Origin of the sequence: Chlorobium sp. (assembly GCF_036528655.1) — a bacterium.
Taxonomy (GTDB): Bacteria; Bacteroidota; Chlorobiia; order Chlorobiales; family Chlorobiaceae; genus Chlorobium.
Genome location: NZ_JAIGND010000013.1, coordinates 56,307 through 100,541, shown reverse-complemented (window position 1 = coordinate 100,541; position 44,235 = coordinate 56,307). Strand labels below are relative to the sequence as shown.

35 protein-coding genes (1 of these 35 cut by a window edge) are annotated in these 44,235 nt (G+C 52.6%); 28 read left to right on the top strand and 7 right to left on the bottom strand.

The features are described from left to right. The first annotated feature begins 339 nt into the window (after positions 1–339). From K4305_RS05005 to K4305_RS04895, 23 genes are all read left to right on the top strand, one after another. On the top strand, positions 340–600 hold the full coding sequence (locus tag K4305_RS05005; RefSeq protein WP_331561289.1) for a hypothetical protein: 261 nt from the start codon (positions 340–342) through the stop codon (positions 598–600). A gap of 159 nt (positions 601–759) precedes the next feature. Further along, positions 760–1,908: a putative porin gene (locus K4305_RS05000; protein WP_331561288.1), complete on the top strand. Its 1,149-nt coding sequence runs from the start codon at positions 760–762 to the stop codon at positions 1,906–1,908. A 143-nt stretch (positions 1,909–2,051) separates the two neighbouring features. Then, positions 2,052–2,867: a phosphate ABC transporter substrate-binding protein gene (locus K4305_RS04995; protein ID WP_331561287.1), complete on the top strand. Its 816-nt coding sequence runs from the start codon at positions 2,052–2,054 to the stop codon at positions 2,865–2,867. 133 nt (positions 2,868–3,000) lie between these two features. Beyond that, positions 3,001–3,825, top strand: coding sequence for a phosphate ABC transporter substrate-binding protein (locus K4305_RS04990; RefSeq protein ID WP_331561286.1), 825 nt, complete (start codon positions 3,001–3,003; stop codon positions 3,823–3,825). 204 nt (positions 3,826–4,029) lie between these two features. Then, the gene (locus tag K4305_RS04985) at positions 4,030–5,193 is read left to right on the top strand and encodes a PstC family ABC transporter permease (RefSeq protein ID WP_331561285.1); all 1,164 of its coding nucleotides are present in this window, start codon (positions 4,030–4,032) and stop codon (positions 5,191–5,193) included. Positions 5,194–5,247: 54 nt separating this feature from the next. After that, positions 5,248–6,594 (top strand): phosphate ABC transporter permease PstA, encoded by a 1,347-nt coding sequence (pstA, locus tag K4305_RS04980; RefSeq protein WP_331561284.1) that lies wholly within the window; start codon positions 5,248–5,250, stop codon positions 6,592–6,594. A 5-nt stretch (positions 6,595–6,599) separates the two neighbouring features. Then, entirely contained in the window at positions 6,600–7,460 is an 861-nt protein-coding gene (gene pstB, locus K4305_RS04975) for a phosphate ABC transporter ATP-binding protein PstB (RefSeq protein ID WP_331561283.1), read from the top strand. Positions 7,461–7,478: 18 nt separating this feature from the next. Next, a complete protein-coding gene (gene phoU / locus K4305_RS04970; protein ID WP_331561282.1) occupies positions 7,479–8,165 on the top strand; it encodes a phosphate signaling complex protein PhoU in 687 nt (228 codons plus the stop codon). A 127-nt stretch (positions 8,166–8,292) separates the two neighbouring features. Then, entirely contained in the window at positions 8,293–9,024 is a 732-nt protein-coding gene (locus K4305_RS04965) for a PhoU domain-containing protein (RefSeq protein ID WP_331561281.1), read from the top strand. Between the two features lie 112 nt (positions 9,025–9,136). Beyond that, positions 9,137–10,213 carry an efflux RND transporter periplasmic adaptor subunit gene (locus K4305_RS04960; protein WP_331561280.1) on the top strand — a complete coding sequence of 359 codons (1,077 nt, stop codon included), beginning with the start codon at positions 9,137–9,139 and terminating at the stop codon, positions 10,211–10,213. Further along, positions 10,200–13,337 carry an efflux RND transporter permease subunit gene (locus tag K4305_RS04955; protein WP_331561279.1) on the top strand — a complete coding sequence of 1,046 codons (3,138 nt, stop codon included), beginning with the start codon at positions 10,200–10,202 and terminating at the stop codon, positions 13,335–13,337. The genes K4305_RS04960 and K4305_RS04955 overlap by 14 nt, the downstream gene beginning before the upstream one ends. Before the next feature lie 108 nt (positions 13,338–13,445). Continuing rightward, a complete protein-coding gene (locus tag K4305_RS04950) occupies positions 13,446–13,844 on the top strand; it encodes a DoxX-like family protein (RefSeq protein WP_331561278.1) in 399 nt (132 codons plus the stop codon). An 8-nt stretch (positions 13,845–13,852) separates the two neighbouring features. After that, a complete protein-coding gene (locus K4305_RS04945; protein ID WP_331561277.1) occupies positions 13,853–15,160 on the top strand; it encodes a hypothetical protein in 1,308 nt (435 codons plus the stop codon). Positions 15,161–15,203: 43 nt separating this feature from the next. After that, positions 15,204–16,418, top strand: a complete 1,215-nt coding sequence (locus tag K4305_RS04940; protein ID WP_331561276.1) for a pentapeptide repeat-containing protein — start codon at positions 15,204–15,206, stop codon at positions 16,416–16,418. 39 nt (positions 16,419–16,457) lie between these two features. Continuing rightward, positions 16,458–17,300, top strand: coding sequence for a glycosyltransferase family 2 protein (locus K4305_RS04935; protein WP_331561275.1), 843 nt, complete (start codon positions 16,458–16,460; stop codon positions 17,298–17,300). A gap of 19 nt (positions 17,301–17,319) precedes the next feature. Next, complete coding sequence (locus K4305_RS04930; protein ID WP_331561274.1) at positions 17,320–18,078, top strand: SDR family NAD(P)-dependent oxidoreductase; 759 nt, start codon at positions 17,320–17,322, stop codon at positions 18,076–18,078. A 108-nt stretch (positions 18,079–18,186) separates the two neighbouring features. Continuing rightward, positions 18,187–18,450, top strand: coding sequence for a Nif11-like leader peptide family RiPP precursor (locus tag K4305_RS04925; protein ID WP_331561273.1), 264 nt, complete (start codon positions 18,187–18,189; stop codon positions 18,448–18,450). A gap of 61 nt (positions 18,451–18,511) precedes the next feature. Then, on the top strand, positions 18,512–19,759 hold the full coding sequence (locus tag K4305_RS04920; RefSeq protein ID WP_331561272.1) for a hypothetical protein: 1,248 nt from the start codon (positions 18,512–18,514) through the stop codon (positions 19,757–19,759). Positions 19,760–20,032: 273 nt separating this feature from the next. Continuing rightward, complete coding sequence (locus K4305_RS04915; RefSeq protein ID WP_331561271.1) at positions 20,033–23,689, top strand: DUF3683 domain-containing protein; 3,657 nt, start codon at positions 20,033–20,035, stop codon at positions 23,687–23,689. A gap of 60 nt (positions 23,690–23,749) precedes the next feature. After that, positions 23,750–26,413, top strand: a complete 2,664-nt coding sequence (locus K4305_RS04910; protein ID WP_331561270.1) for a cation-translocating P-type ATPase — start codon at positions 23,750–23,752, stop codon at positions 26,411–26,413. A 195-nt stretch (positions 26,414–26,608) separates the two neighbouring features. Beyond that, positions 26,609–30,028: a patatin-like protein gene (locus K4305_RS04905; RefSeq protein ID WP_331561268.1), complete on the top strand. Its 3,420-nt coding sequence runs from the start codon at positions 26,609–26,611 to the stop codon at positions 30,026–30,028. A gap of 79 nt (positions 30,029–30,107) precedes the next feature. Next, the gene (locus K4305_RS04900; RefSeq protein WP_331561267.1) at positions 30,108–31,616 is read left to right on the top strand and encodes a toll/interleukin-1 receptor domain-containing protein; all 1,509 of its coding nucleotides are present in this window, start codon (positions 30,108–30,110) and stop codon (positions 31,614–31,616) included. A gap of 47 nt (positions 31,617–31,663) precedes the next feature. Further along, a complete protein-coding gene (locus tag K4305_RS04895) occupies positions 31,664–32,335 on the top strand; it encodes a DUF2461 domain-containing protein (RefSeq protein WP_331561266.1) in 672 nt (223 codons plus the stop codon). A 90-nt stretch (positions 32,336–32,425) separates the two neighbouring features. Here the strand turns inward: K4305_RS04895 and rimO are convergent, their stop codons facing one another. The 3 genes from rimO to K4305_RS04880 form a co-directional block, all read right to left on the bottom strand. Further along, entirely contained in the window at positions 32,426–33,715 is a 1,290-nt protein-coding gene (gene rimO / locus K4305_RS04890) for a 30S ribosomal protein S12 methylthiotransferase RimO (RefSeq protein ID WP_331561265.1), read from the bottom strand. A gap of 3 nt (positions 33,716–33,718) precedes the next feature. After that, positions 33,719–34,858, bottom strand: a complete 1,140-nt coding sequence (tgt, locus tag K4305_RS04885) for a tRNA guanosine(34) transglycosylase Tgt (protein WP_442880426.1) — start codon at positions 34,856–34,858, stop codon at positions 33,719–33,721. A gap of 74 nt (positions 34,859–34,932) precedes the next feature. Beyond that, positions 34,933–35,268 (bottom strand): tetratricopeptide repeat protein, encoded by a 336-nt coding sequence (locus K4305_RS04880; protein WP_331561264.1) that lies wholly within the window; start codon positions 35,266–35,268, stop codon positions 34,933–34,935. Between the two features lie 238 nt (positions 35,269–35,506). Here K4305_RS04880 and K4305_RS04875 point away from each other — a divergent pair, with 238 nt between their 5' ends. Further along, positions 35,507–36,061: a UpxY family transcription antiterminator gene (locus K4305_RS04875; RefSeq protein WP_331561263.1), complete on the top strand. Its 555-nt coding sequence runs from the start codon at positions 35,507–35,509 to the stop codon at positions 36,059–36,061. Between the two features lie 124 nt (positions 36,062–36,185). Continuing rightward, positions 36,186–37,196: an NAD-dependent epimerase gene (locus tag K4305_RS04870; protein ID WP_331561262.1), complete on the top strand. Its 1,011-nt coding sequence runs from the start codon at positions 36,186–36,188 to the stop codon at positions 37,194–37,196. Here K4305_RS04870 and K4305_RS04865 read toward each other — a convergent pair. From K4305_RS04865 to K4305_RS04850, 4 genes are all read right to left on the bottom strand, one after another. Beyond that, the gene (locus tag K4305_RS04865) at positions 37,181–37,870 is read right to left on the bottom strand and encodes an AlbA family DNA-binding domain-containing protein (RefSeq protein WP_331561261.1); all 690 of its coding nucleotides are present in this window, start codon (positions 37,868–37,870) and stop codon (positions 37,181–37,183) included. The two genes, K4305_RS04870 and K4305_RS04865, sit on opposite strands and share 16 nt — an antisense overlap. 221 nt (positions 37,871–38,091) lie before the next feature. Then, entirely contained in the window at positions 38,092–39,237 is a 1,146-nt protein-coding gene (locus K4305_RS04860; RefSeq protein ID WP_331561260.1) for a baeRF3 domain-containing protein, read from the bottom strand. A gap of 174 nt (positions 39,238–39,411) precedes the next feature. Further along, positions 39,412–40,932 (bottom strand): lysine--tRNA ligase, encoded by a 1,521-nt coding sequence (gene lysS, locus K4305_RS04855; RefSeq protein ID WP_331561259.1) that lies wholly within the window; start codon positions 40,930–40,932, stop codon positions 39,412–39,414. Between the two features lie 55 nt (positions 40,933–40,987). Continuing rightward, the gene (locus tag K4305_RS04850; protein WP_331561258.1) at positions 40,988–41,917 is read right to left on the bottom strand and encodes a phytoene/squalene synthase family protein; all 930 of its coding nucleotides are present in this window, start codon (positions 41,915–41,917) and stop codon (positions 40,988–40,990) included. Positions 41,918–42,168: 251 nt separating this feature from the next. Between K4305_RS04850 and hflX the strand changes: the two genes are divergently transcribed. The 3 genes in view from hflX to K4305_RS04835 are tightly spaced (at most 17 nt apart) and all read left to right on the top strand, a layout consistent with a single transcriptional unit that may run on beyond the window. Next, a complete protein-coding gene (gene hflX / locus K4305_RS04845; protein ID WP_331561256.1) occupies positions 42,169–43,473 on the top strand; it encodes a GTPase HflX in 1,305 nt (434 codons plus the stop codon). Further along, positions 43,454–43,873: an rRNA maturation RNase YbeY gene (gene ybeY / locus K4305_RS04840; RefSeq protein ID WP_331561255.1), complete on the top strand. Its 420-nt coding sequence runs from the start codon at positions 43,454–43,456 to the stop codon at positions 43,871–43,873. Before hflX ends, ybeY begins: the two co-directional genes overlap by 20 nt. Positions 43,874–43,890: 17 nt before the next feature. Further along, on the top strand, positions 43,891–44,235 hold the 5' portion of the coding sequence (locus K4305_RS04835; RefSeq protein ID WP_331561254.1) for a hypothetical protein. It continues 231 nt past the right edge of the window; only the first 345 of its 576 coding nucleotides appear in the window; it begins with the start codon at positions 43,891–43,893; its stop codon lies beyond the right edge, outside the window.

The window sequence follows — 44,235 nt, the reverse complement described above, 5'->3', positions numbered from 1 at the left end:
CACGGATTGGCACGGATTAATGGGTTAAGCGCTATGGGTGATGTTTTCTTGCTATTGAGCCATCCAGCTGTCTCGCTATCCAGCTATAAGAGGAAGAACGCGGTTCCCGCTGATTGAAATCGGATTTGCACGGATTGAAGACGGGAGTAAAGAGTTGGAGCGAGAAAAATTCTTATGCCGTGCGGAGCGCGATGTTCCCATTCGCGAAGCGAATGATACTCCCTCGATGCGTCAGCGAGAGATACTCCCGGATGCAAAGCACCCGATACTCCGTTTTTTTTGCCTGCGGATTGCAGGAGAGTGGGGAGGTATTGAATCAAAACAAGGGGGAGGACACATATGCTGCGGCTCGATGAACTGAGGGCGGATATCGATGCGGAATTTTACGTGCATGAGGAGCTGAAGGCGCATGAGGTTCGTAAGGTCAATGCGCTTGCGGATCTTATCATCAAGCCGTCGGGGCGGAAGGATCTGCTGAAGCTGCTCGATCTGCTTTCAAAGAACGGTTTTCCGCACCTCGTCATCAACTCGAAAGGGCGCGTGGTGTTTCCCGACGGCCGTTTCAAAGGGGCGGTGATCGTCACCGATATCTCGCTGTAGCAGGCGTTTCCCGGCCACTGCCTGTTTGTTTGCAATCTTGTAGCAGTTCCGTAACGATTCCTCAACAGAAGGAGTGGTAGATTGTCTCACGAATCAGGAGCATGCTTTCAGGCATGGCCGTATTCACGAATGCAACACACTAACCAACACAATCGAGTTATGAAAAAAGTCGCTTTACTGGTCGGTCTGGCAGCTGCCATCGGCTACAACAACGCAGAGGCCGTTGACTGGAACTGGAAAGGAGATATCCGCTACCGTTACGAATCGACATTCAAGGATAACGAATCCAAAGACGACGATCACAGCCGCGACCGTCACCGCATGCGCGTGCGTTTCGGCGTCTACCCCTGGATCACCGAGGAGCTTTCTGCCGGTCTGCAGCTTTCGACAGGCGGCAGCGAGACAACCTCAAGGAACGAGACCTTCGATGATTCGTTTTTAGCCGATGGCATATATCTGAATGAGGCATTCGTCGATTACCACCCGATGTTCCTGAACGGCGACGTCAATGTTATTCTCGGTAAACGGGATGTTGCGAAAACACTCATCGTCATGAAGGATCTTTTATGGGACAGCGATATCACCCTTGAGGGTGCAACCCTGCAGTACGGGAAAGACGCAGACGGAAAGGAGAAGGATGGCGTGAATGCGGTCTTGGGATACTATGCAGTAAACGAGAACAACGGTGATGATAAAGCTGCTCCAGACTATAGGGAAGTTGACGGATATATCGTTTCTGCTCAACTTGCCTATACAGGCGAAGTCAGTGATCTGAGATACAAAATTGGTGCAGGTTATTACGACCTTGTAAATCTTGATGTCAAACGCTCTGATGATCCGGATCTGGGCTCCAAGCCTGATTTTAATTATGAGGGTAAGGATTTCAATATCGTCGAGCTGTTCGCAAGCGTTGGCGGCTCTATTACAGAAACCGTTCCATGGAAAGTGTACGGTCAGTATGCGTTCAATACCGCCTCAAATGATGCGACCCGTTCCGACAGGTACAATATCGATGACGACAAGCGCGACGCCTATCTTATCGGCCTGCAGATCGGCGGCGCCAAGAATCCTGGAGAGTGGGCGGTCAGCGGCGAGTATGTCACCATCGAAAAGGATGCGGTTACCTTCCTTACCGACTCTGATCGCAACGGAGGTTCTTCGACCGATCTCGAAGGCTTCAAGCTGAATGCGACATACCATCTGGTGCAGAACATGACGCTTGGCGCGACCTACATGAACTTCAGCAAGATCGATGACGACAGCGTCACCAATCACCTGCTGCAGGCTGACGTGGTGGTGAAGTTCTGATTGCTTGTATTGCCGTTTTTTTTACGTGTGTGGCTGTTCTTTAGCGGTACGGCTGCCCGTGTGGGGCAGCCGGCTGTATGCCGGGGAAACCGGTTTGTGCGGAGATCTTTTATTGCTTTAACAAATCAAACAATAAGAAAACAATGAATTTTTTCAGGAAAATAGCTTTCAGTGCGGCGGTTCTCGGTTTTATGGCCGCGGGTACTGCCGATGCGGCCAGCAAGATCGTGATGGACGGTTCCACCACGGTCGGTCCTATCGCAAAATCCTTTGCGACCTATTTCACCAAAACCACCGGCGTCCAGGTTACGGTGAGCGAGTCCGGTTCCGGTAACGGTGCCAAAAGCATTATCAACGGGACATGCGATATCGCAAACATGTCACGTGAAATGAAGGACAAAGAGGTTGCTGCTGCTAAAGCCAAAGGAGTCAATCCGGTCGAGCATATCGTTGCTCTCGACGGTCTTGCTGTCGTGGTGCATCCGAGCAATCGGGTGCAGAAGCTTTCGAAAGCACAGATCCGCGATATCTATACCGGCAAGGTTACCAACTGGAGCCAGGTCGGTGGTCCGAGCGCGCCGATCGTGAAGATCCAGCGCGAGTCGAACAGCGGCACCCAGGATTCTTTCGTTTCGCTTGTTATGGGCAAAGGTAATCCGATTTCGAAGCGTGCCGAAACACAGGCCAGCAACGGTGCCGTAAAAAATCGCGTTGCTTCGACTCCCGGTGCCATCGGCTTTATCGGTCTCGGATTCGTGGATAATTCGGTGAAGCCGCTTATGGTAGATGGCGTCGAGCCTGACGAACGCACGGTGAAGAATGGCACCTATCCGATTTCCCGTCCGCTTTTCATGTACACCAACGGACAGCCGACCGGCGTGGTCAAACAGTTCATCGATCTTAAGAATACTGCCGAAGGCAAACGCATGATTTCTGAGCTTGGTTTTGTGAACCGCTGATAGTAACTCTTGGTTTCTTTCCCCGTTCTTTCTTCGAAAAGCCGTCAGCCCCATGACGGCTTTTCGGTTTTATATTCCCGGCTCTTTTCATACTTTCAGATACAGATCAACCATTGCATAACCGATATCTGATATGAGGAAAACGATGAAAAACGTCCTGCTGCTGCTTGCGCTGCTCTCTTTTGTGTTCTCGGCTCCCGTGCACGCTGTGGCGGGCAATACAATAGTTCTTGATGGATCGACTACAGTCGGACCGCTTGCGAAGTCGTTTGCCACTTACTTTACGAAGAAATACGGCGTGAAGGTGACGGTCAGCGAGTCGGGCAGCGGAAACGGCGCGAAAGGCCTGATCAATAAAACCTGTGATATCGCCACCATGTCGCGCGCAATGAAGCCGAACGAGCTTGCAGCTGCAAAGAAAAAAGGCATTGTTCCGGTGCGGCATGTTGTTGCGCTTGACGGCATCGCCATGGTTGTCCATCCGGGCAATCCCGTCAGAAACCTGACCAAGGCACAGATAAAAGATATTTATTCCGGGCGCGTCATCAACTGGAACCAGGTGGGCGGGCCGAATGCGAAAATCGTGGTGATCCAGCGCGAGTCGAACAGTGGCACACAGGAGGCGTTCAAGGAGCTGGTCATGGGAAAAACCGCCCGGATTTCCAGAACTGCCGAAACGCAGGCCAGTAACGGCGCCATCAAGAGCCGCATTGCTTCAACCCGTTCGGCAATCGGATTTATTGGTCTCGGATTTGTGGATCGTTCCGTCAAACCGGTTTCGGTCAATGGCGTTCTGCCTTCGAAGGCAACAGTGAAAAGCGGAACGTATACCGTATCGAGGCCCCTGTATTTCTATACTGCCGACAAGCCTTCCGGGACGCTGAAAACTTTCGTCGATCTCGCAGGTACGCCCGATGGCAAAAGGATGATCACTGAGTTGGGTTTTATCGTCAGGTAACCGGAAGGGGATACAGATGTTATTGAGCAGAGCCGATCCATAATCGCACGTGGTATCGGCTTTTTTATTGTCCTGCCGGAGTTGTTGCATACTTGTAACATTATCCGGTTTTTTCTTGCAGAAAAGGACTGTAGATTGTGGCGTTCGAAAATGAAGACGGAACATAGGTGTTCCGGCAATGATACGGAAATCAATTCCATCGTTATGAGTGAAGATGTCAGGAAAGAGAGCGGCCGCTCCGGAGCATTCGTTGTAAGTGCCGGGAAAAGGAAGTTCCAGAAATTCGCCAAGAGAGTCGGCGAATCAACGCTGCTTCTGATTGCCTCGTTTGTTGCGATCGTCGTGTTTTTCATTTTTTATTTCGTGGCGGTCGATGCCGTTCCCTATTTTCAGGCGAGGGGATTCGCAGAGTTTTTTACCAGCACCGACTGGTATCCGGCTGACGAACCCGGCAAGTTCGGCGCTCTTGCCATCATCTACGGAAGTCTCATGGTTACGCTCGGCTCGACGCTGCTTGCGGTGCCGATGGGTGTTTCCGCGGCGATCTGCCTCAGCGATATTCTTCCTTTTTCAGTCAGGCAATATGCCAAGCCGGTTATCGAAATGCTTGCCGCCATTCCTTCCGTCGCGTTCGGCTTTTTTGCTCTTGTCATATTTGCGCCGCTCCTTCAGACCCAGGGAGGGCCTATTCTCATGTGGGCCTGGTGGGTGCTCGCCGCTCCGTTTCTGCTGCTGGCCATTATCGTCATATCCGATCTCCTGACTGCGAACATCGAGGATCAGAGCAGGCGGCAGCTGATGTCGACAACGCTGCTCGTTGTCTTTGGTGCAGCTGCACTCGGCTTTCTCTACTGGGTCGGTTCTGTGCTGCGGCAGATAGAGATAATGTCAGGTACCAATGCATTGAACGTTTCTATTATTCTGAGTTTCATGGCGCTCCCGACCATCGTCAGCGTTTCCGAAGACGCCTTGCAGGCTGTTGGTCGCGAGTTGCGAGAGGGGAGCTATGCGCTTGGTTCAACCCGGGCGGAAACCATAGTGAGAACCGTTCTGCCGGCAGCGAGCAGCGGTATTCTTGCTGCCGTGATTCTCGGTGTCATGCGCGCGCTGGGCGAGACGATGGTTGTCTGGATGGCTTCCGGCAATTCGTCGCATATTCCTGAACCATGGTTCAACTACCTTGAAGCCGTAAGGACGCTGACGGCTACGATTGCCGGCGATATGGGAGAGGCCGATCAGGTCACCGGTTCGGCACGCTACCATGTGCTTTTCGCCATGGGTCTTTTTCTGCTGGTTATCAGTTTCTTCAGCAATCTCGTCAGTGAACGGATTGTGGTTCGCCAGAGAAAGATCCTTTCAGGTCAGTAAGTACGGGGGTTTCCTGTGCGAATGGGAATGTTTTTATAATCAGAATCTGCAATCATGAACCTTGGAACAAGAAAAATCCTTGACCGTTCGTTCAGCGCCGTCGGCATCGGTTCTATTGCCGTCATGGGAATAGCGCTCCTGATTGTTATCGTTCCGATAGTACATAATGGGCTGGGAGCGGTGTTTTTCACCGAAACGATCGAGCATCGCAACATGCTTTATAATGAATTCGGAAAGGGCGACAAGGCTGAACTCGACAAAGAAAATGCAGCTGCCGAAGCTTATCGAAAGGAGGCGTACAGCCTGCTCGCACGCTTTGAAACGGAGATGGAGACGATGGAGCCTGAACGGCAGCAGGAATTCCGTTCGAAATATGGCCCTGTGCAAACGGCGCTCCGCCATCTTATCGGCCCGCTGCCCGGAGACGAGGAGGCGATTCTGACCAGGTACAGGTATGGACAGACGCGGTGGGAGAAGGCCGAGGAGAAGCTGCATGAGCTGTTATATGAAGCGAAATGGGATTATTCCGATCCGAATGCGATGGCAAAGGAGTATTTCGTCAGCCGTGCCGCCGAGTTCGAGGGCACGTCGCTTGTCAAGCTGTTTCCTTATGTTGAAAACAACCTCGACAAGATGCTTCGGCCCCGGTTTACCATCTACTGGGGTTTTCTGACGGACAGTTCTGTGGATTCGCATATTTTCGGAGGCATCTGGCCTGAAATTCAGGGGACTTTTTTTCTTGCCGTCGGTGCCATGCTTTTTGCTTTTCCTCTCGGCGTCATTGCGGCCATTTATTTTACCGAATATGCCCGCGACGGTTTTTTCACAAGCATGCTTCGCAGCGCCAACAGTACGCTTGCCGGTGTGCCGAGTATCGTTTTCGGTCTGTTCGGTCTGGCTTTTTTCATCAACACACTTAAGGTTTCGGAGTCGAAAAGCGTGCTTGCCGGTTCTCTGACGCTCGCTATCATGATTCTGCCTACCATTATTCGCGCAGCCGAGGAGGCCATTCTTTCCGTACCGAAGACATACAAGGAGGCGTCGCTCAGTCTTGGTTCAACGAAGTGGAACACCATCATGACCGTTATTCTACCTGCGGCTCTTCCGGGGATTCTTACCGGCGGGGTTATCAGTCTCGGCAGGGCTGCAGGCGAAACCGCACCGATCATTTTCACTGCAGCGGTCAGTGTGGGTTCGGCGATAGGTATTGCCGATGTTTTATCGTCACCAACTCCTGCGCTTTCCTGGAATATCTACAACCTTGCAAGCGAACATGAGGCAGCGGCTGAAATTCGCCATGTGCAGTACGGGATGGTACTTGCGCTTGTTTCGATCGTACTGCTGCTGAATCTTTCGGCTATTCTTCTGAGAGCGCGTATTTCCAAAAAATTAAAAGGCTGAGGATCATGCAGATGACAGCAGATGGCAGAGATACATCACAGAAAGAGCAGGTGAAAACCGCTACGCGCGATATTTATCTGCCTTCCGAAAGGAAACAGATATCGGGAGGAGGCATCCCGCATGTCACGGCAAAGGATTTTTCAATCTATTATGGTGAATTTGAAGCCGTAAAAAAAGTCAATGCCGATGTGCTTTCCAAATACGTGACGTCCATTATCGGGCCAAGCGGCTGCGGTAAAAGCACCTATCTCAGGGCGATCAACCGGATGAACGATCTGATACCTGGTTGCCATACTACCGGGGCGTTGCTGTTTGACGGCGAAGATATTTATGGTAAATTCACCGACGAAGTTCTGCTTCGCAAGAAAATCGGCATGGTGTTCCAGAAGCCGAATCCGTTTCCGAAATCCATTTTCGACAATATCGCCTACGGCCCGAGACTGCACGGGATGAACGACAGGAAGCAGCTCGCCGAAGTTGTCGAACGCAGCCTTCGCAAAGCCGCCTTGTGGGATGAGGTGAGCGATCGGCTCGACAGGAATGCCCTCGGCCTCAGCGGCGGACAGCAGCAGCGACTCTGTGTGGCCCGTGCGCTTGCCGTGGAGCCGGAAATTCTTCTGCTCGACGAGCCTACTTCCGCGCTCGATCCCAAAGCTACCGCCAAGATCGAGGATCTCATACAGGAACTTCGCGGCAGCTACACGATCATGATCGTCACGCACAATATGCAGCAGGCTTCGAGGGTCTCGGACTATACCATGTTTTTTTACGAGGGAGTGCTGGTTGAATATGCGCCGACCGCACAACTGTTCACAAACCCGAAAGACCGGATGACCGAAGATTACATTACCGGAAGATTCAGCTAACGAAACCATTTTATCGCCATGTCAGACAGGCCGGTACACGAACATATCAGAGAGCTTTCGGAGGCGCTTGTCGAGCTGTCCAACAAGGTTCTGCAGAATTTTTACGATGCAATGGAGGCCGTCAGGCAACAGGACGAGGAGCGTGCCAGGGCGATCAGGCTCATGGACGACGAGATCGATCTGACCGAGGTCAGGCTTGAAGAGCGCTGCCTCGCGTTTCTTGCCCTGCAGCAGCCGGTTGCCCGCGATCTGCGCACCATCGTGACCATCATGAAGATCAATGACGATCTCGAACGGATAGGCGATCTGGCGGTGCATATCATCGAGCGGATGCCGGAGATCGGTCCGGAGATGCTCGACAAGTTCGATTTCGAGAACATGGGCCGGCATGCCGGCGAGATGACGGCAAAATCCATCGAGGCATTCGTCAACAAGGATCGTATTCTTGCCGATAGGGTCGAGGCTATGGACGAAGAGATCGACGCCATGCACAGCGCCGTATTCAAGAAGGTGGCCCGTCAGATGAAAGATTCGGATGCCGATGTCGATCAGCTGATCGCCGCGCTCAGCATTTCGAGGTATATCGAGAGAATGGCAGATCATGCAACGAGAATCGCCAGCGAGGTCATTTACCTGGTGACCGGGGAAATTGCCCGCCATTCCGACAGCGGTTATGAAAAACTTATCCAGTCTCTTAAAGACTGAACCCTTCTCGACAGAGGCCGGGAGCCGGATGGAAGATGTTTTTTTTTGAATAAACCTTTTTCGTTAGGTAAATTACGCAACATCTCAAAATCCGGTCTTCTTAAACAAGCATGGAGTTCCAAACAATATGGCAAATCTTCTTGGCAAGATTTTCGGAGATGCCCCGAAAGCCGCTGAAACACCGAAAGCATTTACCATTCAGATCGATCCGGCGAAGTTCAATCTCTCTACCAGACCAAGGGAGGCGGTTCATATTCAGCTCGAATCGCTCAAGCAGAAGCTTACCAAGCTTTCTTCGAATGTCGAAAACAACCTGATGCTCGTCATTCGCGCTTCAACGAAGAAAAACGTTGAGCTTGCAGCCTCGGCGTTCAAGTTCGATGAAGAGTATATCCAGAAAGGGAAGTTCGAAATTGAGTATCTCACTATCGCCTATGCTGCGTTCCAGGGGCTGAACGAGGAGCAGCTTGACGTCGTGCGCAATGCCCGCATGATTCTGCAGGAGCTCGAGCGTATTGCCCAGTTCGCACTCAACATTGCCGACAAGACCGCGCATGTACAGTTCGCAAATGTTCAGGATCTGCACAAGGACGAGTATGGCCTGAAACCGATGGGGGATATTACCGCAGAAATGATCAAGAAAGCCGTCGAGGCATTCGTGAGCGGAAACTCGAAGCATGCCCGGGAGACGCTCGATATGATGAAGGAGATCCAGGATCTCTACGACCGGGCGGTGGAGAAGATCAAATCTTCGGTGAACGACCAGAACATTACCAACCTGACAGGCATTCTTTCGATTCTCGATCACGTGAAGGCTTCTGCCGATATTTCATGCTCCATATCGAGCAATTTCTGCTGAATGCTGCAGCGGTTGATGCCATTTGTACTTTTTTTCAGAGAGGGCGGAGCTTATGTTCCGCCTTTCGCGTTATAACGGTTGTCGGTAATGGTTGGCTTTCAAGCCTGAGACGATGAAACAGAAGAAAATTACGATATCGATTATACTGGTCGCCCTGTTTTCAGTGGTGTTCTGGTGGTTTCAGCATCGGAGCGAACCGGTTCGGATTGCGCCGGATTATCAGCAGGCCCTTCCTGTCGCGACGTTTACGGTTCGCCGGGAGTCGGTTCGCGACTCTGTTTCTGTGACCGGTACTGCGGAGGCGTTCACGGATGTGGAAATTCGCTCGGAAACTTCCGGGCTTGTCAGAAAAACGGCAGCCGAGGTTGGCTCCTTTAAAAAAGCTGGAGATGTTCTGTTTGTGGTGGATGACGAATTACAGCGTTCGTCCCTGAAAAAAGCGCAGATCGCCTACGAGAAGGCAGTTCTTGATTACAATCGGTACAAGGCGCTTCAGGCTGAAGGAGCTGTCTCCGTTTCTGTTTTCGAGTCGATGCGCCTGAAGCGCCAGGAGGCAGAGACCGATATGATCGAAGCCCGAAAGCTTTTCGGCAACACGAGAATAACGGCTCCGGTTGCCGGAACTGTATCCCGTAAACTGGTCGATGAGGGTGAAATGGTACAGCCGGGGATGAAGGTTGCCGATATTGTGGATATTTCCCGTTTGCGCGTGAAGTTTTTTCTTACCGAAAAAGAGGTTCGGGGTATTGCTCCGGGGTATCCGTTAACCGTGCTTGCCGGTAACGGGGTTACTCTGGAGGGTCGGCTTGCAACGCTGAGCGGCAAGGCCGGAAGCGGTCGCACTTACGAAGCTGAAGCCATACTTGCGAACCCGGGACCGGAGCCTTTGCGTGCAGGCATGTTCGTGCGCATAATCCTGAAAGGTACCGAAATGCATAACGTTACGGTTATTCCCCGAACTGCGCTTGCCGGCAGCATCATGAGCCCTGACGTCTATGTCGTGAAAAACCGCACTGCGCGTTTACGCAAAATAACCGTAGGCAACGAGTATGGCGATTATCTTGCGGTTGCCTCCGGCCTTTCTGATGGCGAACTGGTGGTGACCAACGGCCAGAACGAGCTTCGGGACGGCATACAGGTAAGGGTTATTGCCCGAACGGAAAGGAAGACGCGCAATGACTCTGACTGAACTGTCCATCAGGCGACCGACCCTGATCGTCGTTCTGTTTTCCGTGCTCGGTATTCTCGGGCTGTTCAGTTACCTGCAACTGCAGTACGAACTGCTGCCGAAGATGACGCCGCCTGTCGTGTCCGTTGCTTTGCAGTATCCCGGAGCATCACCCTCTGAAGTCGAAACATCGGTCACAAGACCGGTCGAGGAGGCTGTGTCGGCTCTCGAGAAGATTTCGACGGTTTCTTCGACCTCGTCCGAAGGGATGTCTGTCGTCACCATTGAGTTTTCCAACGATGCCGATATCGACAAGTCGCTTCAGGACGCCCAGCGCAAGGTCAGCGAGATCCGCAGCATGCTCCCCGATGACGCAAAAGAACCGGTAATAAGCAAATTCGCGCTCGACGAAGTTCCGGTGCTTCGCTTTGGCGCAACCTCTTCGCTGCCTGAAGCAAGATTCTATCAGCTTCTCAAGGATAATATAAAGCCGCAGTTCTCAAGTATCGCAGGTGTCGGCCAGGTCTACCTGACCGGCGGACTTGAGCGGGAGATCAGGGTGAACCTCGATCCTGGCCGGCTTGAATCCTATGGTCTGACTGTTTCGGAAACGCTCGGTTCAATAGGCCGGGCCAACCTCGATTTTCCTACCGGGACCGTCGATACTGCCGAACGCCAGTTTGTTCTGCGGCTTGCGGGTAAATTCGCGTCGCTCGACGAGGTGAAGCAGCTCGTCCTTCGAACAGACGCAGATGGTGGCAGCATACGGCTTGCCGATGTGGCCGAGGTCCGCGACGGGTTCCGGGATGTAACCACACTGACGCGCATAAACGGGCGGAGTGCCGTGGGGCTCATGATCATGAAGCAGAGCGATGCCAATACAGTCGATGTCAGCCGCCTGGTTCGCGAAAGGATAAAAACGCTTGAATCCCTGTACAGCGATGAAAACCTTCGTTTCGATATTGCCCAGGACGCTTCGACTTTTACGCTCGAAGCGGTTACAGCCGTGCAGCACGATCTGGTGATCGCTGTCCTGCTCGTTGCGCTTGTCATGCTGCTTTTCCTGCACAGTCTGCGCAACTCCCTGATTGTCATGGTTTCTATTCCGACGTCCCTGGTCACTACCTTCATCGGAATGTATCTGTTCGATTTTTCGCTGAATCTCATGACGCTGCTTTCCCTGTCGCTGGTTGTGGGCATTCTTGTCGATGACTCGATCGTGGTGCTTGAAAACATCTATCGCTACCTCGAACAGGGGATGGAGCCTCGCGAGGCTGCGCTTCGCGGCAGGAACGAAATCGGCTTTACCGCGCTGTCCATAACGCTGGTCGATGTGGTGGTGTTTCTTCCCCTCTCGCTTGTCAGCGGCATCGTCGGCAATATTCTTCGCGAATTCGCAATCGTCATGGTGCTTTCCACCATGGTAAGTCTTTTCGTCTCATTTACAGTAACTCCGCTTCTTGCTTCGCGTTTTTCCCGCGTCGGGCATCTGCAGCCGGTCAATGCGTTCTCGCGTTTTGCTGTAGGTTTCGAGCGAAACTTCCAGCGTCTTCGGGAGACATATGCCGTAACGCTCGGATGGAGCCTGCGCAATGGCTGGAAGGTTGTTCTGGGCGCCACGGCGCTGCTTCTGCTTTCATTCAGCCTGCTCGTTTTCGGCTTTATCGGAGGGGAGTTCATTGAAGTTTCCGACCGGGGCGAATTTTCAGTGATGATGGAATACGAACCGGGAACCCGCCTCGAGGACACTGACAGCATGACGCGCCAGATCGAGCGAAGGATATCCTCAAAGTCCGAAGTGAAAAAAGTGCTCGCTAACGTCGGAGCTTCTACCGAAGGTTTTTTTACCGAGAGTGCCGATAACGTTTCGGAGCTGAATATCCGGCTTGTTCCAAAGGAAGAGCGCAAAGTTTCGACCGACCGTTTCATGCAGGAGGTGCGCGGCATGCTACAGGATATTCCCGGATTGAAATCAAGCATCAACCCGATCGGCATTTTTGGAACGGCCAACGATACACCTGTCATGGTGATTTTCAGCGGACCGTTCCGCAGCGAGGTGCTTCGAGTTGCCGAAGTGCTTCGTGACAGCCTGAGAACGGTTCCGGGAACTGCGGACGTCAAACTTACATCTTCGGTCGGCAGTCCTGAACTGAGGGCGAGGATCGACCGGGAAAAAATGGCTTCTTTCGGACTGAACGTATCGGATGTCGGCGCGACGCTTCGTACCGCTTATGCTGGTGACGATGCGGGCAAGTATCGGGAAGGTGATGACGAATACGATATCCGTGTCATGCTCGACGAACATTTTCGCCGGGACACGAGAACCATCGGGCAGCTTGCGCTTCGGACGCCTCAGGGCGATCTGGTGCGTCTCGGGCAGTTCGTTACCTTCGAGCAGGATCGGGGATATACGCAACTCCAGCGCAAGGACCGCAACAGTGCGGTCTGGGTAAAGGCCCAGGTTATCGATCGTCCGGTCGGCAGCGTCGGACAGGATATCGAGCGAATCATCGGCAACATGAAACGTGATGGCACAATGCCCGCCAGGGTGAGTCATGCCTACGAGTCGGATCTGAAGCGCCAGGGAGAGTCCTTTTCGACGCTGCTTATGGCTTTTCTTGTTGCCATCGTTTTTGTTTACCTCATCATGGTGGCTTTGTACGATTCCTATATCTGGCCGATGGTCGTGATGTTTTCCATTCCTCTTGCCATCATCGGCGCTCTGTTCGCGCTTGCACTTTTCGGCAAGTCGCTCAGTATCTTTACCATTCTCGGCATCATCATGCTCGTCGGTCTTGTTGGTAAAAACGCCATTCTGCTGGTCGATTTCATTACCAAATTCCGTGCGGACGGGATGGATCTTCATGCAGCAATCATAGAAGCGGGAAGGGATCGGCTGCGGCCAATTCTGATGACCACCTTCACCCTTGTTTTCGGGCTTATGCCGATCGCTCTTTCCGGAAGTTCGGGTTCAGAATGGAAATCGGGGCTTGCCGTAGCGCTGATCGGCGGACTTGCCAGTTCCATGTTTCTTACCCTGCTGGTGATTCCGGTGGTCTATGTCGGTTTCGACAGGCTCAGGCTTCGATTTGATAGGTTGGTAAACAGGTGGCGTCCGGCAGCAAAATCCCGGGATCTTTCCTGATCGGCTCATGGAAGCTTCTTTTATTGTCATTTATCATGCGTTTCCTTTTATACCGAACTGTTATCTTGCTTAAAGAGATTCGTAGACATTCACCTGACAAGTTTCAGTATGCAAGCATCATTCGTCTCCCATCCGGCACTTCTGATCAGCAGGATGGCTCTTGGGTTTTCCTGGATCTATCAGGGGGCCGTACCGAAGCTTGTCTGTCGGAGTTCAGGAGAGATCGAACTGCTCGGACATGTCATACCGGTATACGAGTGGGCCTGCATGGCGGTCAGCTGGATGGGCGCCGGAGAGATCATTTTTGGTCTGATTCTTCTTTTCGCTCGCCGGCTATGGGTGTTCCTGTTCAATATCGTGGCGCTCGCAGCGCTGCTGGTTTATGTGCTGATTTTCGAGCCATATCTGTTTACCGAACCCTTCAATCCGCTGACGCTGAACGTTTCGTTGATCTGTCTCTCTCTGATCGCGATTATTGAGTTGAAAAAAGCCAAGGAAAACAGCTGATTTTTTTTATGAGCCATCTGCAATCTGATATGAGTCTCGATACTGTTGTCCGGCGTTTTTTCGCCGTGTCCGTAGCTGTCATTTCGTCTGCGGCAATTCTTGGGGCAATGGGAGCCTTTACCGGAAGCCATTTTTTGCACCGTATTCATCCCTATATCTTTTTTGTCGGGTTCGGCAATCTTGCAATCCTCCTGCTCAACCGCTATCTGACGGCAGCGATCTACCCGGAGCTTGTCGTAAATCCTCTAAAACAGATGCGCTATATCGTTTCAGTACTTGGAGCGGTCGCTTCCATTACCGTTGCCGTACTGCTGGAGTGGCCTCTTCTGAAAGCCGCCACGGGACTTTTTCTCATGACGGTTGTTGCCGGTCCGCTGATCGAGATATTCAGGACACTCTCCATTAAAAATATCTGGAAAGAGGTATCGGTGCGTTATTACATTTTCGATGTGCTCTTTCTCCTGAATGCCAATCTCGGTCTGTTTACGCTCGGCCTGAAAGAAGCGTTTCCCGATAGCGGCCTCATTCCTTTTTTCGTGACGCAGTCGGCATATTTTCTCGGTTCATCGTTTCCTCTCAGCATCAGCGTTATGGGATTTCTTTACACCTACGCATGGCGGGGATCGTCGAAACGCGAGCTGATGAAGACCCTTTTCAGTCTCTGGTTCTATATATTCGTCGGCGGCGTGCTGCTTTTCCTTGTTGTTATCCTCATCGGTCACTATTTCGGCATGATGCTCATCAGTCATATCCTGCTTTTCGGAGTCATGGCCATGCTTGGCGGATTTGCCATCTATCTCTACAATTTTTTCAGGACGAGCTTCCGCCACCCGGCGCTCGCGTTTCTTCTTACCGGACTTGCCCTGCTTTTCGCTACAAGCGCTTTCGGCATCATGAACATCTATTATATCAAGGGAATACCCTTCGGTTCCCACCCTCCCATTCGCATTGACAAGATGTGGATATACCATTCCCATACCCATGCCGCATTGCTCGGATGGATTACCTTTTCCTTTATCGGCATGATTTATATCGTCGTACCCTCAATAATGAGAGCGGGTTCTCTTGAAAAGCTCAGAAGTCAGAGTGCTCTTTCTGCACTCCTGTCCGGCGAAACCATGAAGAGGGCTTTCCGGCAGCTGACGGTGATGCTCCTTTCGGCAACGGCGGTGCTGTTGGCCTTCTTTTTCGACAATGATATTCTTCTTGGTTGTTCAGGCATTGTTTTCGGTTTTTCCGTGGCTTATCTCCTGAAAAACCTTGTGCCCGAACTCTACCGCGAAAACCTTGACAATCTTGAACGTCATGCCAAATAAGAGAAATGTTACAATCCGTTCGCTGCTTTTTGCGGCTGTTCTCATGCATTCAACTTTCATCCCGGCATCTGCCTTCGATGCTTCGCAGCTGCAGCTTCTCAGAACCGGCGTTAAAGCCTGGAACGCTTTCCGTGTCGAGTCGAGGGGAGCGTTCATCGATTTTTCAGGCGTACAGCTCAAAGGCATGAAACTCAGAGGCGCCGATTTCAGCAATGCCGATCTGTCGGGCGCACACCTTGGCAATACCGATCTTACCGGCGCGGTGCTGAAAGGCGCGAAACTCGATGGTTCGATACTTAACGGAGCCGTTCTTGTCAGGGCTTCGCTCGATCATGCGAGGCTCGATCGAGCCGATATCGAGAGCGCCATACTGGAGGGAGCGTCAATGAAAGGGGCGTCTTTGAGGGCGGCTGTTCTGAAAAAAGCCGATTGCACGGACGTCGATTTCAGCGGTGCCGATCTTCAGGAAACCAACTTCAGGGAGGCGGTGCTTGCCGGCGCAGTACTGACCGGCGCCGATTTTCGTGCGGCTTATCTGTGGAGGGCGGATATGAGCCGTACCGATATGAAGGGCGCCAAAGTATCTGCTACGACTGTGCTATCGTCCGGCAAATATGCTTCGTCGGAATGGGCTTCGGTTCATCAGGTGTTGTTTTCGGGAGATATGCCGAAAACGGCAGCAGGTAACTCTACGGTACAGGATGCTACGGTCGCAACATCGTTTTCCGGTAACCAGGCAGGATCTTCGCGACAGCAGGCGGTGGTAGCGTTTACAGCAAATCCGCACAGGGGCAAGGCTCTCGATGCAGGAAATATCTGGCGCAAGTCGGGTAATGAACATGCGGCATACGATCAGCAGCTGTTCAAAAAGCTCAAGTCGGGTTCGTCCGGCTGGAACGATATGCGCAAACGCCAGAGAGATCTGGTCGTCGATTTTCAGGGTGCGAAGTTTGACGCAAAAAACCTGAGCAATGCTGATCTATCCCATGCGAAACTGCATGGCGCCAGTTTCAAAAAAGCCGATCTGTTCGATGCCGACCTGCGTCATGCCGATCTTTCAGAATGCGATATGCGCGAGGCCGGTCTTGAAAAGGCCGATCTCGGAGGCGCCGATCTTTCCGGCGCGAATCTCTGGAGAGCAAACCTCAGCCATGCTCGCCTGAACGGCGTGAAGGTTTCCTCCGCAACCGTGCTCGATTCCGGCAAAAATGCAACGCCCGAATGGGCGGAGCGTCATGATGCGGTGTTTGTTCAATAGCATCCGGAGGTCCGGAGATCTGTTTCCAAGGAGGTCACTATGAAGTTTTCACGAAACCGGCCGTTCGTGTCGGTTGCCATTCCGATGTACAATAATGCGCGTTTTATCGGTGATACCATACAGTCGATTCTCTCGCAGACGTTCACCGATTTCGAACTGCTTATTTATGACGATGCTTCAAACGACGAATCGTTCGATATTGCGGCATCTTTTTCAGATTCCCGGATAAAACTCTATAAAAATCCGGTCAATCTCGGTCCTGAAAAGAACTGGAACCGGGCGATCAGCGACGTACGGGGGAAGTACGTCAAACTGGTTTGCGGCGACGATATACTTTTTCCTGAATGCCTTGAAAAGCAGGTGGCGGTTTTCGACTATCCCCTGCATGCAGGGGTCAGCCTTGTCAGTTGTCCGCGAACCATAATCGATCCTGAGGGCAAGCCGCTCATCAAGAAGGTTAATTTTGTCTCAGCCGGACGTATCGAACCGGTTGATGTGATACGCAAAATGATCCGTATGGGCACCAACATCATCGGTGAGCCGGTTTGCGGGCTTTATCCCGCAGAACTTATTTCCGGAATCAGCGGCTACCGGGCCGTCGTGCCCTATACCATCGATCTCGATTTCTGGATACAGCTTCTCAAGCATGGCGATCTTTACATGCTCGACGAACCGCTCTGTGCTTTCCGGATTTCCAATGTATCCTGGTCGTCGAGAATCGGCGACATGCGCTATCATCAGTTTATCGAGTTCATGGAACAGGCGGCAGCCGACAAAAGCCATGAAGTTACCGATCTGGATATGTTCATCGGCAGGATCAACTGCGCCGTGCAGTCCATGACCAGCCTTATGGGTTTCAAACTGTTCGCCAGTTACGAGTGATAACGAAAAACTACAGGCAATGAGACTCAGGGGGAAAACGGCTCTTGTCACAGGAGGCGCAGGAGGTATAGGGAGCGCGACAGCCCGATGTTTTGCCGAAGAAGGAGCTCGCGTTATCATTGGCGATATCGATACCACCGGTTGCGATTCGGTATGCGCAGGAATCAGGCAGCAGGGCGGAGATGCCTCATGGGCTTTTGTCGATGTGAACAGCGAAGAGCAGATCGCCGCTCTGTTTGCATCGATACGTGAACAGCACGGGAGACTCGATATTCTGGTCGCAATCGCCGGAGGCGATCTCGACCCGTTCACTCCCCCTGATGAGATCACCGGTAGCGCCATCGACAGCAACCTCGGGCTCAATCTCCGTTCGTGTATGCTCTGCTGTCGGGAAGCGGCAAGAATCATGAAACATCAGCAGTACGGCAGGATCGTCACGATGAGTTCTCTGGTTTACAGGGGTGCGCAGGGACAGTTTTCCTATGCTGCGGCCAAAGGAGGAATTGCGGCATTCACACGATCTCTTGCCATGACGCTTGGCAGCAGCAATATAACCGTCAATGCGCTTGCTCCGTCGCTTGTCGATGTTCCGGTATTCCGAAAAGTGCTCGGACGGGAGCGGTGGGAGGCTCTTCTTCGGGAGAGCGCATCCCGGTATCCTCTCAATCGAGTTGCCCAGCCTTCGGACGTTGCCAAAGCCGCCCTCTTTCTTGCTTCGGACGAGGCCGCCTTCATTACCGGACAGATTCTTGAAATTTCGGGCGGAGCGCGGCTCTGAACTGACAACCTTGTGATTAACCCTTTGTTTTGCTGATATTGCTGTAACGACCGGTTTTCGATTACGATTGTTCATCACCAACCTTTTTAATCTGAAGGAGCAAAAGCTATGTCCATCGAATCCGCAAAGCAGTTTCTTTCGAGACTTGCCGAAGAGGAAGCGTTTCGCAGCACTCTCGTCCGTCAGCTTTCCGAAAAGCGTCGCGAACTTATCGCCTCGGCAGGCTATTCGTTTACCGAGCAGGAACTCGAAGAGGCCAAATCCTCGCTTGCTCCCGGAGCTCTCGGCCATGTTGCCGGATGGTTCTGCGATGTTGAAGACGATAAAAGGGTGTTCCGCGGGCGCCGGTGCGGAGGCGGGCTCTGGCATTGATCGTGTTTTTTTGATGCCGATCCCGTTTCTGTCTTTTTTCTCAACCTTCAATCCCCATGCCATGAAACCTATCTGCATCAACAACTACTGTTTCGACCGTATTCATACGTGGATTCAGTACGACTGGCGGTTTCCGCAGTTTATCGAAGTCGTTATCGAGGTGTTTTATCCGAAGAACCTCGATGCCAACGGTCTGGTAATGTTCAGTCACGGATTTCTCATCGGCAACGATCTGCTGTTCTATCCGAAAAAGATTGTCGGGGCATTCCTGGAAGACAATCCGCTTTTCGGCATCAATCCGTCGGCATACTATAACTACAGCGCTTCGATTGTAGAAAAAAACTGGGCAATGGCTTTCGTGACGGCTTCTCACATGCAATCCGTCGCAATGCCCTGGGTGGATTTCGGCGGCAATCCGCGCGTCGGTCAGGATGCTTATGCAGCTGCTTCCTATCTGATCAAATACGGCGCTACGGACGAATTCTATAAAATCGACGAACAGAACAGGACTCGTTCCTTCTTTGAAAAAGAACTTGCCGGCAGGACCCGGTTCATGAAAAGCAATAATGTGATTTTTGCCGGACACTCCGTCGGAGGAGCGCATGCTCAGGTTGCGGCGGTAGGTTTCGATAACCTGCAGGCTATCGGTAAAAGCACCTTGCGCCCATTCGACCCCGTTCTGTACGATCGCGAGTTCCTTCCGTTGTTTTCGTGTCCAATGTCTGAGTGGCGTGAGGAGCACAGGGCAAAACCGGTAGGCCTGATCCAGCTCTCGCCGGTCGATATGCAAGCTCCGCTGCTTGCGCCGGGCATGAAGCCATACCGCGAGACCCTTGCCGCTATGCAGATGCCGTCAGTTATGGTTATCGGAAATTGTGATTGTGCCACGCTCAGGAGTTCCAGGCCGAAATCATGGTCATCCGATCCGAAAGATGAGACTCAGTTCACTCAGCTCTCTTCTTCGGGGAGCTGGGCTGCGGTCGCCAGAGTCGATAAAGGAAGCCATTGCGGTTATCTGACAGAGAAAAGCCTGATATGCGAAACAGCTGATATGCAGTTCAGCTGCAGTCTCTGCCCCGATGTCGAGGTTTATCCTCCACAGGGGGCAGAAACGGTCTTTACAACCGAACTGTTCAGGCGGTTCATCGGGTTATACCATCACACGGAACCGTTCAAGGGCTCGTTCAGCGACTGGAAGGTGAGCTCGTTCATGCAGTGGCTGAACCAGCCAAGTCCGCAACATGGTTCTGTCGATCTGGCGGCGTTCGATGACGGCGAGTATGTCGATTATGCAAGAAACATATCGTAACTGATCTTTTCATAGTATTCTGCAGGTTGCAAAGCCTGCAGTTTTTTTCCACCCGGACGGATTTCCGTTCGGGTGCGTTCCCTTTTGTGCAAGGAATTGTAAACCTGCGCAAATGGTTAATCCTTTTAACGCGAGGGGATGGCGTTTTCCTCTGTTCGTATGTAACTGCTATTATAAAGATGGAATTGAAAATATTTGTACTTTCCACTCAACAGTGCCGCTTTTCGGGCGGCAATCCGTGAGTGTGATCAAGTTTGAAAAGGTTTTATTGCAATGATGTTAACCACAGCACCTGAGACGGCAAAGGTTTTGCATACCGTTCCCAGGGAAATACCGTTCAATTATACTTCAGCCGACGACCGACAGGCAATTGCGTCGCTTCTGGGGACTGCTATTGTAAAAACGCTCGACGAACTTCGCGAACATCGCGTGACAGGACGTTCGGCAAGGCTTCTTATGAGCATCCTCGGAGAGATTCTCATTCATCGTCGAAACCCCTATCTTTTTCAGGAACTGGTGGATTCCTTTCAGAGGAGGCAGCGTTTGTTCGAGCGCGCTGCCAAAGAACTCGATATCATAGCCAATTCGGCCAACGGCGAAACAAGGGTAATTACCATTGTCGCCGCTGTGCGCGAACAGCTCGACCGGTTCCGTTCTGCGGTGGAGAATACTCCTGAATTGCGCCGCAAGCTGAAGCGTGAGCTCGGCGGGGTGGTCGGATTGAAAAACGTTCTCTTCGATCCTTTTTCTCTGGCCGCGCATGCCACCGATGCAACCGACTGGAGGCTTCACCTGCCGGTCGCTGTCGTCACGCCCTCCGAGGAGCACCAGGTTGCCCCGCTTGTGACCGCAATTGCAAGCCTTGGTCTCAAGATCATTCCCCGCGGAGCCGGAACCGGTCTGACCGGAGGAGCGGTGCCGCTTCGTTCGCGCTGCGTGATCATCAACATGGAGAAACTCAATCGCATCAGGGGCATTTCAATGCGCGATTTTTCCCTTGCCGACGGCACACTTCGCCAGTGGCCGGTTATCGAGGTGGAAGCCGGCGTTGTGACGGAGAAAGCCATGCATGAAGCCGAAGATCAGGGTCTTGTTTTCGCAACCGATCCAACGAGCGAATGGTCGTGCACCATAGGCGGCAATATAGCTGAAAACGCCGGAGGTAAAATGGCTGTCCGGTGGGGAACGTGCATCGACAATCTCGTGGAATGGCGCATGGCCATGCCTTCGGGTGAACGGTGGACCGTCAGGCGCACCGATCATCAGCTGCGCAAGATTCTCCATGAGGATACCGTAGCCTATGAGGTGACCGATGAATCGGGCAGACACATCGACCGTATTGAGCTTCGCGGAACCGATATCCGGAAAAAGGGGCTTTGGAAGGATATTACCAACAAGGCGCTCGGCGGAGTGCCGGGGCTGCAGAAAGAGGGAACGGACGGAGTGATCACTTCGGCGGTCTTCGTGCTTTATCCCCGTTACCCCGAAAAGAAAACCATCTGTCTGGAATTTTTCGGCCAGGATATGGATGAGGCCAGCCGGGTGATCGTGGAGCTTTCGAAGATTTTTCCTCTTCCGTTCAACGACGAGGAGGCTCTGCTTGCGCTCGAACATTTCGACGACGAGTATGTCAGGGCCATAGATTACAAAGTGAAAGCTCCGCGTCCGCAGACGCCAAAAGCCGTGCTGCTTATCGATATCGCAGCGCGGTCTTCCGGCGATTTGCTGCGTGGCGTCGAGCGTGTTGAAAAACTGCTCGAACGGTACCCGAATACCCTGATGTTCGTAGCCCGCGACAACGCCGAATCGGTAAGGTTCTGGGCGGACCGCAAGAAGCTCAGCGCAATTGCGCGCAGGACCAATGCTTTCAAACTTAACGAGGATATCGTTATTCCGCTCGAGGCGCTTGCCGAGTTCGCGCGTTTTATCGATCATCTCAATACCTCCGAGGAGCGATACTCACAGCTCCGGTTCATCGAGCGGGCAGAAGAGATACTTACCACCGCGAAAGTCAACGAAGACGGTGGGCAATTCGCTTCAAAGGTGCCTGCGGGTCTCGATCTCTGCAGAGGGTTTCGTCTGAAGGTGCTCGAAGCCCCGGACGAACGGCTTCGTTCGCTGGAGCTGCTGCATGAACTTGCCGGGGAACTTGCCGAACTGCTGCAGGGTTACCCGAAAATTATCGGATCCGTCGAGCAGGCTAACCAGTATGTCCGCAACAGCCGCATAGCTATAGCCACCCACATGCATGCGGGAGACGGCAACGTTCATGTGAACATTCCCGTGCTTTCGAACGACCGTACCATGCTTGAACGCGCCGACAAGGTTGTCGACCAGGTGATGGAGAAGGTTGTTTCACTTGGTGGCGTGGTTTCCGGGGAGCACGGCATAGGTGTTACCAAGCTGAAATATCTCGACGCATCGATTGTCGAAGAACTTGCCCGTTACCGGAAAAGAGTCGATCCCCAGGGCCTCATGAATCCCGGCAAACTTGAGGATATTGAGGTGCTTGGTCATATTTTCACTCCTTCGTTCAACCTGCTCGAACTCGAAGCGCACATTCTGAAGCGGGCGAAGATCGAAGAGCTCTCGAAAAAGGTAGATACCTGCATCCGCTGCGGCAAGTGCAAGACCGATTGCTGCGTCTACTATCCGGCTCGGGGAATGTTCTACCATCCGCGAAACAAGAACCTCGCCATCGGTTCGCTCATTGAGGCGCTGCTGTTCGATGCCCAGCGCGAGCGCTCTACCGATTTCGAGCTCCTTCAGTGGCTCGACGAGGTTGCCGATCATTGCACTATATGCCACAAGTGCCTGAAACCCTGTCCGGTGGATATCGATACCGGGGAGGTTTCCGTTCTCGAACGCGAATTGCTTGCCGGAAGGGGGTTCAAGCACTCCTCGCCGATTACGGAAATGACCCTCCACTATCTCGACAGTCGTTCGCCCTTTTTCAACAAGGTGTTTCGAAACGCAGTGCTTCGTTTCGGCGGAGCAGCGCAGCGGGCTGGCAGCCGCATTTCGGCTCCGATGCAGCCCGAAGACGATCCTCCGTCGTTCTATCCGCTCAGGCTTCTGCGTTCGGCGGTTCCTCCGGTACCTGATCAAACCCTGCGTGATGTGCTGCCCGAGTGCGGCCAGGATCAGGTGCTGGTGTTCGATCCTTCGGGAGAGATCGGTAGCACGGTCTTTTATTTTCCCGGCTGCGGCTCCGAGCGCCTGAACTCCGCAATTTCCATGGCGGCATTGCACGTGCTGCTTGAAACCGGCACGAGGGTTGTTCTGCCTCCGCCGTTCCTCTGCTGCGGCTTCCCTGCGCATGTGAACGCCAAGAGCGAACAGTATTCAAGCATTGTGCTGCGCAATACCGTGCTTTTCAGCCAGATCCGCGAGATGTTCTCCTACCTCGATTTCGATGCCTGCGTGGTGACCTGCGGCACCTGCCTCGAGGGTCTCGATTCCATCGAAACCGGCAAATTGTTCGGCGGACGTATCATGGATGCCGCGGCATACGCTCTTGAAAAAGGTCTCAGGCTGGGCGGAGACGGCAAATATCTCTACCATGCTCCATGCCACGATTCACTGGGCGGCAAGGCTGTCGAAACGCTTCGAAAGTTCGGCGGGTTCGGATCCGTTGAAGCCGTACCTCATTGCTGTTCGGAAGCGGGCACCCTTGCTCTTTCGCGTCCGGACATTACCGACGCTATGCTGCATCGCAAGCGCGATGCCATTCGTGATGCAATGAACGGAACACCGCATCAGGTTATACTGACGAACTGCCCTTCATGCGTCCAGGGGCTCGGCAGGAATATGGATCTCGGCATCGAGCCGAAACATCTTGTTGTGGCGCTTGCCGAGAAGCATTCGGGCGCCGGTTGGACGGAAATACTTTTCAGACAGGCGAGCGGGGCATCGGCGGTGAGTTTCTGATTGTTTGTTCCGGCTGTATATCTGCTGTCCGATCATATCTGAACTGCCAGGAGGTTTGCCATGGCGATATCCGAGTGGCATACGCTTTCACCGGATGCTGTGCTTGAAAAACTTGCCGTTACATCCGCAGGCCTGAGCAGTTCCGAGGCAATGCGCCGGCTTGCTGATTGCGGCCCTAACACGCTGTCGTCGAAAAAAGCTGTGAGTCCTCTGAAGCTGCTTTCCTTACAGTTCAAAAACGTACTGGTACTTACGCTGCTGTTTGCCGCGGCGTTTTCGGCTTTTCTCGGTCACGGGATTGAATCGCTTGCAATAGCCGTAATCGTGCTTTTTGCCGTGCTGCTTGGTTTTATCCAGGAGTTTAGGGCTGAGAAAGCCATCGATGCGCTTCGAGGTATGGCTGCTCCCCAGACCCGGGTGCTTCGCGACGGAATCGAACGGATTGTTCCGGTATCGGATGTCGTGCCCGGCGATCTTTTGCTGCTTGCCGCCGGAGACCGCATTGCCGCTGACGCCCGTCTTCTTACATCGGCTAACCTTCTTGCAGAGGAGGCATCGTTGACCGGGGAGTCGTTGCCTTCCGAAAAGAGCGCTTTTTCCGTTCTTCCCGCAGAAGCAGGTCCCGGCGACCGGAAAAACATGGTTTTTGCCGGTACTTCGGTCAGTTACGGCAGGGGATCGGCGGTTGTGGTAGCTAACGGCATGCAGACCGAGTTCGGAAAAATCGCGGCAATGCTCCAGCAGGTGGAGACCGAGAAGACTCCTCTTCAGAAGAACCTCGACAAGATTGGCGTTACGCTTGCTCGTGCCGCCCTGATCATTGTGCTTGCGATCGTTGCATTGGGACTTGTGCGCGGACAGCCGTTTATCGAGATGCTGATTTTCGGCATAGCGCTTGCCGTGGCAGTGGTACCTGAAGCTCTTCCGGCGGTTGTGACCATCTCGCTTGCGCTTGGTGTTCAGCGAATGGTCAGGCGCAATGCCCTGATGCGCAGGCTGCAGGTTGTAGAGACTCTCGGAAGCACCACGGTGATCTGTTCAGACAAAACCGGTACGCTCACGCGCGATGAAATGACCGTAAGGGAGATCTATGCTGCGGGAGCCCGTATAGATGTGAGCGGATCGGGTTATATCCCTCGGGGCGAATTTACCAGAGTGGGGGGCCTTCCTTTGCCGGATACCCTTCAGCGTCTTCTTGAAGCAGGCGCGCTTTGCTGCGACGCAAAACTTTTACAGAATGAAGATGGCGAATGGGAGATCAAAGGCGATCCCACGGAAGGAGCTCTGCTGGTGGCAGCTCTCAAAGCCGGAATCGATGTTCGGGAACTTGAAGGCCGTTTTCCCCGCATCGGCGAATTGCCATTCTCATCGGAAGCAAGACGTATGATTACCTTGCATGATGATGGAGGAGTTTCCGTGGCCTTTATCAAGGGCGCTCCGGAATCGGTGCTTTCGGGCTGTACAGGTATTTTGTCCGATCATGGCATTGCTCCCCTCGATGAAGCCATGAAAAACCAGCTGCTTGGCGAAGCCGAAGCCATGGGCCGCAAGGCGTTGCGGGTGCTCGCCCTTGCCGGGAAAACCGCAGCGACGCTCGACAGCGCGTCTGAAGGCATGACTTTTCTCGGCATTGCGGGAATTATCGATCCTCCGAGACCGGAAGCCTCTGAAGCCGTGCGGAGATGTATGGAGGCAGGTATCCGTCCGGTCATGATCACCGGCGACCATCCGGTTACCGCCGAGGCAATCGCTCGCGAAATCGGTATCCTTCGTACCGGCAGGGTGGCGACAGGAGCCGAGATGCAGGATATGGACGACGACGCCCTGCTCCGTTCTGTCGGCGACATCAGTGTCTTCGCCAGAGTAGCTCCGGAGCAGAAGCTCCGTATCGTCGATGCCCTTCAGAAGAACGGCGAAATCGTAGCGATGACGGGAGATGGCGTGAACGACGCTCCTGCGCTGAAAAAAGCCGATATCGGCATATCGATGGGCATTACAGGCACCGATGTTTCGAAGGAGGCTTCCGCCATGATGCTCACCGACGACAATTTCGCTTCTATCATCGCTGCCGTAGAGGAGGGACGGGGTATTTACGACAACATCAGGAAGTATCTCACCTATCTGCTTTCTTCGAATATCGGAGAACTCGGGCTCATGGCAGGAGCCTCGGTTTTCGGTCTTCCGCTTCCTCTCACTGCCGTACAGATCCTTTACGTAAACCTTGCCACCGACGGGCTTCCTGCGCTTGCTCTTGCCGTCGATCCTCCCGAGAAAGGGATCATGCAGCGTCGTCCGAACGATCCCCGGCATAGCATTTTCACCCGTCCGGTACTTGCGCTCATGCTTGCTGGCGGTATCTGGTCCACTATGGTAAACCTGTCACTTTTCCATTGGGCGCTTCATTCAGGCCGCTCGCTTCAGGAATCCATGACCATGACCTTCGTCTCTCTGGTGCTGATACAGTTTTTCAAGGCATACTGTTTTCGTTCCGCTTCGAAGCCGCTTTTTCACAGACCCCTGGCCAACCGGTGGCTGAATGCCGCTGTCGCCTGGGAGCTTGCTCTGCTTGCTTTCGTCATTACGGCGCCCTTCCTGCGAGAGGCGTTCAGCACGTTTTCTCTGACTTCTGATGACTGGCTGATCGTCCTTTTTTCCTCGTTGACCGTCATTCCCGCTATCGAAGCGGTGAAGCTGCTGATCCGCAAAGGCGTGATTCGCAGATAGCAGAGTTCTTTGGTACATTGATCCGCACTTTACGCTTTGCGTTCCAGCTTTTTTGTGAACTCTCCTGCAGCTTTGTAACTTAATGGTATGTGGCGTCCGGTACTGCAATGTTTCTCCGTTTCGGGAAGGTCTCTCACTGGATGTTTCATAAAAGCCTTTCTACATGATTTTTTCACCTGAAAACCCCTGTCTGAAATGGCTGTTTCAAACGCGTCGAAATCGGAAATTCGCTTTGCCGTAGTGATGTACGGCGGCGTTTCGCTTGCCATCTATATGAACGGGATCGCGCAGGAATTGCTGCGAATGGTCAGGGCGACCGCAACCAGAGGTGCTGAGAACAGTCCGCTGGTGCCGTTTCGAAAGCTCGATCGCGTTGAAGCGGTCTATCGGAAAATCGCTTATCGCCTCGCTGGTTACCCTAACGAGCAGGAGCTGCTGGAGAACGATGCGCCGCTTGAAAAAAAATTCATCATAGATATTATTTCCGGTACTTCTGCCGGCGGCATAAACGGTATTTTTCTTGCCAAAGCGCTTGCTGCCGGACTGAAGATCGATGAGCTCAAGAATCTCTGGATCAGCGAAGGAGATGCAAGCCTGCTCATAAACGATAAAAATTCGACGAAAAAAACCGGATTGAAACTCCGGAAAGAACCTCAATCGCTTTTCAACAGCCAGAGGATGTATCTGAAACTTCTCGAGGCTTTTGAAAAAATGGAGCGGACGGAAAATGAGGATTCAAGCGGAAAGCCATATGTTGACGATCTTGACCTGTTTGTGACGGCGACCGATATTCTCGGCCTCACTCTTCCTTTAAAACTATCCGATTCGACGGTTTACGAGCGAAAACACCAGACCGTTTTCCGCTTTTCCCATTCCCGATCTGGCAGTGAATCATGGAACGATTTTGTGTCGGAAAACAATCCCATGCTTGCGTTTGCCGCCCGTTCGACCTCTTCGTTTCCGTTTGCCTTCGAGCCTGTTATGCTGAGCGACATTGATGAAGTCCTCAGGAACAAGCGCTATAAGGAGGAGTTTTTTTCAACAGGAAAGCGATGGAAAAGATTCTTTAAAAACTATCCGGAAACGCCGCCGTCCGGAAACGTCGGGTACCGGTTCCGGTCATTCGGTGACGGAGGTTATCTTGATAATAAACCCTTTTCCTATGCGATTGAATCCATATCGGCAAGGCATTCCGATTATCCGGTGGAACGAAAACTGCTCTATATCGAACCAGCTCCGGAACATCCGGAATCGGCAAGCGAAAAAGAGGATCGGCCCAACGCATTTGAAAACTCTATGGATGCCCTGCTCAAGCTTCCCCGATACGAAACCATTCGGGAAGATCTTGAAAAAATCCTCGAACGAAACCGGTTGATCGAGAGGATAGAGCTCATTATCAGAAATCTGGATCGCGATAAGAACGAGTCAAGATGGATTCCTCCATACAAGGCTGTTTACGGCGAATGGAAGGCAAGAAAAGAGAAGAGTGCCGATGGTGTTTTTACCGAACCCGAGCCGGTATGGGCAAAACCCCTGTTGAACGACCGGGAGTGGGCTATGTTCGATCTTGCCGATATGACCCTCCGCAAAGGCCCCGGCTATGTGGCCTATCACAGGCTTGAAATCGAAGCGGTTACTGACGATTTTGGCAGGCTTCTTGCAAGGGTAGGCGGCTTTGACGAACATTCCGATACTGTTTTTGTTTTCAGAAACCTTCTCAATGCATGGCGGGAGATGAAGTTTGTGGAATACCGCAGCAACGAGAACTTTTCTGACAAGCCGCCTGAAACCATGAACACGTATTTGCACGCTTTCGATCTGACGTTTCCGCTCCGAAGGCTCCATTTTCTCAAACGTCAGATAGACCGCCTGTACCTGCTCGATGATGATGCCCTTCATCACGAATCGGCAGACTGGTCAGAGCAGCCGGCACCTCGCGAGGGTTTATGGATAGAGTCCTTCAGAGAGGAACTGCTTTCGATCAGAAAGACCGTTATGCGTATGCAGACCATGCTTATGGATGTCGGCCGCAGACTTCGTTCGCGGTTCAGGACTGCTGCCGATCCGGCCTCGGAAGCTTCGCGTGTTCAGCCGATCCATGAGCTGGTCGAACGACTTGTTCAAGCTCTGTCCTCGAGTTCTGAAATTCTTGCTGGAGACAGCGAATGCAAAGGCGCGACCTGCACCATCAGGACATCGGTAGAGCGCGAAAACTCTTTTCGGCATGTCATCGATTATTTTCTCGATAAGAATCGATCCCGCAAATCAGGTTCATGGAATTCCGGGAGTTCCGATTCCGGAGTAATTGCCCGTGAGCAGGATAGCGATGAACTGGCACGCAATTTTCTCAAACGAAACCAGACTGTTCTCAAGCTGTTGGACGAGATCGGTAACGCGGTTGAAACTTCGTTGAGCGTTGCCATCGAAAAGAGCGACGAAGTCTGCCGGGAAATTCTCTGTATGGACGCTGCGGGCAGAGCAGGAACGTACGGCCAGATATCGGCCCGTCAGATTTTACAGGCATACTACAGAAATTACAGCGACTACGATATGGTGCTGTTCCCCATGCTCTATGGAACGGGAGCAGGTGAAGGAGGTCGTGTGGACGTTTCGCGCATCAGTCCGGAAGACGCGACTTTTCTTGTCGATGAACGGGAGAACAGGCTGAGGAAGCTTGCCGGAACCGCGCTCGGCAGTTTCGGTGCATTCCTTGAGGAGCGGTGGCGACGGAATGACATTATGTGGGGTCAGCTCGACGGAACCGAGCGAATCATATCAGCACTTGTGCCCGACAGGGATGCGGCGGGGAAGTATATCGGCGAAGCTCAGAGCGCAATTGTGCTCGATACCATCCGCACAATGGGACGCAAAGAGGCAAAAGACCTGCTTGTAGAGGCGTTTATGCGGCCGGAGAGCGGAAAACCCGAATCCGATGCGCTATCGAGGTTTGTTCGAACCCTGCAGAAGCATGCGGCTGATTCAGAACCTCGGCAGCAGGAATCTTCGGGAATTTCAGAAGATCTCGATGAACGCGAACTTCGCGATCACTATCACAGAATATTTTCAGTTAACAAAGGTCTCAATCCTGAAATCACACTGAAAAATGCAGCGAGGGCTACCACAGTGACCGGAAAAATTCTTTCCGGCATCGCTGATCAGTACAATCTCGCTGGTAAAAGTTATCTCTCTTTTCTTACGAGGGCCGGTACCTTTTTCTGGTGGCTTGTCGAAGCAGCGGTGCCTCGTACCATGACAAGTCTTTTGTTCAAACACTGGATCAAGCTGCTCTACCTGTTCGAGGTGCTGCTGATTGTTGCGGGATATCTGTTCGTGAACGAATCCGTTCAGCGGCTCGCATTAATGATTGCTGCAATAACCGGGGCACTGCATATCACGCTGCTCTGGCTGCAGGATCTCCTGCTGTCAAAAAAACGGATTTCCCGAATCATGAAAAGCATTGCGACGGTGGTTCTTCTCATGCTGCTGCTTTCCGGTATTGTCGCTCTGGCTGCGGTTACAGGAATGCAGGAACAGTGGTGGCCGGTTTTGACGGATATTCACGAAAGGTTCCGCGATTTCTCTGCATGGATGAAAAAAACAGGCATGTTTCTGTAGATCGTAATCATTGATCATTCCGGGAGCAACAGTTATGCCTGCCGGGGACAATTCGAATCAGAAATTTCCGGAGGAGATAATGAAGAAAATATTTTTCAGCTACAGCGAAAGAAGCAAGGAGACGCTCAAGACGCTGGTCGCCGATTTGAAAGAACTGCACGAATACGATCTCTGGATCGACCAGAAACTGACGGGAGGGCAGCAATGGTGGAACGAAATACTCAAACAGATCAGGGAATGCGACGTCTTCCTGTTCGCCATTTCGCCGGAATCGCTGGAGTCGGAAGCCTGCTCCCGCGAGTACACTTATGCGTACCGGCTTGGAAAGAATATACTTCCGGTCATGGTTGCGGATGTCGACACCATCAATCTGCTTCCGAAGGAGCTCAAGACCGTCCAGTACATCGATTACCGTGCGGCTGACAAGCATGCGTTCATGAGGCTTGTTGCTGCCCTTGACTCCCTTCCCGAAAGCAGTTTCCTGCCAGAGGTCATGCCGGAAGAGCCTGAAGTTCCTGTCTCCTATATCGACGAGCTTTATTCCGACATCAGGTCTTCAGAGCCCATGTCGTTCGATAGGCAGGCTTCGATACTGGTGAAACTCAAAGAGAAACTTCATTCTGAAAGCGAACGGCTGGATGCGATAAAATTGCTCGAAAAGCTCCGTGAGCGGGATGACCTGTACAGCAAAATCGGTAACCAGATTGCCGATATTCTTGCTTCGAAAACCGGCAGTTCAGCCATAAAACCGGCTGGCAGCACCGGGAAACGATCCGGTCATTCCGTTCAGGAAAAAAAGATCGTGAATCCGGATAACCGGACAAAACAGTCGGCACCATCCGAAGTTTCCGCTCTCAAGACCCTGCAGGGGGAGTCCGAGATAAAAAAGAAGAACCGGACAGCGCTGATTGCAGCTTCTGCTGTCGTTGTCATTATGGTTGGTGTGTTCTTCAGCTTTTTCCTGTTCGATGATGACTTCAGTGTTGAGCCGGTACGCCCTTATTATACACAATGGCCTGTAATCGCCAGTGACGATTTTTCACGTTTTCCCTGCAGATGGCCTTGTGGAAATTATTCGGCTACTCTGGTCACGGCAGAGGGAATGCAGGCAAACGATCAGTACAAAGCCGATCTCAATTTTACACAGCCTTATGAACAGTACAATTCGTTCTGGTTTTTATCTCCCTATTCGCCTGCTGCAGACTTCTATCTTGAGGCGGACGTACAGATCGTTTCAAGAACTTTTCAGAATGTCAGTGCCGGTATTTTCTTTCGCGGGAACGCAAACAGCTATTATGTTCTGAGAATAGGAGATATGTCGCAATTTTCTCTCTGTCATAACGAGAATGGAGTGTTGAGATTTCTGATCGGGTGGACGCAGATTCCCGATGTCAATCCTTTTGTTATGAACAGGATCGGTATTCTTGCAGAAGGTTCGACGATCACCATATTCATCAACGGGAAAAAATATGAGGTACAGGACAGTTCCGTGCTTTCGGGCAGCATCGGCCTGGAAGTGGCTTCATGGAATCCGATGATGGTGTCCGTTGCGCTCGATAACGTTGTGCTCAGACAGAAACCGTTATAGAATCATCAGAAACGGATGCGTTTGTTATTTGTTTATCACAATAAGCCATGCTCACCACTTCAATACTGTCGTTTCTCGGAAATCTGAGGGCAAACAACACCCGTGAGTGGTTCGATCTGCACAGGCTGGAGTACCAGGAGGCCTACGGTGATATGCTTGGTCTCATTTCGGATCTGCTCAGGGAAATCTCGTGCTTCGATAATGCCATCGAGGCTTCCGGACTCGATCCTAAATCCTGCATCATGAGGCTCCATCGCGACGTACGTTTTTCAAAAGACAAGTCGCCATACAAAACCAATTTCTTCGTTTTTATCAGTCCCGGCGGTCGAAAGAGTCCGTTCGGAGGTTACTATGTGCATATCGGACCCGAGGGTGAGTCGTTTGCCGGAGGAGGCGTCTACATGCCCGAACCCGCGGTTCTTGCACGCCTGCGGGAAGAGATCGACGGGCATTTCAGCGAGTGGAGTTCGATAGTTTCGTCCGAGGTGTTTCTTATTGCGTTTCCGGAAGGTGTTCTGCCCTCGGGCATGCTGAAACGACCTCCGAAAGGGTATGGTATCACCAGTCCGGCAATCGAGTACCTTAAGTACAAGGGGTACTACACCCGGCGGTTTTTAAGCGACGCCGAAGTGACCTCATCGGGTTTTGTTCCGAGGCTCGTCGCACTTTTCCGCACGGTGAAACCGATGGTTGATTTTCTTAACCGGTCCGCCGTCTGATGTTCTGCTCATGGATAAGGGCAAGGATGGCTTGTGTGCCCGGCTTTCGTGAATCTGCATTCGAGGGACACCGATGAGATTTTCCGCTGTTTACCCTACTCCGATAACCTTTCCCTCGAGATCGTACGGGTTGGAGTTCTTGATGCGGGCAAGACAGAACATGCCTGGCCGGACTTCGAAGCCGCCGGTTTCAAGGATGCACTCGTTGTCCACTTCCGGAGCGTCGTACTCGGTGCGGCCGAATGCCATGTTCTGCTCAACCTGATCAACGAGCACCATGATTTCCTTTCCTTCGAACTCCTGATTTTTCTCCTGCGAAACTGCTTCCTGCAACTCCATGAGTTCGGCCACGCGATCTTGTTTTTCTTCTCCGCTTACGTCGTCTTCGAGTTGCCATGCAGGAGAGTGCTCCTCGTGGCAGTAAGGGAAGCAGCCGAGGCGATCGAAACGGATTTCTTCGACGAAGCGAAGCAATTCCTCGAATTCCTCGCGGGACTCGCCGGGATAACCCGCGATCATGGTTGTACGGAGCCGGATGTCGGGGTTGCGCCGACGTATCTCTTCAAGCAGTCGAAATGTTCCTGCCCTGTCCACGCCCCGGTTCATGGAGCGAAGGATGCGGTCGTTTATGTGCTGCAGCGGTATGTCGAGGTAGTTGCAGATGTTTTCGCGCTTGCGCATGGTGTCGATCACCTCCATGGGAAAATTCAGCGGATAGGCGTAGAGCAGCCGGATGCGGCTGAATTCCATGTCGGCCAGACGCAGCACAAGGTCGTTCAGTAGATTTTTTCCTTCGAGATCGCAGCCGTAGACGCTTATGTCCTGCGCGATGAGGTTCAGCTCTCTAACGCCCGATTTTTTCAGCAGCGAGGCTTCGCGCAGGAGCTGCGCTGGCGGTTGACTCCTGTATTTTCCGCGGATTTTCGGGATGGAACAGAATGAGCACTGCCGGTTGCAACCTTCGGAGATTTTCAGGTAAGCGTAATGGGGAGGCGTAAGCAGGATGCGGCTGTCGAAAAGCGTTTCGCGGTAAAGGGCGCCGATGGCGGCCAGCACTTCGGGCAGTTCGCGTGTGCCGAAAAAACCGTCGACCTCCGGCATTTCTTCACGCAACTCCTTACGGTAGAGTTCCGGCAGGCAGCCCATGACGTAGAGTTCCTGTACCTTTCCCAGCTGTTTTTTGTCTATGGCCGCCAGAATTTCCGATATTGACTCCTCTTTTGCGTCCTGGATGAAGCCGCAGGTGTTGATGAGGATGATTTCGGCATCGTCCGGCATATTGGTGAAGATGGTGCCGTTTGCTGCGGCCTGGGCCATCAGCCGTTCGGAATCGACGGTGTTTTTCGAGCAGCCGAGGCTCTGCAGAAAGACCTTGCGCATTGACTAACTGTTGGTATTGCTGTTGAATTGCCGGAGAAAATCCTGTTTCCAGGCGATAAAGGTACCGTTCTGTATTTCAGTCCGGGCAGTTGCCGTGAGCCACATGAAGAAAGAGATGTTCTGCATGGTGCAGAGGGTGAGGCCGAAAATTTCCCCCACGTTGAGCAGGTGACGGATGTAGGCGCGGGAGTAGCTTCGGCACACCTCGTTATCGAATCCTTCGTCGATTGACCTGAAATCATCGGAATATTTTGCCGAGCGAAGGTTCATGGTGCCGTTTCTGGTATAGACCCTTCCGTTGCGCCCTTCGCGGGACGGGATCACGCAATCGAACATGTCGATGCCGCGTTCGATGGCGTTGAGAATGTTTTCCGGGGTGCCTACACCCATCAGGTAGCGAGGCTTATGTTCAGGCAGAAGCGTGTGTGAGAGTTCGAGAACCCTGTACATGGCTTCGGCCGGTTCGCCGACCGCCATGCCACCGACTGCGTAGCCGTCGAAGTCGAGATCGACGATGGCTTTCGACGATATGGCGCGAAGATCGGCATGCACGCCGCCCTGCGTGATGCCGAACTGGTACTGCTCGTGTCCGTAGTGTGGCGAAGTGACTGTAAAGTGTTTTCTTGCGCGTTCAGCCCAACGGATTGTCAGTTCTCCTGATTTCTCCACGTAGTTGCGTTCTGCGGTCGATGGCGGGCATTCGTCGAGCGGCATCATGATGTCGCTGCCGATAATGCGCTGTGTCTCCACCACGTTCTCAGGCGTGAACTGCAGTTTCGAACCGTCGAGGTGCGACTTGAATGTTACCCCTTCTTCAGTGATTTTCCGCAGGTCGGATAGCGAGTAGACCTGATAGCCGCCGCTGTCAGTGAGCAGCGGACCGTCCCAGTTCATGAATCGGTGCACCCCTCCTGCTTTTCCGATGATGTCGTTTCCGGGCTTCAGATAAAGATGGTAGGTGTTGGCGAGAATGATGTGTACGCCCAGTCCTTTAAGATAATCCGTCGGTACTGATTTTACGCTGGCCCTTGTGCCGACCGGCATGAAAATGGGCGTCGGTATTGCGCCGTGAGCGGTATAAAGCATTCCGCATCGCGCGGCAGAATACGGGTCTGTGGATGTAAGGTCGAATTGCAGCGGCATTTTTTATGTTGCGCCCGAAGGATTGCGGTGAAAACCGCCAATCTAATGAGTTTTGGCGGGATTAAAAAGCGTTTCTACCAATCGTAGCCGAGCATCCGCAGGATCCGTTGCGAATCCTTGTCGCCGAGGCTCGCTGCCGTTCTGGCATCATCGAGCGCTCCCTGGCGATCGCCAAGTTTACGTTTCGCTGCAGCCCGGCTGCCGAAGATTTTTGCCGTGCCTGGTGAGAGAGCCGCCGCACGGTCGTAATCTTCGATGGCTTCCCTGAATTTGCCATTATGGTATTTTGCCTTGCCGCTCCGGTAATAGCAGTCTGCAGCGCCGGAGTCGTTCGGCCCGTCTGCTCCGGAAAGCAGGAATACGATCAGCACTGCGATGAGGTGAATACGGTTCCTGATGAATCCTTTCATGGCATTCCCGTCGTTGTCGCTTTTATATAATGATACGTGAGAGTCAGATTATATTCAAGAAAAGCGTCACGAAGGGTATGGCGTTTTTTTTGGTATTTCCTGTACATTATTCGGTACTAACTCAATAGAGCTTCAATAATGCGTATGATTTTGCTTTATAATGCTTCATTTTGAAAAGTGATTCCTTCGATGTACTATACATCCTTATGAATCATGATCAACATTTTCAAGAGGGTTCATGACGGACAACGATAGGAATGCATACTGGTATGCGGTCTATGTGCGATCCAGATATGAGAAAAAGGTTAACAGGGATTTTATCGACAAGCGTATCGAGTGTTTTCTGCCTCTGCTCGAAACCTGGCGTCAGTGGAGTGACCGTAAGAAAAAGGTTAGCGAACCGCTTTTCAGGGGTTATGTGTTCGTAAGGATCGATATGAAGTCGGAGCATGTGAAGGTGCTCGATACCGATGGCGTGGTAAAGTTCATCGGTATAGGAAAAACGCCATCGGTTATCAGCAACCGGGATATAGACTGGATAAGGAAACTTGTAAGGGAGCCCGATGCCGTCAGGGGAGCGGTAAACCTGCTTCCTCCCGGACAGAAAGTGAGGGTCACGGCCGGCCCCTTCAAGGGACTTGAAGGAGTCGTGATGAAGGCTGGCCGCGAATCAAGGCTTGTGGTCTACTTTGAGGGAATCATGCAGGGTATCGAGGTCAGTATTTTTCCTGAATTGCTCGCTCCTCTTCATGCTTGTGACAGGAACTCCGATAGAGATCATTCTGAAGGATAGCGAGCCCATCCTCTTTCCCCCGGCCTCTGTTCGTTGCCGGATTTCCCCTGTTATTTTCTTATTTTGCGGGAATTTGAAACGGGTGCAGTTTCGGCTTTTCAAATCATGCTATCATGTATAATCAATGAACATTCTGGTTACCGGCGCGGCAGGTTTTATCGGTTTTCATGTCTGTCAACGGCTTCTTGAAAGGGGAGAGATCGTTACAGGGCTTGATAACCTGAACGATTATTACGATGTGCGCCTCAAGGATGCCCGGCTCGAACGTCTGAACCCTCATGCGAATTTCCGTTTCGTCAAGGCCGATCTTGCCGATCGCCAGGCAATGGAAGAGCTGTTTCGTGCCGGAAAATTCGACAAGGTGGTCAATCTTGCCGCCCAGGCAGGTGTCCGTTATTCCATTATCAATCCGCATTCCTATATCGACAGCAATATTCAGGGCTTTCTGAACATTCTCGAAGGGTGTCGCCATAACGGAGTTAGCCATCTGGTCTATGCGTCATCAAGCTCGGTGTACGGCGCGAACGAAACCATGCCGTTTTCTGTGCACGATAATGTCGATCATCCTCTCTCGCTGTATGCGGCAAGCAAGAAAGCCAACGAGCTGATGGCGCACACCTACAGCCATCTCTACAATATTCCCGCAACCGGACTGCGCTTTTTTACCGTTTACGGTCCCTGGGGTCGCCCCGATATGGCGCTTTTTCTCTTTACCGATGCAATTCTCGGCGGCAGGCCCATCAAGGTGTTCAATTACGGCAACCATCGCCGGGATTTCACCTATATCGACGATATCGTCGAGGGGGTGATCCGCACGCTCGACCACACGGCGGCAGGCAACCCCGAGTGGTCCGGGATGCATCCCGATCCCGGCTCGAGTCGTGCGCCCTGGAAGGTCTACAACATCGGCAACAGCAAGCCGGTCAACCTGATGGATTACATCGGTGCGCTTGAACGCGAGCTCGGAAAAACCGCTGAAAAGGAGTTCCTGCCCATGCAGCCGGGAGACGTGCCCGATACCTATGCCGATGTCGAGCAGCTCATGCAGGATGTGCACTACAAGCCGGAAACACCGGTCGAGGAAGGGGTCAGGCGGTTTGTCGAGTGGTATCGTGGTTACTACGGCATCGCCTGAGCCGCCAGCGCGTAATAGCTCCTTTTTCCCTCGCTGAGGAGCACGATCGCCCCCGAGCGCACCAGCGCGATAAGGGTTTCCCTTGCTTTCTGAAGCGATATGCCTGCCATTTCTGCGTATCCCTCCGCTGTTATCTGCCGGTGCTCCCGAAGGTAGCCGAAGAGCTGCATCTCTCCGGTGCCGAACGAAAGTTTCAGGGGGTTTTTTTTCGACTGCATGAGCGCGATTCTGTCGTCGCACAGAAACCGGTTACGGCTTCCTTCGCGGGTGTAGACCCGTTTTTCCGTTACAGACATCCGGGTTCGGGGGTCGGTGGTGTGCTCGATATGGTAGTGCGGCTTGTCGGGGCTTTCGGGTACGAGCACCATGAGTACGAGCCGGCGTTTGAACTCCTCGACGTAGATGTCGATTTCCGGTTCCGGATCGATGTGGAAACGGAGGGCTTCATGGACGATTTCAAGGGTTTCCTTCTCGCTGTGGATGCCGACGATTCGCCTGTCGTCATCCACTCCGATCAGGATGATGCCTCCCGTGCTGTTGGCGAAAGCTGTGATGGGTTTGGCGATTTTGGATGCAGAGTGCACGAGTCTCTTGAACTCGGTCTGCTCGTTTTCCCCCTCGGCGACAAGTTCAGGGAGCGAGAGCTGCTGGAAACGGTACCAGAACGGGGTCATAAGGGCCGGGTCTGGATGTTGAAAGGAGATCGTCAGTATGGACATGTATTCCGCTACTGGCGTTGAGTGGAGTATTGACTCCTTGCAAGCCTCGACTATTCATACCGACAGTATAACCATAAATGCCGGATTTTACGGGATTCAGCCTGCTGCGCAGTGGCGTTTTTTGCCGTTCCGCAACGTTTCTGTCCGGGGGGGGGGGGCGCCCCAGGGGTTTCGGCCTAATAGCGGAACGTTGCTGCGAAACCCGCTTCGGCAGGCATCTTTTCAGATGGCAGCACAACTACTTTTCCGCCGTTTCTGAGCACAAGTTCACCGAGGTCATCAAGCAGATCGCTTTCACCGGTGAGCTCAGGCATGCCGACGGTAATCACTCCGGTTTGCCTGTCAAGATGCCCCGCAATCCGGACATCGTTGTTGATGAACAACACGGAGACCCTGCCGGCTGCCGCCGCCGCAGCTGTTTTTTCGAGATCGTCGGAGCCAATGCCTTTCGGGAGGGCCTCCGAATACTCTTCAAGCATCTCATGGAGCCGTTGTTGCAGTTGCGGTTCGATAATGGCCCAGGCCTGTTCATGGAACGCATTTTCCTGAATGCTGTCGGGATTCGTTACGATGCCCTCTTCGAGAAGCAAGGTATTCTGACTGATACGACGGAAACGTCCCTGATTTTCCGGCAGGGCGGCGAGAATAAGGGGCAGTTGCGAGCGCTGCGAATGATGTTCCTGCACGGTCTTGTCCACCATCCGGAAAAACCGAAGCGTATCGATTTCCTCCTCGTCTTTCTTCGATCCGTGTCCATGATGCATGGCGTTACCTTTGGTACCCCCGTACGAAGCTACGGTCTGGTGAGGCGGGGTTATCTCTTCTCCGAGAGCCTCGACCAGGGTCTGCGGGACGGATCCTGCCAGATCGACTCGATCGAGGGCGTGTTTTGTGCCGGTATAGAGCCGCACCTTGTCGCGCGAAAGCGCAAGAATCTGATAGCGTGCATATGACTGGAATATGCGCAGCAGCGGTTTTGTATAGAAACTGTCAGCAACCATTGCCTCGTCCTGCACCTCTTCCTGCAGCCAGTAAATCCTGAACATCCCCGGTGAACCGAATACCGCAAGGCCGTCAAGCGCATGATTCCAGAAGCGATGATCGCCTGCGAGTCTGAAAAAAGGTTCAAGAAGATGATTGGTCACCTTTCCGGGATAGTTCTTTTCCAGAATTTCTTCAAGTTTTTTTACCAGATTCCGGAATCGTATGGGATCCTGCAGGTTATCGGGATGACGGCGGTGGGTCTTCTGGTAAATCGAAAGGCAGGGCGGCTCATGTGGCGCAACAATCAGCCCGGAATAATCAGATAATGTCGATATCATGATTCTCTCCTTCTTGTATGGTTTCACGCACACTCTTTTTTATCAAGGCTCAAAGCTGTTGTATAGTTCCTGACGTCGGAGAGCCTGAAATGCGCGCACCCCGGTATTTGCCGGGGTGTACGGGTATCCGCAGAAGAGGAGGCAGGGGTTTGCTTGTGACGTGAAGGCTGCCTGTCACTCCGGTTTCAGGTGCGGGAAGAAGATGACGTCGCGGATTGACTCCTCGCCGCAGAGCAGCATCACCATGCGGTCGATGCCGATGCCGAGGCCTGCGCATGGCGGCATGCCGTATTCGAGTGCCCTGAGGAAGTCTTCATCCACGATCATCGCCTCGTCGTCGCCGCGCTGTCGAAGTTTCGCCTGCGCTTCGAGCCTTTCGCGCTGGACAACCGGGTCGTTCAGCTCCGAGAAAGAGTTGCAGAGCTCTTTGCCGCCGGCAATCAGTTCGAACCGTTCGACAAGGCCGGGTTTCGATCGGTGTTCTTTGGCCAGCGGTGACATTTCGGTCGGGTAGTCGGTGATGAAGGTAGGCTGGATGAGTCTGGGTTCTACGAACTCACCGAAAATTTCGTCGATGATTTTGCCGGCACCGATTTTCGGATCGAGTTCGAGCCCGAGGTCCTTGGCTGTCAATCGAAGTTCCTGCTCGGTTTTGCCACTGATATCCACGCCACAGTACTCGCTGATGGAATCGGCGATGGTGATTCGGCGGAATGGCGGCCTGAGCGAAATTTCGCTGCCGAGGAAGCTTACGACGTCGGAGCCGTTGACGGCCAGAGACGTTCTGTAAAGCAGTTCCTCGACCTGTTCCATCATCCAGTTGTAATCCTTGTATGCCACGTAAAGCTCGACCTGGGTGAACTCGGGATTGTGAAAGCGGTCGATGCCTTCATTGCGGAAATCTTTGGCAAACTCGAAAACCCCGTCGAATCCGCCTACGATCAGCCGTTTGAGGTAGAGTTCGTTGGCTATGCGGAGGTAGAGCTGCATGTCGAGCGCGTTGTGATGCGTCGTAAACGGGCGGGCGGCAGCGCCGCCGTAGATAGGCTGAAGGATCGGGGTTTCGACTTCGAGCCAGCCTTTCGAGGTGAAGAACTGACGCATGAAGGAGACGATCGCCGAACGCCTGACGAAGGTTTCGCGGACTTCCGGGTTGACGATCAGGTCCACATAACGCTGCCGGTAGCGCAGCTCTTTGTCGCTGAAAGCGTCATAGACCACTTTCCGGCCGTCAACGTCTTTTTCCTTGGCTACAGGAATGGGCCGCAGAGATTTGCTGAGCAACTCGAATGTTTCGGCGTGCACCGAGACCTCGCCGGTTTTTGTTCTGAAGGTATAGCCTTTTACGCCGACGATATCGCCGATGTCGAGCAGTTTGAATGTGGCGTAGGATGCATCGCCGACATCGTCTTTTTTCAGGTAGATCTGTATGCGTCCTTTCGAGTCCTGTATATGGAAAAATGATGCCTTGCCCATCTTGCGGATGGTCATGATCCGGCCGGCTACGGAGACCTGCTTCTGTTCTTCGTCCTGAAAGGATTCAATAATATCGGAAGAGCAGGCGGTAACGTCGAAGGAACACGGGTAGGGGTTGACCCCCGATTCCATAAGGTGGAGGCGCTCATCGTAACGGCGCTGCATCTGGTCGTTAAGTGATAACTGCGGTTGTTCCTGGTTCTGGTTCTCTTTCGGCATGATAGCGTTTGATATGAATAAAAATGCGTTAGGATACATGATTACCCTGTTGGGTTCATGTCAGTCGTGTTTTATACCATATTGCCGGTATGGTGCTGATTTTCTGGTAGAAGGAACGGTAAGCCCTTCTGGTGAATACGTCATAACCGTTTTCTTCGATAGCATTGAGGATGTTGCAGTAGTTCTCGCTGCTGATCATGACGGCGAAACGGCTCTCTTTCTGAAGCATGGGAATGCCTTTTTCGGCAGAACGGTAATAGCTTCGTGCCCGTTCGATCTGGAACTTCATCAGTTCGAGGAAATTGCCGTTCATGGTTTTCTTCATGAACTCCTCCTCGCTGTAATTGAACCGTTTGAGATCCTCCATGGGAAGATAGATCCTGCCGCGGTCGATATCCTCACCGATGTCGCGCAGGATGTTGGTGAGCTGCATGGCGATACCAAGTTCGATGGCGTGCTGCAGTGCCTGCCTGTCGCTGTAGCCGAATATTTCTGAAGTCATGAGTCCTACGACTGAAGCTACCTTGTAGCAGTAGACGTAAAGCTCGTCGAAGGTCTCGAATTTGCTGAACTCGATGTCCATTGCCACACCGTCCATAAGATCGAGCGGCAGCTCGATGGCTATGGGGTAGGTTTTCAGGGTGTCGTGCCATGCCATCATGATCGGATCACGATCGACCTCTCCCAGATAGCAGCGTTTCAGGCGGTTTTTCCAGTTCTCCAGGAGATCGTTGATTTCCTGCGGGGTAATCTGTCCGTTGGTGAGCTTGTCCTCGGCCAGGTCGACAAGGTCGTCAACCGTTCTCAGCAGTGCGTAAATCGCAAAAATAGGGTTCTGCTGTCGCCTGGGCAGAAAAAGCGTTGCCAGATAGAATGTTTTCGCGTGATGTTTCGATATATCGCGGCAGTACCGGTAGGCATCGTCAAGGGTGAGCGTATCTTCCGTTCCCTGCACGGTTGTCTGTCCATTATAACGGTAATTCATGTAACATGCGTGCTTTGCTGTTCACACTCCTCCCCGGGGCCCCACGGGCGTTACGGTTCACGGATATACAGGCATATTGCCGCATGTCCTGTAAATCGGTATGCTTATGAGAGCAGAAATGTGTAACTTTTAACGGTATCGATACGTTTTTTCTCTTTGTCGCATCAAGATAAAATAATGCGCCGAATATCACAATAAACCGCAAAAGGCCGTTTTGTACAGATTTTTTTACGTAACAGCAGCTTTACCTATTGAATACATCTTTTTTGGACCGTCCGCGTGAACGCGCGGTGCTGATCGGTTTATGTTCTCCTCCCGAGATGCCGAGAGCCCACGTGGAGGAGTATCTATCCGAACTCGCCTTTCTTGCCGATACCGCTGGAGCAGATGTGCTTGCTTCAATTATCCAGGAGCGTCGGCTTCCGGATCCCGCCTCTTATATCGGCAAGGGCAAGGTCGATGAACTTGTCGGGTTCATCCGTGACGAGCGCGTAGACATCGTTATTGTAGACGACGACCTTTCGCCTGTGCAGGCCAGGAATCTGGAACGGGCTTTCGAGTGCAAGGTGATCGACAGGACCGGACTGATTCTGCAGATTTTTGCCATTCGGGCGCAGTCGGCCAGGGCGAAAATGCAGGTTGAGCTTGCCCAGCTCGAATACATGCTTCCGCGGCTGTCGGGACAGTGGACCCACCTTTCGAAGCAGAAGGGCGGTATAGGAACCAAAGGTCCCGGAGAGACGCAGATCGAGACCGATAGACGTCTTGTGCGCAACCGGATATCATGGCTGAAGAAAAAGCTGAAGGACGTTTCTCTTCAGCACGATACACAGACCAGAGGCCGACGCTCCATTCCCGGCGTGGCGCTTGTAGGATATACCAATGCCGGAAAGTCAACACTGATGAACGCGCTCTGTCCCGAGGCGGAAGCGTTTGCCGAAAATCGGCTCTTCGCAACGCTTGATACTAAAACCCGGCGTCTCGAACTGAAAATCAACAAGCTCGTTCTTCTTTCTGATACCGTCGGATTTATCCGGAAATTACCGCACAAACTGGTTGAAAGTTTCCGTTCGACGCTCGAAGAGGTGCTGCAGGCAGATTTTCTGCTGCACGTCATCGATGTCAGCCATCCCGGTTTCGAGGAACAGATGCAGGTCGTTCGCCAGACGTTGAAAGAGATAGGGGTAGAGCACGAGCACATCATCGAGGTCTTCAACAAGATCGATGCGCTTGAAGACCCCGCGGTTCTCAGGGAACTTCGCATGCGCTATCCCGAAGCGGTATTCATTTCCGCAGCAAGAAGCATCAATCTTTCGGCTTTGAAAGATGTCGTAAGCGACCATCTGTCCAGAGATTTCCGGGAGAGGAAGATTCGTACACATGTGTCGAACTACAAACTGATAGGGTATATCTACGATCATGCGGAAGTGATTGAAAAGCATTATCTTGAGGAAGAGGTAGATCTGACCTTCAGGGTGCATAAAAATCTTCTCAAGCATGTCGATGCGCTTGTCAACGCTACAGAACATACCGAGTATGCCGCTGCAGATTTTTAATACGACCAGAAAACCGCTCCCTGATGCGTTGCTTCGGCGCATTGTAGAAGAGGTGCTTGCGGCCGAGGGATGCGCTGTAGAGAATATTGTCTGTGTTTATTGCGGACGAAAGATGATACGACGGATAAATCGTGAATTTCTGCAGCATGATTATGCAACCGATACCATTACATTTCGATACAACGACGGTCCGGATGTTGACGGGGAGTTTTATATCTCTCTGGATGTTATAGAAGAAAATGCCGGAAGGTTTGGTACGGATGTGCATCAGGAACTGCTGCGGGTAACCATTCATTCCGCGCTTCATCTCATAGGATTTGATGACCGGACGACGGAAGCTCGCAATCTGATGCGGGAGAAGGAAGCGTTCTATCTCACGCATCTGCCGGTTATCGAATAACATGAAACCATGAACCCATGGAAAATCAGGATGTATCGGGAAAGCAGGATACGCGACATACTGTGGCCGCACGTTTTTTCAGGGCAGCCGTTCCTCTTCTTGTTCTGCTGTTGGCAGGAGGCATGGTTCTCATGTATTACATGGCAGAATGGCGTCTCAGAGAGGCATCAGAGAATGCCGGCCACGAGAAACAGCGGTATGAGCGTCTTGTTGATGAACAGGCTCTCGATATACAGCGTTCGGATGTCCGACTGTTTGCCATGCCGCTCGCCTGGGCAATACGCCGGGAGCTGATACAGCAGAACTACGGGCAGGTAGAGGAGTATTTTATTGAGCTCATCAGACACAAGCAGTTCCGATCG

Coding starts and splice junctions, on each gene's coding strand:
- K4305_RS04895 (WP_331561266.1), top strand. CDS start 31,664: ATGCTCACCACTTCAATACTGTCGTTTCTCGGAAATCTGAGGGCAAAC.
- K4305_RS04910 (WP_331561270.1), top strand. CDS start 23,750: ATGGCGATATCCGAGTGGCATACGCTTTCACCGGATGCTGTGCTTGAA.
- lysS (WP_331561259.1), bottom strand. CDS start 40,932: ATGCCGAAAGAGAACCAGAACCAGGAACAACCGCAGTTATCACTTAAC.
- K4305_RS04920 (WP_331561272.1), top strand. CDS start 18,512: ATGAAACCTATCTGCATCAACAACTACTGTTTCGACCGTATTCATACG.
- ybeY (WP_331561255.1), top strand. CDS start 43,454: ATGCCGCTGCAGATTTTTAATACGACCAGAAAACCGCTCCCTGATGCG.
- K4305_RS05005 (WP_331561289.1), top strand. CDS start 340: ATGCTGCGGCTCGATGAACTGAGGGCGGATATCGATGCGGAATTTTAC.
- K4305_RS04940 (WP_331561276.1), top strand. CDS start 15,204: ATGCATTCAACTTTCATCCCGGCATCTGCCTTCGATGCTTCGCAGCTG.
- K4305_RS04950 (WP_331561278.1), top strand. CDS start 13,446: ATGCAAGCATCATTCGTCTCCCATCCGGCACTTCTGATCAGCAGGATG.
- K4305_RS04925 (WP_331561273.1), top strand. CDS start 18,187: ATGTCCATCGAATCCGCAAAGCAGTTTCTTTCGAGACTTGCCGAAGAG.
- rimO (WP_331561265.1), bottom strand. CDS start 33,715: ATGCGCAAGGTCTTTCTGCAGAGCCTCGGCTGCTCGAAAAACACCGTC.
- K4305_RS04915 (WP_331561271.1), top strand. CDS start 20,033: ATGATGTTAACCACAGCACCTGAGACGGCAAAGGTTTTGCATACCGTT.
- K4305_RS04985 (WP_331561285.1), top strand. CDS start 4,030: ATGAGTGAAGATGTCAGGAAAGAGAGCGGCCGCTCCGGAGCATTCGTT.
- K4305_RS04905 (WP_331561268.1), top strand. CDS start 26,609: ATGGCTGTTTCAAACGCGTCGAAATCGGAAATTCGCTTTGCCGTAGTG.
- pstB (WP_331561283.1), top strand. CDS start 6,600: ATGCAGATGACAGCAGATGGCAGAGATACATCACAGAAAGAGCAGGTG.
- K4305_RS04865 (WP_331561261.1), bottom strand. CDS start 37,870: ATGACCCCGTTCTGGTACCGTTTCCAGCAGCTCTCGCTCCCTGAACTT.
- K4305_RS04930 (WP_331561274.1), top strand. CDS start 17,320: ATGAGACTCAGGGGGAAAACGGCTCTTGTCACAGGAGGCGCAGGAGGT.
- K4305_RS04965 (WP_331561281.1), top strand. CDS start 8,293: ATGGCAAATCTTCTTGGCAAGATTTTCGGAGATGCCCCGAAAGCCGCT.
- K4305_RS04850 (WP_331561258.1), bottom strand. CDS start 41,917: ATGAATTACCGTTATAATGGACAGACAACCGTGCAGGGAACGGAAGAT.
- tgt (WP_442880426.1), bottom strand. CDS start 34,858: ATGCCGCTGCAATTCGACCTTACATCCACAGACCCGTATTCTGCCGCG.
- K4305_RS04945 (WP_331561277.1), top strand. CDS start 13,853: ATGAGCCATCTGCAATCTGATATGAGTCTCGATACTGTTGTCCGGCGT.
- K4305_RS04955 (WP_331561279.1), top strand. CDS start 10,200: ATGACTCTGACTGAACTGTCCATCAGGCGACCGACCCTGATCGTCGTT.
- K4305_RS04875 (WP_331561263.1), top strand. CDS start 35,507: ATGACGGACAACGATAGGAATGCATACTGGTATGCGGTCTATGTGCGA.
- phoU (WP_331561282.1), top strand. CDS start 7,479: ATGTCAGACAGGCCGGTACACGAACATATCAGAGAGCTTTCGGAGGCG.
- K4305_RS04990 (WP_331561286.1), top strand. CDS start 3,001: ATGAGGAAAACGATGAAAAACGTCCTGCTGCTGCTTGCGCTGCTCTCT.
- pstA (WP_331561284.1), top strand. CDS start 5,248: ATGAACCTTGGAACAAGAAAAATCCTTGACCGTTCGTTCAGCGCCGTC.
- K4305_RS04900 (WP_331561267.1), top strand. CDS start 30,108: ATGAAGAAAATATTTTTCAGCTACAGCGAAAGAAGCAAGGAGACGCTC.
- K4305_RS05000 (WP_331561288.1), top strand. CDS start 760: ATGAAAAAAGTCGCTTTACTGGTCGGTCTGGCAGCTGCCATCGGCTAC.
- K4305_RS04995 (WP_331561287.1), top strand. CDS start 2,052: ATGAATTTTTTCAGGAAAATAGCTTTCAGTGCGGCGGTTCTCGGTTTT.
- K4305_RS04870 (WP_331561262.1), top strand. CDS start 36,186: ATGAACATTCTGGTTACCGGCGCGGCAGGTTTTATCGGTTTTCATGTC.
- K4305_RS04860 (WP_331561260.1), bottom strand. CDS start 39,237: ATGATATCGACATTATCTGATTATTCCGGGCTGATTGTTGCGCCACAT.
- K4305_RS04960 (WP_331561280.1), top strand. CDS start 9,137: ATGAAACAGAAGAAAATTACGATATCGATTATACTGGTCGCCCTGTTT.
- K4305_RS04935 (WP_331561275.1), top strand. CDS start 16,458: ATGAAGTTTTCACGAAACCGGCCGTTCGTGTCGGTTGCCATTCCGATG.
- K4305_RS04880 (WP_331561264.1), bottom strand. CDS start 35,268: ATGAAAGGATTCATCAGGAACCGTATTCACCTCATCGCAGTGCTGATC.